Source organism: Mesorhizobium sp. M0904 (assembly GCF_040319475.1).
Classification (GTDB): domain Bacteria; phylum Pseudomonadota; class Alphaproteobacteria; order Rhizobiales; family Rhizobiaceae; genus Mesorhizobium.
The window spans coordinates 1-55,602 of the sequence record NZ_JAMYOC010000015.1 but is presented as its reverse complement, the minus strand read 5'-3'; the positions used below and the strand labels follow the sequence as shown (position 1 = coordinate 55,602).

At 62.0% G+C, this 55,602-nt stretch carries 53 protein-coding genes and 2 tRNA genes; 27 read left to right on the top strand and 28 right to left on the bottom strand.

Annotated elements, in window-relative coordinates; genetic code table 11:
- Positions 1–32: 32 nt before the first annotated feature.
- Positions 33–2,282 (top strand): GumC family protein, encoded by a 2,250-nt coding sequence (locus NKH80_RS17195; protein WP_352703117.1) that lies wholly within the window; start codon positions 33–35, stop codon positions 2,280–2,282.
- Positions 2,283–2,303: 21 nt separating this feature from the next.
- Here NKH80_RS17195 and NKH80_RS17190 read toward each other — a convergent pair whose 3' ends face one another.
- On the bottom strand, positions 2,304–3,533 hold the full coding sequence (locus NKH80_RS17190; protein ID WP_352992640.1) for a GNAT family N-acetyltransferase: 1,230 nt from the start codon (positions 3,531–3,533) through the stop codon (positions 2,304–2,306).
- Between the two features lie 89 nt (positions 3,534–3,622).
- Between NKH80_RS17190 and NKH80_RS17185 the strand changes: the two genes are divergently transcribed.
- Positions 3,623–4,681 (top strand): polysaccharide deacetylase family protein, encoded by a 1,059-nt coding sequence (locus NKH80_RS17185; protein WP_352703112.1) that lies wholly within the window; start codon positions 3,623–3,625, stop codon positions 4,679–4,681.
- On the opposite strand, the gene NKH80_RS17180 is transcribed toward NKH80_RS17185, so the two are convergent.
- A complete protein-coding gene (locus NKH80_RS17180; RefSeq protein WP_352992638.1) occupies positions 4,678–4,905 on the bottom strand; it encodes a DUF2842 domain-containing protein in 228 nt (75 codons plus the stop codon). The two genes, NKH80_RS17185 and NKH80_RS17180, sit on opposite strands and share 4 nt — an antisense overlap.
- A gap of 151 nt (positions 4,906–5,056) precedes the next feature.
- Between NKH80_RS17180 and NKH80_RS17175 the strand changes: the two genes are divergently transcribed.
- Positions 5,057–6,151 carry a COX15/CtaA family protein gene (locus tag NKH80_RS17175; RefSeq protein WP_352703110.1) on the top strand — a complete coding sequence of 365 codons (1,095 nt, stop codon included), beginning with the start codon at positions 5,057–5,059 and terminating at the stop codon, positions 6,149–6,151.
- Here the strand turns inward: NKH80_RS17175 and NKH80_RS17170 are convergent.
- The 3 genes from NKH80_RS17170 to speB are packed head-to-tail and all read right to left on the bottom strand — an operon-like array spanning position 6,141 to position 8,944.
- On the bottom strand, positions 6,141–6,980 hold the full coding sequence (locus NKH80_RS17170) for an aminoglycoside phosphotransferase family protein (RefSeq protein WP_352703108.1): 840 nt from the start codon (positions 6,978–6,980) through the stop codon (positions 6,141–6,143). The two genes, NKH80_RS17175 and NKH80_RS17170, sit on opposite strands and share 11 nt — an antisense overlap.
- Positions 6,981–7,907 carry an N-acetyl-gamma-glutamyl-phosphate reductase gene (gene argC, locus NKH80_RS17165; RefSeq protein WP_352703106.1) on the bottom strand — a complete coding sequence of 309 codons (927 nt, stop codon included), beginning with the start codon at positions 7,905–7,907 and terminating at the stop codon, positions 6,981–6,983. It abuts the gene before it with no gap.
- A 29-nt stretch (positions 7,908–7,936) separates the two neighbouring features.
- Complete coding sequence (speB, locus tag NKH80_RS17160) at positions 7,937–8,944, bottom strand: agmatinase (RefSeq protein ID WP_352703104.1); 1,008 nt, start codon at positions 8,942–8,944, stop codon at positions 7,937–7,939.
- A gap of 305 nt (positions 8,945–9,249) precedes the next feature.
- Between speB and NKH80_RS17155 the strand changes: the two genes are divergently transcribed.
- A complete protein-coding gene (locus NKH80_RS17155; protein ID WP_352703102.1) occupies positions 9,250–10,308 on the top strand; it encodes a glycerophosphodiester phosphodiesterase family protein in 1,059 nt (352 codons plus the stop codon).
- A gap of 30 nt (positions 10,309–10,338) precedes the next feature.
- Here the strand turns inward: NKH80_RS17155 and NKH80_RS17150 are convergent, their stop codons facing one another.
- Positions 10,339–11,223, bottom strand: coding sequence for an aldo/keto reductase family oxidoreductase (locus NKH80_RS17150; protein ID WP_352703099.1), 885 nt, complete (start codon positions 11,221–11,223; stop codon positions 10,339–10,341).
- A gap of 94 nt (positions 11,224–11,317) precedes the next feature.
- Here NKH80_RS17150 and NKH80_RS17145 point away from each other — a divergent pair, with 94 nt between their 5' ends.
- Complete coding sequence (locus NKH80_RS17145) at positions 11,318–12,226, top strand: LysR family transcriptional regulator (protein ID WP_352703097.1); 909 nt, start codon at positions 11,318–11,320, stop codon at positions 12,224–12,226.
- 88 nt (positions 12,227–12,314) lie between these two features.
- Here the strand turns inward: NKH80_RS17145 and NKH80_RS17140 are convergent, their stop codons facing one another.
- The 6 genes from NKH80_RS17140 to NKH80_RS17115 all read right to left on the bottom strand — a co-directional run bounded on the left by NKH80_RS17140 (position 12,315) and on the right by NKH80_RS17115 (position 15,392).
- A complete protein-coding gene (locus NKH80_RS17140) occupies positions 12,315–12,845 on the bottom strand; it encodes a hypothetical protein (protein ID WP_352703095.1) in 531 nt (176 codons plus the stop codon).
- A 224-nt stretch (positions 12,846–13,069) separates the two neighbouring features.
- A complete protein-coding gene (gene rpsI, locus NKH80_RS17135; RefSeq protein ID WP_023717316.1) occupies positions 13,070–13,552 on the bottom strand; it encodes a 30S ribosomal protein S9 in 483 nt (160 codons plus the stop codon).
- A gap of 1 nt (position 13,553) precedes the next feature.
- Positions 13,554–14,018, bottom strand: a complete 465-nt coding sequence (gene rplM, locus NKH80_RS17130; protein WP_023674645.1) for a 50S ribosomal protein L13 — start codon at positions 14,016–14,018, stop codon at positions 13,554–13,556.
- Between the two features lie 255 nt (positions 14,019–14,273).
- Entirely contained in the window at positions 14,274–14,672 is a 399-nt protein-coding gene (locus NKH80_RS17125) for a type II toxin-antitoxin system HicB family antitoxin (RefSeq protein WP_352506478.1), read from the bottom strand.
- A 26-nt stretch (positions 14,673–14,698) separates the two neighbouring features.
- Entirely contained in the window at positions 14,699–14,902 is a 204-nt protein-coding gene (locus tag NKH80_RS17120; protein ID WP_352506477.1) for a type II toxin-antitoxin system HicA family toxin, read from the bottom strand.
- 34 nt (positions 14,903–14,936) lie between these two features.
- Entirely contained in the window at positions 14,937–15,392 is a 456-nt protein-coding gene (locus NKH80_RS17115; RefSeq protein ID WP_352506476.1) for a PaaI family thioesterase, read from the bottom strand.
- Positions 15,393–15,547: 155 nt separating this feature from the next.
- Here NKH80_RS17115 and NKH80_RS17110 point away from each other — a divergent pair, with 155 nt between their 5' ends.
- The 5 genes from NKH80_RS17110 (at position 15,548) to NKH80_RS17090 (ending at position 19,175) form a co-directional block, all read left to right on the top strand.
- Positions 15,548–16,369 (top strand): enoyl-CoA hydratase, encoded by an 822-nt coding sequence (locus tag NKH80_RS17110; protein WP_352506475.1) that lies wholly within the window; start codon positions 15,548–15,550, stop codon positions 16,367–16,369.
- A gap of 9 nt (positions 16,370–16,378) precedes the next feature.
- Positions 16,379–16,801: a VOC family protein gene (locus NKH80_RS17105; RefSeq protein ID WP_352506474.1), complete on the top strand. Its 423-nt coding sequence runs from the start codon at positions 16,379–16,381 to the stop codon at positions 16,799–16,801.
- Positions 16,802–16,878: 77 nt separating this feature from the next.
- A complete protein-coding gene (locus NKH80_RS17100; protein WP_352506473.1) occupies positions 16,879–17,400 on the top strand; it encodes a CoA-binding protein in 522 nt (173 codons plus the stop codon).
- A 138-nt stretch (positions 17,401–17,538) separates the two neighbouring features.
- The gene (locus tag NKH80_RS17095) at positions 17,539–18,819 is read left to right on the top strand and encodes an O-acetylhomoserine aminocarboxypropyltransferase (protein WP_352506472.1); all 1,281 of its coding nucleotides are present in this window, start codon (positions 17,539–17,541) and stop codon (positions 18,817–18,819) included.
- A gap of 5 nt (positions 18,820–18,824) precedes the next feature.
- Positions 18,825–19,175, top strand: coding sequence for a cupin domain-containing protein (locus NKH80_RS17090; protein ID WP_352506471.1), 351 nt, complete (start codon positions 18,825–18,827; stop codon positions 19,173–19,175).
- Between the two features lie 33 nt (positions 19,176–19,208).
- Here NKH80_RS17090 and NKH80_RS17085 read toward each other — a convergent pair whose 3' ends face one another.
- Entirely contained in the window at positions 19,209–20,456 is a 1,248-nt protein-coding gene (locus tag NKH80_RS17085) for a cytochrome P450 (RefSeq protein ID WP_352506470.1), read from the bottom strand.
- A gap of 97 nt (positions 20,457–20,553) precedes the next feature.
- Here NKH80_RS17085 and NKH80_RS17080 point away from each other — a divergent pair, with 97 nt between their 5' ends.
- On the top strand, positions 20,554–21,657 hold the full coding sequence (locus NKH80_RS17080) for an NAD(P)/FAD-dependent oxidoreductase (protein WP_352506469.1): 1,104 nt from the start codon (positions 20,554–20,556) through the stop codon (positions 21,655–21,657).
- 4 nt (positions 21,658–21,661) lie between these two features.
- Here NKH80_RS17080 and NKH80_RS17075 read toward each other — a convergent pair whose 3' ends face one another.
- Entirely contained in the window at positions 21,662–22,252 is a 591-nt protein-coding gene (locus tag NKH80_RS17075; protein ID WP_352506468.1) for a hypothetical protein, read from the bottom strand.
- Positions 22,253–22,597: 345 nt separating this feature from the next.
- Here NKH80_RS17075 and NKH80_RS17070 point away from each other — a divergent pair, with 345 nt between their 5' ends.
- The 4 genes from NKH80_RS17070 to NKH80_RS17055 all read left to right on the top strand — a co-directional run bounded on the left by NKH80_RS17070 (position 22,598) and on the right by NKH80_RS17055 (position 27,967).
- Positions 22,598–23,227, top strand: a complete 630-nt coding sequence (locus NKH80_RS17070) for an ATP-dependent Clp protease proteolytic subunit (protein WP_254817601.1) — start codon at positions 22,598–22,600, stop codon at positions 23,225–23,227.
- Positions 23,228–23,531: 304 nt separating this feature from the next.
- Positions 23,532–24,806 (top strand): ATP-dependent Clp protease ATP-binding subunit ClpX, encoded by a 1,275-nt coding sequence (clpX, locus tag NKH80_RS17065; protein ID WP_006332719.1) that lies wholly within the window; start codon positions 23,532–23,534, stop codon positions 24,804–24,806.
- A gap of 280 nt (positions 24,807–25,086) precedes the next feature.
- A complete protein-coding gene (gene lon / locus NKH80_RS17060) occupies positions 25,087–27,498 on the top strand; it encodes an endopeptidase La (protein WP_254817728.1) in 2,412 nt (803 codons plus the stop codon).
- Positions 27,499–27,694: 196 nt separating this feature from the next.
- Positions 27,695–27,967, top strand: coding sequence for an HU family DNA-binding protein (locus NKH80_RS17055; protein ID WP_006201846.1), 273 nt, complete (start codon positions 27,695–27,697; stop codon positions 27,965–27,967).
- 74 nt (positions 27,968–28,041) lie between these two features.
- Here NKH80_RS17055 and NKH80_RS17050 read toward each other — a convergent pair whose 3' ends face one another.
- Positions 28,042–29,064, bottom strand: coding sequence for an aldo/keto reductase (locus NKH80_RS17050; protein ID WP_352703080.1), 1,023 nt, complete (start codon positions 29,062–29,064; stop codon positions 28,042–28,044).
- Between the two features lie 184 nt (positions 29,065–29,248).
- Here NKH80_RS17050 and hxlB point away from each other — a divergent pair, with 184 nt between their 5' ends.
- The gene (gene hxlB / locus NKH80_RS17045) at positions 29,249–29,815 is read left to right on the top strand and encodes a 6-phospho-3-hexuloisomerase (RefSeq protein ID WP_352703078.1); all 567 of its coding nucleotides are present in this window, start codon (positions 29,249–29,251) and stop codon (positions 29,813–29,815) included.
- A 5-nt stretch (positions 29,816–29,820) separates the two neighbouring features.
- Entirely contained in the window at positions 29,821–30,564 is a 744-nt protein-coding gene (locus NKH80_RS17040) for a creatininase family protein (RefSeq protein ID WP_352703076.1), read from the top strand.
- A 58-nt stretch (positions 30,565–30,622) separates the two neighbouring features.
- Here the strand turns inward: NKH80_RS17040 and NKH80_RS17035 are convergent, their stop codons facing one another.
- From NKH80_RS17035 to NKH80_RS17025, 3 genes are all read right to left on the bottom strand, one after another.
- Positions 30,623–31,540 (bottom strand): carbohydrate ABC transporter permease, encoded by a 918-nt coding sequence (locus NKH80_RS17035; RefSeq protein ID WP_352703074.1) that lies wholly within the window; start codon positions 31,538–31,540, stop codon positions 30,623–30,625.
- 13 nt (positions 31,541–31,553) lie between these two features.
- On the bottom strand, positions 31,554–32,675 hold the full coding sequence (locus NKH80_RS17030; RefSeq protein WP_352703379.1) for a carbohydrate ABC transporter permease: 1,122 nt from the start codon (positions 32,673–32,675) through the stop codon (positions 31,554–31,556).
- A gap of 128 nt (positions 32,676–32,803) precedes the next feature.
- Positions 32,804–34,468, bottom strand: a complete 1,665-nt coding sequence (locus NKH80_RS17025) for an ABC transporter substrate-binding protein (RefSeq protein ID WP_352703072.1) — start codon at positions 34,466–34,468, stop codon at positions 32,804–32,806.
- A 294-nt stretch (positions 34,469–34,762) separates the two neighbouring features.
- Between NKH80_RS17025 and NKH80_RS17020 the strand changes: the two genes are divergently transcribed.
- Genes NKH80_RS17020 through rbsK form a run of 3 tightly spaced genes read left to right on the top strand, consistent with a single transcriptional unit; the run spans position 34,763 to position 37,251 of the window.
- On the top strand, positions 34,763–35,821 hold the full coding sequence (locus tag NKH80_RS17020; RefSeq protein ID WP_352703070.1) for an ABC transporter ATP-binding protein: 1,059 nt from the start codon (positions 34,763–34,765) through the stop codon (positions 35,819–35,821).
- A 31-nt stretch (positions 35,822–35,852) separates the two neighbouring features.
- Positions 35,853–36,305 (top strand): RbsD/FucU family protein, encoded by a 453-nt coding sequence (locus tag NKH80_RS17015; protein WP_352477323.1) that lies wholly within the window; start codon positions 35,853–35,855, stop codon positions 36,303–36,305.
- 4 nt (positions 36,306–36,309) lie between these two features.
- Positions 36,310–37,251, top strand: coding sequence for a ribokinase (gene rbsK, locus NKH80_RS17010; RefSeq protein WP_352703067.1), 942 nt, complete (start codon positions 36,310–36,312; stop codon positions 37,249–37,251).
- 212 nt (positions 37,252–37,463) lie between these two features.
- On the opposite strand, the gene NKH80_RS17005 is transcribed toward rbsK, so the two are convergent.
- Positions 37,464–37,540 (bottom strand) — tRNA-Asp (locus NKH80_RS17005).
- Positions 37,541–37,757: 217 nt separating this feature from the next.
- On the opposite strand from NKH80_RS17005, the gene NKH80_RS17000 reads away from it, so the two are divergent.
- Together NKH80_RS17000 and NKH80_RS16995 are read left to right on the top strand one after the other, a co-directional pair.
- A tRNA-Val gene (locus tag NKH80_RS17000) sits at positions 37,758–37,833 on the top strand.
- Positions 37,834–38,498: 665 nt separating this feature from the next.
- Entirely contained in the window at positions 38,499–38,897 is a 399-nt protein-coding gene (locus NKH80_RS16995) for a hypothetical protein (protein ID WP_352649095.1), read from the top strand.
- Between the two features lie 197 nt (positions 38,898–39,094).
- Here NKH80_RS16995 and NKH80_RS16990 read toward each other — a convergent pair whose 3' ends face one another.
- From NKH80_RS16990 to NKH80_RS16955, 8 genes are all read right to left on the bottom strand, one after another.
- Positions 39,095–39,751 (bottom strand): GNAT family N-acetyltransferase, encoded by a 657-nt coding sequence (locus tag NKH80_RS16990; protein WP_352703065.1) that lies wholly within the window; start codon positions 39,749–39,751, stop codon positions 39,095–39,097.
- Positions 39,748–40,518, bottom strand: a complete 771-nt coding sequence (locus NKH80_RS16985) for an SDR family NAD(P)-dependent oxidoreductase (RefSeq protein WP_352992631.1) — start codon at positions 40,516–40,518, stop codon at positions 39,748–39,750. Before NKH80_RS16985 ends, NKH80_RS16990 begins: the two co-directional genes overlap by 4 nt.
- On the bottom strand, positions 40,515–41,510 hold the full coding sequence (locus tag NKH80_RS16980; protein ID WP_254817612.1) for an ABC transporter permease: 996 nt from the start codon (positions 41,508–41,510) through the stop codon (positions 40,515–40,517). Before NKH80_RS16980 ends, NKH80_RS16985 begins: the two co-directional genes overlap by 4 nt.
- Positions 41,511–41,672: 162 nt before the next feature.
- Positions 41,673–42,713, bottom strand: coding sequence for a sugar ABC transporter substrate-binding protein (locus NKH80_RS16975; protein ID WP_352703056.1), 1,041 nt, complete (start codon positions 42,711–42,713; stop codon positions 41,673–41,675).
- Between the two features lie 39 nt (positions 42,714–42,752).
- A complete protein-coding gene (locus tag NKH80_RS16970) occupies positions 42,753–43,517 on the bottom strand; it encodes an ATP-binding cassette domain-containing protein (protein ID WP_254817614.1) in 765 nt (254 codons plus the stop codon).
- Complete coding sequence (locus NKH80_RS16965) at positions 43,514–44,680, bottom strand: ROK family transcriptional regulator (RefSeq protein ID WP_352506457.1); 1,167 nt, start codon at positions 44,678–44,680, stop codon at positions 43,514–43,516. The genes NKH80_RS16970 and NKH80_RS16965 overlap by 4 nt, the downstream gene beginning before the upstream one ends.
- 133 nt (positions 44,681–44,813) lie before the next feature.
- Positions 44,814–46,106: a M23 family metallopeptidase gene (locus NKH80_RS16960; protein ID WP_352992628.1), complete on the bottom strand. Its 1,293-nt coding sequence runs from the start codon at positions 46,104–46,106 to the stop codon at positions 44,814–44,816.
- Between the two features lie 138 nt (positions 46,107–46,244).
- A complete protein-coding gene (locus tag NKH80_RS16955) occupies positions 46,245–46,712 on the bottom strand; it encodes a peroxiredoxin (protein WP_352506455.1) in 468 nt (155 codons plus the stop codon).
- Positions 46,713–46,808: 96 nt separating this feature from the next.
- Between NKH80_RS16955 and NKH80_RS16950 the strand changes: the two genes are divergently transcribed.
- The 4 genes from NKH80_RS16950 to NKH80_RS16935 all read left to right on the top strand — a co-directional run bounded on the left by NKH80_RS16950 (position 46,809) and on the right by NKH80_RS16935 (position 54,036).
- Positions 46,809–50,183: a hypothetical protein gene (locus NKH80_RS16950; RefSeq protein WP_352992626.1), complete on the top strand. Its 3,375-nt coding sequence runs from the start codon at positions 46,809–46,811 to the stop codon at positions 50,181–50,183.
- 710 nt (positions 50,184–50,893) lie between these two features.
- Positions 50,894–51,826, top strand: coding sequence for a hypothetical protein (locus NKH80_RS16945; RefSeq protein WP_352992624.1), 933 nt, complete (start codon positions 50,894–50,896; stop codon positions 51,824–51,826).
- A complete protein-coding gene (locus tag NKH80_RS16940) occupies positions 51,823–52,395 on the top strand; it encodes a hypothetical protein (protein ID WP_352992622.1) in 573 nt (190 codons plus the stop codon). Before NKH80_RS16945 ends, NKH80_RS16940 begins: the two co-directional genes overlap by 4 nt.
- Before the next feature lie 138 nt (positions 52,396–52,533).
- Positions 52,534–54,036 (top strand): AlbA family DNA-binding domain-containing protein, encoded by a 1,503-nt coding sequence (locus NKH80_RS16935; RefSeq protein ID WP_352992620.1) that lies wholly within the window; start codon positions 52,534–52,536, stop codon positions 54,034–54,036.
- A 253-nt stretch (positions 54,037–54,289) separates the two neighbouring features.
- On the opposite strand, the gene NKH80_RS16930 is transcribed toward NKH80_RS16935, so the two are convergent.
- Positions 54,290–55,081, bottom strand: a complete 792-nt coding sequence (locus NKH80_RS16930; RefSeq protein WP_352992618.1) for a hypothetical protein — start codon at positions 55,079–55,081, stop codon at positions 54,290–54,292.
- Between the two features lie 312 nt (positions 55,082–55,393).
- Between NKH80_RS16930 and NKH80_RS16925 the strand changes: the two genes are divergently transcribed.
- Positions 55,394–55,522 carry a hypothetical protein gene (locus NKH80_RS16925; RefSeq protein ID WP_352992616.1) on the top strand — a complete coding sequence of 43 codons (129 nt, stop codon included), beginning with the start codon at positions 55,394–55,396 and terminating at the stop codon, positions 55,520–55,522.
- Positions 55,523–55,602: the final 80 nt, after the last annotated feature.

The window sequence follows — 55,602 nt, the reverse complement described above, 5'->3', positions numbered from 1 at the left end:
TGCATGCTGACTCAGTACCGGAGCAGGGATGCATGTCCGTTCAATCCGCGGCCGCAGATGTCGACATCGATCTCAGGCAGCTTTTCGCCAGCCTGGCGCGAAACTGGTTGCGCATCCTTGTCGTCGCGCTGGTTGTAACCGGCCTGGCCTTTGCGCTCGCCTGGCTTGCAACGCCCGAATACAAGGCGGCAGCCAAGCTGGAGATCGGGCCTCGAGAATCGGAGTTCACGCGGCCAGCCGGGGCCAACGGCAACGAACGGTCGATTCCCGACGAAGAGGCTGTGGCCACCGAGGTCCAGATCATCTCGTCCCCCGACATCCTCAAACAGGTGGCGGCGAAGCTCAACCTGGCGAAGTTGCCCGAATTCGACGAGGCGCTGAAGATGTCGGCGCTGAGCCGCACCCTCGTCCTCGTTGGCTTGAAAAGCGATCCCTTCGAGATCCCGCTGGAAGAGCGCGTGCTGGACGCAATGCATGAGAAGCTCAACGTCTATGGCGTCGAAAAAACCCGTGCGATAGCAATCGAGTTCTCGTCGGAGGATCCACAGCTTGCCGCCGCGATCCCAAACGCCATTGCAAACGCCTATATCGCATCCAAGGGCAACGCCAAGCTCGAATCGAATTCCGCTGCCACCGACTTTCTGGCGCCGGAAATCGCGGATCTGCAGAATCGGGTGAAGGAGGCGGAAGCCAAGGTTGCCGCATTCCGTGCCCAGTCGGATCTTTTGATGGGCGGCAACAATTCGGTGCTTGCCACCCAGCAGCTGTCCGAATTGTCGAGCGAATTGTCACGGGTGCGCGCCAACCGCGCTTCAGCGGAAGCGACCGCCGACAGCGTGCGCAGGGCGTTGCGCAATGGCGGCTCACTGGATGCCGTTCCGGAGGTGTTGTCGTCCGAACTGATCCAGCGCTTGCGCGAGCGGCAAGTCGAACTCAAGAACAACATCGCCGACCTTTCCACCACCTTGCTCGACAACCATCCGCGCATCCGGGCGCTGAGGTCGCAACTCGCCGATCTCGACCGCCAGATCCGCAACGAAGCGGAAAAGATCATGAAGGGTCTGATGGCGCAGGCCGAGACGGCGAAGGCGCGGGAGGCTCAACTCGTGGCCGACGTCAACACGCTGAAGGCGGCGTCCGCCCGCGCCGGCGAAGAGCAGGTGGAACTCGATGCGCTGCAGCGCGATGCCGCGACCAAGCGCCAGCAACTCGATCTCTACTCGTCCAGCTATCTCCAGGCGGCCGCACGCAAGGATCGCAACTACCTGCCTGTCGACGCTCGCCTATTTTCGGAGGCCCGGGCGCCGACCGAACCCTATTTCCCCAAAATTGGTCCGATTGTCGGCGCGGCCTTTGTCGGCTCGTTGCTCATCATGGCGATCGTCACGTTGCTGCAGGAACTGTTTTCCGGCCGCGCCATGCGTCCGGCCGCCGGTGCCCATTTCGAACACATCGAGCAGGTTGCGATGCCGGCTGTCCAGGCCGAACGCGCATTGGCCGAGCCCGACCCGCCGGTTGCGCGGTCCGAACCGGCAGTCGCCGAGATCGATGAGACCGACGACGACAGTATCATTGAAACCAAAGTGGAGCCGGAACCCGTCGCGGTGGCGGAAGCGGCTGCCGAGAAAATCGAACCGGAGTACTCTGAAATGGCCGCTGGAGACATTGAACCGGCACGTTCTATCCTCGGCGAGATCGACATCGACAAGGCCGCGGAAAAACTGATCGCCACCGGTGCAGCCCGGGCCATATTCGTGTCACCGGAAGGCGACGAGGCGGCTGCCTCGGCGGTGCTGGTGGCGCGCGCAGTCTCCGACGCTGGGCTACGCGTGCTGCTGCTTGATCTCACCGCTTCGGGTGCTGCCTCGCGGCCGATGCTGGACAGCGGGCTGTTTCCGGGCATCACCGATCTGCTCGCCTCGCAAGCGCAGTTCAGCGATGTGATCCACCCCGATCTCTATTCGGATTGCCACGTGATTCCCGTCGGCACAGCCGATCCGGTCCGTGCCATGCGCGCCGCCGACCGGCTGCCGATCATCATGCAGTCGCTAACCACGGCCTATGATCTGGTTGTGGTCGAATGCGGGCCGGCCGACGCGCAAGGCATCAGCCGCCTGGTGGGCGAGGGCACCGAGGTGCTGCTCTCCATGCTGGAGCCGGACGACCAGGTGACGCAAGCCGCAGTCGCGCTCATCGAGAGCGGTTATCCCGACCTAACGCTGGTCACGCCAATCGGCCATGTGGCGCCGGGGCCAATGCCGGGACGGCGCTCGGCGGCCTGAGGCATTTTTCTCAAATCGAAATCAGCTGTCGTCTTCGCCTGCGGCCGGTGCTGTCTGGCCCACGGCCTTGCGGCGCAGCAGCTTGGTCAGCTTCCAGACCATTGGGCTGTGCTTGATGAATGCTTTCAGGCTTGCGCCGTGCCTGAGCGCAAGCGCCAGCGCGCGACCTTTCAGCGTCAGCGGAACCAGCGCCTCGAAATGTTGCGTTTCGACATCGCACCACAATCGCTTGTAGGGTTCGTCACCGACCGAGAAATCATAGATTTCAAAACCCGCCTCGCAGGCTTCCTGGATGTTCTCGAAGAACAGGAAGTCGCCGGGGCTGGTGTGTGCGAGTTCGTCCTCGGCGATCGCCCCGAATTCGCAGATCAGCCGCTTGCCCGAGCGGCTCGATCCGGTGACCGCACGAAGCTTGCCGGCGACTTCCAGCCCATGCAGCACGAAGGACGGATCTTCCTCTTGGAGCGCGTCGGTAAACAGCGAGCGAAAAAAAGCACGCACCTCCGCTTCACCGAAAACATTGGCGATGCCCATCTTGCGGAAGCGAAATTCCTTCATCTCGAAAAAGGCGTCGAGCAGCCTGTTCACCTCGTCCGCAGTCCTCGCCTCGATGCGGCAATGGCTGCCGACGGCCCCGAATTTGCGCGCCTGCGAGCGATGCTTCTTGCGCCTGCGCTTGCCGCTCACGCGGGTGAGCAATGCATCAAACCCTCCTACAAGACCGGCGGCCAGAGACAGATTGGGGCTCGAAAAATGCGGCAAGGCGGAGAGCGGGTTGGCAACGCCGTCGAGACCGGGCAGCAGCCGCTCTAGCGCAACAAGATCGATATCACGCCGCACCTTGGCAATCGCAGCCAGCATAGCGCGGATCGCCGCGTTATCGGCATTCGCCAGCCATTGCGGGTCGGCGGCGGCAAAATTGCCGTTGGCATGGCGGCCGCCCATGAACCGGGCGACGCGGAACGCTCCACTGCGAGTGACCTCCAGCGCCAACGAGAAAACCGGCCTGTTGTCGGCGCGCAGCGTCGCAACGACAACGTCGGCGCCGGTATGTGCGGCCCAGTTCAGGATCCAGCCTGCGCTCTGCGCCGGGGCAAAAAGCGCCGAACGGCAGAATTCGGCGTACGCCGCCAGCGCCGCCCTATCGGCAACCGAGATCGACAAGCCGGCTTTGCCGGCCGGCGAGGTATACGGCGACGCCTCGCTGCTTGCCAGCCGATTGCCGTCAAATGACGCGGTGGCGTCAACCATACCTCAATCCTTAGGGCGTATTCGTCGCGATTGGGGGTCCGCGCAGGCGCATTCCATGCTTGATGAGCTTAGGCGCAAAAGGTGAATGAATGATCGACGGGGGCGAGGCAATTCGCAAACTGGCGCTCAATCTCGCCCGCTATTCCGGTCTCGCGCCGCTGGCCAAGCCGTTTATCGGCGGCCTTGGCGTCATCCTGATGCTGCATCGGGTCACCGCGACGCCGGAAAAGCCGAACGGCGTCAACCGCCACTTGAACATCGCGCCTGGGTTCCTCGATATCGTGATCGCCGACATGAAGGCGAACGGCTACAGGTTCGTCACGCTGGACGAGGCGATCGAGCGCATCAGGGCCGGCGACAAGGACGGCCAGTTCGCGACGATCACCGCCGACGACGCCTATCGAGACAACATGACCGAGGCGCTGCCGGTGCTGGAGAAGCACGGCGCGCCGATCACCATCTACGTCGCGCCGGGACTGATCGACGGCGCTGCCGATCTGTGGTGGGACGTGGTTGAGGATATCGTCAATGCGCGCGATCGCCTGACGCTGACGACGCCGGACGGCCCGGTGACGATCGACTGCTCGAACCTGGGAAAAAAGGTCCAGGCCAATGCGCGCCTGCACGGGTATCTGACGCTGAAGGTGCGCGAGCGTGACCAGCGTGCGGTGTTGCGCGATCTGGCGCGCTCGAACGGCATCGAGTTGGGCGGTCCGCGTCCGAGCACGCTGATGAGCTGGGACGAGATCCGCACCATGGCCGGGCACCCGCTGGTGACGATCGGCGCGCATAGCGTCAATCATTGCAATCTGAAGCGGCTTTCCGAGAGCGACGCGCGGCATGAGATCGGCGACGTCAAGCGCATATTGCAGGCCAAACTCGGCGAGGAGCCCCGCCATTTCGCCTATCCCTACGGTCATGCCAGCGCAGTCGGCCGCCGCGAAGTGGGCCTTGTCCGCGATGCCGGCTATGCGTCGGCGGTGACGACCCGCCACGGCGTACTGCGCGCCGAGCATGCCGGGTTCCTGCATGCCCTGCCGCGCATTTCAGTCAACGGCCGCTATCAGAGCATCGCCCACATCCGAACCATGTTGTCGGGCGTGACGACGCCGCTGGCCAATGCTGGCAAGACGGTGGTGACGATTTAACTGTTGCCTCGGCCCTTCGGCCGCGGCTCGAGGATCAGCCACTTGATGATGCCCATCGCCGGCAGCACCCACAAAAGCCCGCTCAGCAGGAAGAAGATGAAGTGCGCCAGCGGCCCGGACTGCGACAGTTGGGCGACCGCGACGATCGAGGCGACCAGCGCATAGACGACGACCAGCACTACCAGCAGGACGCTTCCGATCAGCTTTTTCAGGCGAATGGGCATGGCGCGATCTCGTTGATCGCTATCGCTTAGGCCGAACGGCGAATGCGCGCAACCCGCCAGAAACGGCGCGACGGCGTGCCGCGTCGCCCGGCCTTGCAAGCCGGGTTGCGATGGTTCACCAATCCGCGACTTCAACTGCCGGGACAAACCCATGGCTGCTGCCATATCCGACGACGCGCCCTTCGCCGCCCGCGATCGAGACCTTCGCAATCGTGCACTGGTGCGCGGTTGGCTCTATGTCGTGCTGCTCGTGCTGTTTGCGCTGGTGGTGGTCGGCGGCGCTACGAGGCTCACCGATTCCGGCCTGTCGATCACCGAATGGCAGCCGATTCACGGCGTCATCCCGCCGCTCAACGATTCCGAGTGGCAGGAGGAGTTCCTGCGCTACCAGCAGATCCCGCAATATGCCGAACTCAACAAGGGCATGAGCATCGAGGCGTTCAAGTCGATCTTCTGGTGGGAATGGGTGCATCGTATCCTGGCACGTAGTGTCGGCGTGGTCTTCGCCCTGCCGCTGCTGTTCTTCTGGGTGACGCGCTGCATTGAGCGGGGCCTCGGCACGAGATTGTCGGGCATCCTCCTGCTCGGCGGGCTGCAGGGCGCGATAGGCTGGTGGATGGTGGCATCCGGCCTGGTTGACCGGGTTTCGGTCAGCCAATACCGGCTGGCGACGCATCTGACGCTGGCGGCGCTGATCTTCACGGCGACCATGGTTGTCGCGCGTGGGCTGGCGCCGCACTCGGAACCTGCCGCCGACCGCTCGACGCAACGTCTGGCCGGCTTTCTGGTGCTGCTGGCGCTCGTCCAGATCTATCTCGGCGGGCTGGTCGCGGGGCTTGACGCCGGCTTGAGCTACAACACCTGGCCGCTGATGGACGGCAAGCTGGTCCCTGGCGACCTGCTGCTGCTCGAGCCGGCGTGGCGCAATTTCTTCGAAAATCCGAAGACAGTGCAGTTCGTGCACCGGATCGGCGCCTACACGATCTTCGCGGTCGCGCTCTGGCACATGATTGCGACACGCCGGCGTCTGCCGGGCACGACGCATGCCCGACGCGCGACGCTGCTGTTCCTGATTGTCGTGGTGCAGGCATCGATCGGCATCGGCACCCTATTGATGCAGGTGCCGCTGCACATGGCCCTGACGCATCAGGCATTCGCGCTGGTTCTGCTGGGCTTCGCCGCCGCGCATTGGCGCGGTACCAAGGGCGCTTACCCGCTGCCCCACGAGATCGCTCTCAGAGGCTGAGCCGCACCCGCCGGATTGCCGCGGCAATCGCCAGCTCGCGGTTTTCGTCGACCGCATTGCGATCTTCATGGTGCCATGCAGCCGACAGGCAGCCATAGGCAACGGCGTGGTCCAGTACGGCAGGCCCCGTCTGGCCGAGCGTAGCGCCAAAGACTTGCGCCATATGGGCGATCCGCCTCGGATCGAGGCAAAGATCATCTCGGTCGAGTGGGTTGTAGAACATGTTGGCGGCGTCGAAACCCGGGTCGCCGAGGACGCCCTTCGGATCGATCGCCAGCCAGCCGCGTGGACCGTGCATGATGTTGTCGTGATGCACGTCGCCATGCAGCGGCCGTACGTCGTGCGGATTGGACAACAGCCGTTCCGCGATTTCGGCAGCTTCGACATACAGGCTCTTTTCGCCGCCGGCGCGATCGGCCTTCGCCTTTTTGAACAGGCTGGAAAACCGTCTCCGCAACGGCTGAAGGTCCGGCGGGGCGGCGTGCTTCGACGGCGAGACCAGTCTTGCCATCACCTCGGCCGCGATGGCGGTGGCGGCATTGTCGTCCTGATCCGCAATGATCTGTGACAGCGAGATTTCGCCGGCGTATTCGAGCAGCATGCAGTGGCCGTCGCGGCCGAGCAGCCGCACCGCGCCTTCGCCGCGTCGCCAGGCGAGGAAATGCTCGCCACGCAACTCGTCCTCCACATCGTCGAAAGGCTTTAGATCCTTGACGATTGCCGGTGAGCCGTCCTCGCGAACAACTTTCCAGATGCGGCTACTGAACGTTTCGGTAATGAGCTCCGGCGCGCCGACCTTCCAGCGCTTTGGAAATCTCGGCGCATCCATTCAAAGGCCGAGCATCAGATCCATGTTCTGCACAGCGGCGCCCGAGGCGCCCTTGCCGAGATTGTCGTAGACGGCAATCAGCAGCGCCTGCGCCCTGTTATCGTTGGCAAAGACATAGAGCTTCATCCGGTTGGTGCCGTTGTAGATCTCCGGATCGATGTCGGGCATGCGTTCCTGATGCAGATACGGCGCCACCTCGACCACGCCGCCACCGATGGAAGCGAAATGATCGGCGATTGCCGCATGAAGCTCCGCGCCGGTCGGCACATGGTCGAGGCCGCCGAGTTGCAGCGGCACCACGGTGATCATGCCTTGCGCGAAATTGCCGACTGCCGGCTGCATGATCGGATCGTGCGAAAGCTTGGCATAGGTCCTGAGCTCAGGCACGTGCTTGTGCTGCAGCGTCAGCCCGTAGGGCAGGAATTCCGGCGCATCCTCGCCCTTGGCGACATAATCCTCGATCATCGGCCGGCCGCCGCCGGAATAGCCGGAAATGCCGTTGACAGTGACCGGAAAATCGACTGGCAACAGCCCCGCCGCAACCAGCGGCCGCAGCGTCGCGATCGGTCCTTGCGGCCAGCAGCCCGGATTGGCGACGCGCTTCGCCGAAGCGATCTTCTTCGCCTGGTCCTTATCCATTTCGGCGAAACCATATTCCCAGCCCTCGGCGACGCGATGCGCCGTCGAGGCGTCGATCACCTTGGTGGTGTCATTGGCGATCAGCGAAACGCTTTCCTTAGCGGCCGCGTCCGGGAGGCAGAGGATCGCAACATCGGCGGCATTGAGGAACTCGGCGCGCGCTGCCGTTTCCTTGCGGCGTTCGGCCGGGATGGAGATGATTTCCAGGTCGCCGCGCTCGGCAAGCAGCGCCCTTATCTGCAAACCGGTGGTGCCGTGCTCGCCGTCGATGAAGATTTTCGGTTTCATTGCCTGCCAAAATTCCTGTTATCTCAAAGCTATATGCCGCTTGCCTGATTCAATCCGGCAACGCTGTGATTGCCCTGGTTCATGTCCTCGAGCCGGGCCTTTCGTTCCGCCAGCAGCCCGAGATAGTGCATGGCCACCATCGAGCCGGCAATTGCCGTTATATCGGCGTGATCATAGGCTGGCGCAACCTCGACGACGTCGGCGCCGACGATATCGACCTGGTTGATCTGGCGCAGCACCGACAGGATCTTTGCCGAAGACGGGCCTCCCGCGACCGGCGTTCCCGTGCCGGGCGCAAAAGCCGGATCCAGACAATCGATGTCGAAAGTGACGTAGGTCTTCTTGCCGCCCGTACGGTCGACGATGGCATAGGCGATGTCGGACGCCCGCATTTCCTCCACTTCATGGCCATATAGGATCTTGATGCCGAACGTGTCGGGCGCATGGGTGCGGATGCCGATCTGGATGGAGCGGTCGGGATCGATGATGCCCTCCTTGACCGCACGGCCGACGAAGGAGCCGTGATCGATGCGCTTGCCATCGTCGGGCCAGGTGTCCTGATGTGCGTCGAACTGCACCAGAGCCAACGGGCCGTGGATGGCGGCATGCGCCTTGAGCAGCGGCCAGGTGACGAAATGGTCGCCGCCGAGTGAAAGCAGAAAGGCGCCGGATTTCAAGATCTTTGCCGCTTCGCGCTCGATCGTGGCAGGCGTCTTCTGGTGATTGCCGCTGTCGAGCAGGCAATCGCCAAAATCGATCACAGCAAGCTGTTCGAACAGGTCGCGCGAAAACGGATATTGCGGATCGTTGTCGAGGATGGCCGAGGCGCGGCGAATCGCCTGCGGTCCGAAACGAGCGCCCGGCCGATTGGTGACCGCCGCATCGAAGGGAATGCCCCACACCACTACATCGGCGCCCTTCACGTCCTTCGAATACTTGCGCCGCATGAACGACAGCGCGCCGGCATAGGTCGGCTCGAACGACGCGCCTGTCCTGGAGCGGGTGGTGAAGGCGTGATCGATGGTCCTTGGCGGCATGAAGCGATCTCCTGTGCGTCGACGCGCAACCTTATTGGACATAATTCTCAGAATTGCGACCCCTGCGGAGGATCACGGCCATTCGATCCGGTCACAAATCCTTGCTCGCCAGGCGAACCCCGCATGGCCGGCCCGGAGATTGCCTGGTAAATAACCGAAAGTAGCCGCCAACGGCTGCTTCGGCCGGCATTGATCTGATTTTTCTGCGTTTGCGAAGCCGGCTTCGTTCACCTGCCTGTCACGGGCATCGCTTAACCGGGGTGCGATCCCGGTACGGAGCGATTCTCGTGCGAACGACTTGTCTCATGCGAACAATTTGGCTGAGCCTTCTGCTTTCCGCGGCGCTGGCGGTCTCCCTTGGCCAGGCATTGGCGGGTGAAACGCGCGCCAGGCAGATTCTCGACCGTTTCGAGCACGCCAACCAATGGCGCGACCATGTGATGGTGGCCGCGCACCGCGCCGGCGGCATGCAGGCCGGCAAGACGCTCTATCCCGAAAACTCGATCGCCGCCGTCGAGGCGTCGATCGCAATGGGCGCCGAAATCGTCGAGGTCGACATCAGGCGCTCGAAGGACGGAGAATTCGTCGTCATGCATGACAGCTGGCTTGACCGCACCACGACCTGCAAGGGCGAGGTGGTCAACCGCACATTGGCCGAACTCAAGACCTGCCGATTGGTGATCGAAGGCACCGGCGCCGTTACGGGCGAGACGGTCTCGACGTTGCGCGAGATGCTGGTGGCGACCAGGGACAGGATTCTCGTCAACCTCGACAACAAGCTCGACACCGGAAGCCTCGCCGGCATGGTCGCCGTCGCTCGCGATCTCGGCATGGCCGAACAGGTGATCGTCAAGGAGAACCTGTGGAATGCGGAGAGGATCGCCAGGGTCAAGGCTGCCATGGCCGAGATCGGTAGCGGCTTCCAGTTCATGCCGATCATCGCCGATGACGCGGTTCGCGACGCCATGTTTGCCGAGGAAGTCAGCCGGGCCTTCCCGATGCGCGCAGTCGAGATGATCAACTGGCGCATGGGATCAGAGACGCTGACGGAGACCGGCGGCCCGCTGTTCAGCTCGCGCATGCGCGCGCTGGCGGTGAGGGGCGACTGGCACATCTGGGCCGACACCTATGCCATCGTCAACAAGCCAGGCGGCTTCCTCGCCGGCGGTCGCGGCGACGAGCTGGCGGTTGCGGGCAGCCTGCCGCGCGAGACTTATGGCTTCTGGGTCGAGCGCGGCGCCACCATCATCCAGACTGACGAACCGAAGGCGGCCATCGGTTGGCTGGCGGCGAACGGTTTTCGCGTGCCCTACGCCGGTGAGAAGCGCCCGGCCGAGCCGGCGAATACGGCTAGCATTAACTAACGCCCGGCACGACCCGGAGCGATTGCGGCGCTACGCGTGAGCGGGGACATTGCCGGCGATACTGTCCAATTCCTCGATCGCATCTTCGGACAACGCGAGATCGCCCGCGGCGAGGTTCTCCCTGAGATGCGCGACGGAAGACGTGCCTGGGATCAGAAGAATGTTGGGCGCGCGGCGAAGCAGCCAGGCGAGCGCGACCTGCATGGGCGTGGCGCCGAGGCGTGCGGCGACCTTGGACAAGGTCGACGACTGCAACGGATTGAAGCCGCCAAGCGGGAAGAACGGCACATAGGCGATGCCGTCGCGGGCGAGATCGTCAATCAAGGCATCGTCGCCCCGATGCGCCAGATTGTACTGATTCTGCACGCAGACGATCTTGCAAATCCTGCGGCCTTCGGCGATCTGCGCAGCGGTGACGTTGCTCAGCCCGATGTGGCGCACGAGGCCCTGTCGCTGAAGCTCGGCGAGCGTCGCAAGCGGCGCCTCGATCGACCCTTCGGCGGGGCCATGCGCGTCGAACATGATCCGAAGGTTGACCGCCTCCAGCACGTCGAGCCCGAGATTGTGCAAATTGTCGTGCACCGCCTGGGTGAGTTCTTGGGCCGAGAAGGCCGGCAGCCACGATCCGCCCTGGCCGCGCCTGGCGCCGATCTTGGTGACTATAAGGAGGTCGTCAGGATAGGGTGCGAGCGCTTCGCGGATCAACAGGTTGGTCACGTGCGGGCCATAGAAGTCGCTGGTGTCGATGTGGTTGACGCCTTGTGCAACGGCTTCGCGCAGCACGGCCAATGCCGCGTCGTGGTCCTTTGGTGGGCCGAAGACGCCGGGCCCTGCGAGCTGCATGGCGCCGTAGCCGAGCCGTCTGACTTTGCGGTCGCCGAAGATGAATGTGCCGGACTGGTCGATACTGGACATTGTCTTTCTCCTTCAGGAACGGTGCACAGATAGACGCTGTCCGATCTCATGATAATTGGGTACAATTCGCACGGGCTGTGCGGAATGACGAACAATGCAGATTGATCTCGGGGACCTGAACGCCTTCGTGGCCGTAGCGCGCGCCAAAGGTTTTCGGGATGCGGCACGCGCCAGCGGCGGCAGTGCGTCCGGCTTGAGCGAGGCGGTGCGGCGCCTGGAGACGCAGCTCGGTGTCAGGCTGCTCAACCGGACGACCCGCAGCGTTGTCCTAACGGAAGCCGGCGAAGGCCTGCTGGCGCGGCTCGGTCCTGCCTTGACCGAGGTGGAGTCGGCCGTCGACGTAGTGAACGGCTTTCGCGACAGGCCGGCAGGTACGTTGCGCCTCAATGTGCCGGTCAGCGCGGCGCGGCTGGTACTGCCCAGCATCGTTCCGCCTTTTCTCGCCGCCTATCCAGGCATCCGGTTGGAGGTGATCTCGGAGGAGAGCTTCGTCGATGTGCTGGCGGCGGGGTGCGACGCCGGCATTCGCTATGAGGAGCGGCTGGAGCAGGACATGATCGCTGTGCCGATCGGACCGCGCGTGCAGCGCTTCGCCACCGCCGCCAGCCCGGCCTACCTGGATCGTCATGGCCGGCCGCAACACCCGCGCGACCTGCTCAGCCACGCCTGCCTGCGCGGCCGCTTTGCCAGCCGTGCGATGCCGCCGTGGGAATTCGAGCGCGACGGCGAGGTGGTGCGGGTCGACCCGACGGGGCCGCTTCTCGTGACCCTGGGCGGGGCGACTGACCTCAAAGTCGATGCAGCCATCGCCGGCACGGGCATCATCAGCCTGTTCGAGGATTGGCTACGTCCTCACTTCGAGAGCGGAGCGCTCGAACCGCTGCTTGAACCCTGGTGGCAGAGCTTCTCCGGGCCGTTCCTTTACTATCCCGGCCGGCGCCTCGTGCCGGCGCCGTTGCGGGCGTTCATTGACTTCATCAAGGCGTCCGCCGGCCAGCCCTGACACCCGGAAGAGTCGCGCCCGAAAATAAGCGCGGCTCCCTTCCCTCAGGGTGACCCGCCACTACGCTTCGCGGCAGGTCTTGCTTGATCTATTTGACTGGGATCATCAGGTGCGCGTAGGGCGTGTCGGGGAACATGACGTATGGCTGTGTGGGGTTCGGCTCGTGGGGATACAAGGCCATCATGTCTGGTGCGTTCATGACCATCACGTGCGGACCATCATGCAGCCATTCGGCCCCCTCCGGCGGCTTGGTTGCAAAGGGGTCGGTATTGCTGGCCGCATCGCCTCCTTTTAGCATGTAGGCGAAACCAACTTTTCCTGCCGGCGGCTCCTTCTTGGACATGATCGCGTGCATCCACGCCATCCCGTTCTCATCCGTGCACATTGGGTCGTCGGCGGGAGTGCCCGGGTCGTCCGGGATGCAAGTGAAACCGTTGGTGCCCTTCCTCAACGTTTTCATCTCCCAATTCACGACGGCGGCGTTTTTGCCGACAGCCGCCGGTGCCGCTCTAATCGCATTCTCGATCAGCTGCTTGTCGCTTTTGTCGGCCGCAGGCGCGGCGAATGCCCAAGTGGCGGCGACAGCTGCTAGAAACACACTGCTGGAATGGATGCGCATTGCCTCCTCCTTCGCGAGCGTCGGGTTACCGGCGCGTCGCAACGTGCACAGCTCCCGCTCTGTGGAGTTGGCTGCTGCCCTGGGATATAGAACGCGCCGGTAATTAAGATACTACTAATATTACGATAGGTCACCTGAAGATGCGGGACTGCTATGTCGACAAAGAAAAGGGGCTGCGAAATACGCAGCCCCTTTGAAAAAATCGATAGAAAACAGGTATCTGTTTAACGCTTCGAGAACTGGAAGGAGCGGCGGGCCTTCGCCTTGCCGTACTTCTTGCGCTCGACGACGCGGCTGTCGCGGGTCAGGAAGCCGCCCTTCTTGAGTACGGCGCGCAGCGCCGGCTCGTAATAGGTCAGCGCCTTGGAGATGCCGTGGCGCACGGCACCGGCCTGGCCGGAAAGGCCGCCGCCGATGACGGTGGCAACGATGTCGTACTGGCCGGCGCGGTTGGCCGCGATGATCGGCTGGTTGAGGATCATCTGCAGGACCGGACGCGCGAAATATTCGGCGAACACCTTGTCGTTGACGACGATCTTGCCGGAGCCGGGCTTCACCCAGACGCGCGCGATGGCGTTCTTGCGCTTGCCGGTGGCATAGGCGCGGCCCGATTTGTCGAGCTTCTGGACATGGACGGGTGCCGCCGGCTGGGTGTTGGTGTTACCGGTGGCAGTTCCGAGTTCTGCGAGCGAGGAAAGCTCAGCCATCTTACGAAACCTTCTTGTTCTTGGCGTTCAGCTTGGCCACGTCGAGGACAACGGGCTGCTGGGCGACATGCGGATGTTCCGTGCCTGCATAGACGCGGAGATTCTTCATCTGGCGTCGGCCGAGCGGGCCGCGCGGGATCATGCGTTCGACGGCCTTTTCGACGACACGCTCGGGAAAGCGGCCCTCGAGCAGCTGGCGCGCGGTGCGCTCCTTGACGCCGCCGGGGTGGCCGGTGTGCCAGTAATAGACCTTGTCGGTGAACTTCTTGCCGGTGAACACCACCTTGTCGGCATTGATGACGATAACGTTGTCGCCGTCGTCGACGTGCGGGGTGAAGGTGGGCTTGTGCTTGCCGCGAAGATGATTGGCGATGACAGTGGCGAGACGGCCGACGACGAGACCCTCGGCGTCGATCAGCACCCACTTCTTCACCACATCCGCAGGCTTCTGCGAAAAGGTTGCCATGGATTGTTGCTTTCGGTTCGGACCTTCAAAAGAAGGCGTTTCTTGTTGCTTGGATTGGCAAAAGGCACTTGCCGTCGCCAATAACAAAACGGCGGCCTTTGCGGGCCGCTGCTTCGTCACGGTTTATAGGGGAGGGTGGTTATCGCGTCAAGGCGCATGAAATGATTGCTGGAAGATAAACTTAAATGAAAACAAGGATTTGAGTTAAAGGTATGATTTTACCACATCGCGATTTTGGCCCTGTGTCAGGTGAGTTCAGTGCTTTGCCTCGATTTCCTTGCGAGCTGCGCTGGAGAGGAATGCCGATCGCGTTATGCCTCGGTCGCGCGCTGCGGCGTCGATCGCCCGCAAGACGCCGCGCTCGAAAGTTACATTCGCCCTTACGACGGCGCTGTCATTGTCGATGAGTGGTACCGAGACCAGATAGCCTCCTTCAGCAAGTGCTTTGCGTATATCCGCAAGCGCAACGATCGCCTCATGGCTGGACGGTTCGGGAACAGGCATGTCCTCCGCCCACAGTTGCAACGCTTCGACTGCATTCGGAACGATGTCTTCCGCCTCGTCCGCGGCTGAAAAGCAGCCGGGAATGTCGGGAAAGCGAATGCCGAACGCGCTGTTGGGATCTTTATCGACCAACGCGAAATAGTTCTTCATCTCAGCCTCCAAGACGCTTCAGGTACCTATATCCAGCCCGCTTGTTTGGAGATGGCGCGAGCTGTACCGGTTGGTAGATCCTTCTCCGGATGCGGAACGATCAACACGATCTCGCCCTTTCGAAACTTGTGATGCGAGCCGCGTACGGAAACCAGCTCGAAACCATCATCCTCGAGACGCTTCACGATTTTGCGGCTGTCACGCTCAAACAAAAATCCCTGTGCGCACATATATACACATCAACAAAAAATTCAATAGAAAGCATCAGGCCGGTACCCGCCTTGGTGGGATCGAATAGGTGCCCGTTGCGTGCGCTACCGTGTGTCTCTCAGGCCCGGCGACGATGTCGATGTCGAACACCATCAGGCTCTTGCCCAGCTTCAGGATGCGGCAATGGCCGTCGATCGGCCCGGCCTCGGCCTTGCGGACGAAATTGATGTTGAGGCTGGTGGTGACCGAAAGCGCATCCGGTCCGGCATGCGATAGCACGCAGACATAGCCGCCTATGTCGGCCAGCGTGAACAGCGCCGAACCCGACACGGTGCCGCCGGGGCGCAAATGGCGCTCGTCGGCATTGAGTCGCACGATACAGCCGCCTGGAAACACCTCCAACGCCTCATAGAAGGTGAACTGGTCGTTGAGCTGCGGGAAAACGGTTGCCATCAGCGTGTTGATTTCGGCAGCCGCCAGCATCGGCTGGAGATTGCTTTGGGCAGGCATTTCAGTCTCCCGGTTTGCGCCCTGCTTGTATGAACGCGACGTGGCGTTTCTGGCAACGGCCATTCAGTAGCGCAGAAGCGGACGATGGAGTTGGACGTAGCGAGACGTCTTTCTAGATTAGTTCATCACCGATCCGGAATCGCAGAGGAACGATCATGGCCGAAATCGTCGCCATCAAGCCTGCCGTTGCCGAAGGGCCGGTCGTCTCCAGGCTGGACAACGGCGTGCTGCGCCTGACGCTCGCCAATCCGCCGGCCAACGCTCTTTCGCTTGCAATGATGGCGGCGCTGACGGCGGAACTCGACCGCGCCAAGGCCGACAAATCCGTCCGCGTCATCGTGCTTGGGGCGACCGGCAAAGTGTTCTGCGCCGGGCACGACCTCAAGGAGTTGAGCGCGCACCGCGCCGATGCCGATCGCGGCAGGGCCTTCTTCGAAAAGACGTTTTCCGCCTGCGCTTCCCTGATGCAGGCGATCGTTCGCCATCCTAAGGCGGTGATCGCCGAAGTCGATGGCCTGGCGACAGCGGCCGGATTGCAGCTGGTCGCCAGCTGCGACCTCGCCATCGCCTCGCACGAGGCGACCTTCTGCACGCCTGGCGTCAATATCGGCCTGTTCTGCTCGACGCCGATGGTCGCGCTGTCGCGCAACGTCTCGCGCAAGTACGCCATGGAGATGCTTTTGACCGGCGAGACGATCGATGCGGTAACCGCCAAGGAATTCGGCTTGGTCAACCGCGTCGTGCCGCGCGAATATCTGAATCAAATCGTCACCAAATACGCGCAAACCATTGCCTCCAAATCGTCCTTGGTCGTCAAGATCGGCAAGGAAGCGTTTTATGAGCAGGCCGAGATGGGGCTGGCCGAGGCCTATGACTACACCGGGCGCGTCATGGTCGAGAACATGCTGGCGCGCGATGCGGAAGAGGGCATCGGCGCCTTCATCGGCAAGCGCAAGCCGGAATGGCCGGAGGAATAGGAGGCGGGTATGGAACCGCGCGTCTCCATCATCACCATCGCCACGGACGATCTCGACCGCGCCGTGCACTTCTACGAGGCGATGGGCCTGAAGCGCCACGCCGGGATCACCGAGGGCGTTGCCTTCTTCCAGATGGGCGGCGCCATTCTCGGCCTGTTCCCGCGGCAAAGCGCCGAAGAGGATTCGGGCGTTACCTTCTCCAAGGCGCCGTCGGCCGTCTATCTCGCCTACAACACCCGCTCCGACGCCGAGGTCGATGCAGTGCTGGCGATGGCCGAGAAAGCCGGCGGCCGTATCGTCAAGCCGGCTGGCCGCGCCTTCTGGGGCGGCTGGTATGGATATTTCGCCGATGCCGACGGGCATGTCTGGGAAGTCGCGCACAATCCGGCCTTTCCGATTGCGGAAGACGGAACGATCTCGCTGCCCGGCTGACGAGGTTCCCCTCTGGCCCATTGCAAGCCACTTGCTCGGCTGTTGGCACCTCACTCCGAAGCGCTGTATGACAAGGCATGAACCACGACGCCTACGACAACGCCTATATCGCCGGCATCCTCAATTCGGTGAAGACCATCGCCATGGTCGGCGCGTCGGCCAATGACGTGCGGCCGAGCTACTTTGTGCTGAAATATCTGCTCGGCAAGGGGTTTTCGGTGTTCCCGATCAATCCCGGCCAGGCCGGCAAGGAAATCCTCGGGCGGATGACCTATGCCAGGCTGGCCGATGTTCCAGAGCCAATCGACATGGTCGACGTCTTTCGCGGCTCCGTGGCAGTGCCGGGCATCGTCGAGGAGGTCTTGCGGCTCGATCCGCTGCCGAACGTCATCTGGATGCAGCTTGGTGTGCGCAATGACGAGGCCGCCGCGCGTGCCGAGGCCGCCGGCGTCAAGGTGGTGATGAACCGTTGCCCGAAGATCGAATACGGCAAGCTGTCCGGCGAGATCGGCTGGACCGGCGTCAATTCCGGCGTCTTGTCGTCGAAAAAGCCGCTGATGCGCCCGGGATTCCAGAGTTTCGGCGTTCGCCAGAAATAATCTTCCAGTTCTGCTGTATTTTTCCGCCAGCCCCGCCCGCCGTTGTCACGGGGAAGGGCATTTTCTTCTTTGCATTCGGAGCCGGGCTCCGCCAAGAATGCGGCGCGCTTTTCAGAAGGTTCAAAGGGAGGTTTTTCGATGGCCCGCACGCCCGGTTTCAACACGCTCGCCGTCCATGCCGGCGCCAAGCCGGATCCGGCGACCGGCGCGCGAGCGACGCCGATTTACCAGACGACCTCCTTCGTCTTCGACGATGCCGACCATGCCGCCTCGCTGTTCGGGCTGAAGGCGTTCGGCAACATCTATACCCGCATCATGAACCCGACCCAGGCGGTGCTGGAAGAGCGCATCGCGGCACTCGAAGGCGGCACGGCAGGCCTTGCGGTCGCCTCCGGCCATGCCGCGCAGGTGCTGGTCTTCCACAATCTGATGCAGCCCGGCGACAATTTCGTTTCAGCGACAAAGCTTTACGGCGGCTCGATCAACCAGTTCGGTCATGCCTTCAAGAATTTCGGCTGGCAGGTGCGCTGGGCCGACACCAATGACATCTCGAGCTTCGAGAGCCAGATCGACGACAGGACCAAGGCAATCTTCATCGAAAGCCTGGCCAATCCGGGCGGCGTCTTCGTCGACATCGAGAAGATCGGCGACGTTGCACGCAAGCACGGCCTGCCGCTGATCGTCGACAACACGCTGGCCTCGCCCTATCTGCTGCGGCCGATCGAACATGGCGCCGACATCGTCGTGCATTCGCTGACCAAGTTCATCGGCGGTCACGGCAATTCCATCGGCGGCGCCATCGTCGACGGCGGCACCTTCGACTGGTCGAAGTCGGGCAAATATCCGATGCTGTCGGAGCCGCGCCCCGAATATGGCGGCCTCGTCCTGCACGAGACCTTCGGCAATTTCGCCTTCGCCATCGCTGCCCGCGTGCTTGGCCTGCGCGATATCGGCGCGGCGCTTTCGCCGTTCAATGCATTCCTTATCCTGACTGGCCTGGAGACGTTGCCGCTCAGGATGCAGCGCCACTGCGACAATGCGGCGGCGGTCGCCGGATGGCTCTCCAAGCACCCCAAGGTCGCCTGGGTGTCCTATCCCGGCCTGCCCGGCGACAAGAACAATGCGCTGCAGAAGAAGTACTCGCCGCTTGGCGCCGGCGCGGTGTTCACCTTCGGGTTGAAGGGCGGCTATGCGGCGGGCATCAAATTCGTCGAAGCGCTCGAATTGTTCTCGCACCTGGCCAATGTCGGCGACACCAAGTCGCTGGTCATCCACCCGGCATCGACCACGCATCGCCAGCTTTCCGACGAGCAGAAGATCAACGCGGGGGCAGGGCCGGACACAGTCAGGCTTTCGGTCGGTATCGAGGACGTCAACGACATCGTCGCCGATCTGGAACAGGCTCTCGCCAAGGTTTGATCGCCATGACTCCGCCGAAATTTCTTTCCGTCGGCGTCGACACCGTCGAACCGGAACTTGGCGCGCCGGCGCCGGATCGCCTGATTTCGGGCGATCCGAAATTCCGCACCTGGAATGTCGAGGAACAGGACGGCGGCCTTTATGCCGGCGTCTGGGAAGCGACGCCAGGCAAATGGCGCATCGAATATGATGAGTGGGAGTTCTCCCACATCCTGTCAGGGGTTTCGGTGATCGCCGAAGACGGCGGCGATGCGCGCACTGTCAGGGCAGGCGACAGCTTCGTGCTGAGGCCGGGCTTTAAGGGCAGCTGGGAAGTGTTTGAAACGACTCGCAAGGAGTATGTGATCAAGCTTTGATCACCCCTGCGGCTGAGCCTGCCGGACGAATGCTCAAAAGCGCACGGCGAGCGTTTCCAGCCCATGGAAATGATAGGTGTCGCGCAAGCGCGGCTGTTCGGCAAGATGCAGCTGCGGTAGCCGGTCGAACAGGGTTTTCAGCGACACCTGCAATTCGAGCCGGGCGAGCGGCGCGCCGATGCAGAAATGAATGCCGGCGCCGAACGATACGTTCTTCTGGTCGGCGCGGCCCGGCCTGAAGGCGAAGGGCTCGGCAAAGGCCGCCGGGTCGTGATTGGCCATGCCGAGCAGCAGACCGATCGTCTCGCCCGGCTGGACGACGATACCAGGCCCGGCCTCGACCTTCTGATAGGCGTAGCGCGTGAACATGTGCAGCGGCGCGTCGAAGCGCAGGCACTCTTCGACCGTCGCGGCTGTTGCTTCCGACGAGGTGAAGAAGCGGCGTGGATCGCCGCCTTGTGCGAGGATCGACCGCACCGCATTGCCGGTCTGGTGGACAGTTGCCTCATGGCCGGCATTGAGCAAAAGGATGGCCGAGGATACCAGCTCGTCCTCCGACAGTTTCTGGCCGTCCTCCTGCGCCGCAATCAGCAGCGACAGAAGATCGTCGCCCGGCCTCTTTCGCCGCTCGGCGACGTAGCCGCGCAAAAAATGCGAAAAGTCCCGCGCCGCGCGATTGGCCGTCTCTTCGGTCTCGCGGGTGCGGCCGTGCATGTACATGGCGACCATCCGATGCGACCAGTCGAGCAGCTGCGGCCCCATGTCGACCGGCACGCCGAGCATCTCGGCAATGATGGTGATCGGCAAGGGAGCGGCGAGCGCCGGCAGCAGGTCGACTTCTCCTGGTTCGAAGCGGTCGATCAGTTCGTTGGCCAGCGCCTCGACGCGCGGCCTGAGCCGCTCGATCTGGCGCGAGACGAAGGCGCGGTTGACCAGCGTTCTGAGCCGTGTGTGGACAGGCGGCTCCAGCTCCAGCATCGAATTGGCCTCGACGCCGTCGAATGCGCTGAGATGCGTACGGTCCTGGCCGATGCCTCGGCTGTCCGGAATGCCGGCCGGGTTCTGGCGGCCGAAGCGGCGATCGCGCAGCAGACGGTTGACATCGTCGAAGCCGCCAAAGCACCAGAAGCCAAATTCTTCCCAGAAGAAGGCGTTCGATGCGCCATGCAGGAAGGTGTAGGCCTCGTATGGATTGTGGAAGAAAGCCGGCTCGTGCGGATCGAGCCGCAGGCTGCGCGTGGCTGGATCAAAGGCAAGGTAGGGCGGCTTCAATTCGGTCATGCCAGATCATTAGCGCGGCTTGCCAGTCTGGTGCCAGACCGTATGTTGGCCCTGCCGTGAGGTGAGCCGCCGAAGCGGTTGCGGAAGGACAGTTTTCATGAATGTGATCGTGGTCGGTGCAGGCATTGCCGGACTTTCGACGGCGTGGTCGCTGGTCAAGGCTGGTCACCTCGTCTCGATCGTCGAGCAGGGATCGATTCCCAATCCGCTCGCCGCCTCCGGCGACCACCATCGCATTATTCGCCGCGCCTACCGGGCCGGAACGGGCTACGGCCGGCTGATCACCGAAGCCTATGAGGCCTGGGACGAGATGTGGGCCGATCTCGGTGAAAGCCATCTCGATCCGCGCGGCTTCATCTGTATTTCGCGCGAGCCGGGAGATGAGGCGGAGGAATACCGCGAGGGCATGGAAGCGGGAAATTATCCGTTCGAATTGGTCGAGCCGGACGCCGCGGTCGAACGCTGGCCGTTCCTAGAACCTGGTTCATTCCGCTATGCATATTTTTCGCCGGACGGCGGCGCGCTGCACTGCCGCAAGATCGCTTCGGGCCTCGCCAGGTGGCTGCGCGCGAACGGCGCCAATGTCTACGAAAACAGCAAGGTCGCCGAGATCGACGCCGACGCCGGACAGGTCGTGCTTGCGAGCGGCGAAACGATGCAGGCCGACCGGATCGTCGTCGCTGCCGGCGCCTGGGTCCTGAAACTGTTCCCGGAACTGGACGGCGAACTGAAAACCTGGCGCACCGCGCTCGCCTATGTCGAACCGCCGGTTGATCTGAAGGCAGCCTGGCAGGCAGCGCCGGTCGTCCTCAACGTCGGCGGCACCATCGACGGCTACGCAATTCCGCCGACAGGTGGCGCCGGCATGAAATTCGGCTCGGGCCTGCACAGGGTGCCGACCAGCGATGCCGACTGGAACCGCCAGCCGGTGCCGGGCGAGGGTGAGGCGATCCGCAACCTGTTTTCGCCGCCGATTGCCCGGATCGAGGAGTACAGGGTCACCGAAGTGGTCACCTGCGCCTACACCTTCACCGTCGACGAGAGATTCCTGGCCCACCGGAAAGGCAAATGCCTGGTCGTCTCGGCCTGCTCCGGCCACGGCTACAAGTTCGGCGCGGCTGTTGGCAGAAGGGTTGCGGCCTGCGTCGGCAATGACGATGTCGACGGCCTGAAGAAATGGCTCAGGGCCGAGGCGCCCTGAGCGCCTAGTATCGGCAATGCCTCGGAATATGCACTCGCCGCCAGCTCGACGAACCCTCCCTGACCACCAAGCGGCGAGCCACTGTCTGATACGACGCCGGAATGTCGATGATGCGCCGCTGCTCCGGCCGCACCAGAACCTCTTCGGCGACGCTCTCGTATTCGGCGGGGAGGACAACGCGCCGCCGGCGTTCCGGCTCAACCACGACGATTTCGGCCACGCGTTCATAGCGCGCCTTGTGCCTGACCTTGCACAGCACCTTGCGGCCATTGATGATGCGCCATTCCCAGGAATAGCCGCCGTCAGCAACCTTCACGGAGCGGTAGATGATGCGGGTGATGGCGGGCACGATCTCGTAGCTGACGTGCGCCGGCGCGATCTGCACCAAGCGCTCGCGCGTCCCGTAGATTGGCGCTTCGTATTCCACCTGCTGGCCGGCTGGGCTGACGAGCACGTCCTCATAGACTGTGTCGTAGACGGCCGGCCTGTTGACCTGCTCGTAGCATTCGATCACGCGTCCGCCGGCAGCCGTTTCGGACGCCATGCCGAGAACGGTGATGCCGGTAAGGGCCAAGGAAGCAGCTTTCCTGATCATCGCACTCCCCTGTTTGAACTGCATGAAGCGAGTTCAACGTTGAATTGTAGGGTAAGCCGTGGCTGGAAAAAGCGGTTTCACCACTTTTCGTTAAGCGATGCGGTTAAGAAAACGCTAAACGCCGGCCAGGCATGAGCGACCTTCCGACGGCAGGAGAGGGCTGCCGGCACGGCGACGGGCAAAACTTGCTTTGGAAACCTTGATTCGACTTAACCGGATGGCTAGGAGAGGCGGCCTTGCGCTAGGGTGAGCCGGCATCCTATTTACACAATAACGATCCAGAACCGATTCTGCCCGATTGCAAATCTCCGGCGCCGGAATCCCATCCTCAAAAAGGGATAGTCCATGAAGAACCCCGTCGAAACCTACATGAACCTCGTTCCGATGGTGGTCGAACAGACCAATCGCGGCGAGCGGGCCTACGACATTTTCTCGCGGCTCCTCAAGGAGCGCATCATTTTCATCACCGGCCCGGTCGAGGACGGCATGGCGACGCTGGTCTGCGCGCAACTGCTGTTCCTCGAAGCGGAGAATCCGAAGAAAGAAATCAACCTCTATATCAACTCGCCCGGCGGCGTCGTCACCTCCGGCATGGCGATCTACGATACCATGCAGTTCATCAAGCCCGCCGTGTCGACGCTCTGCATCGGCCAGGCCGCATCGATGGGTTCGCTGCTCCTGACTGCCGGCCACAAGGACATGCGCTTTGCTACACCGAATGCCCGCATCATGGTCCACCAGCCTTCCGGCGGCTTCCAGGGCCAGGCCTCCGACATCGAGCGCCATGCCCAGGATATCATCAAGCTGAAGCGCCGCCTCAACGAGGTTTACGTCAAGCACACCGGCAAGAGCTACGATGAGATTGAAAGAACGCTCGACCGTGACCATTTCATGACTGCCGACGAGGCCAGGGATTTCGGCCTCATCGACAAGGTCATTTCGTCACGTGAGCCGGTCGAAGGTATTGCCTTATAGTCCCGCGGTGGCCACGCGGTGGCAATGAGTGGCGGGATTACGCGCTTTTGGCGCAGCTTGCGGCATTTCGGCCACAATTGGCTGTTCCCTCGACGGGTGCAATTGCCTACGTTAAGGCTATGTTGATTTTCGACGGCTTAGCTTTGCGTGGGGTTGTTCGAATCATTGCCCCGTTTTCCGATTTGTGTTTCGTACGGAATGCGTTGCGGGAGCCGGGGCACTGGCGGCAGCGGATTCCCGCGATAGATTGAATATGCGCCCTTTCAACCAGACCATCGGCGGGCGGCCATGAAAGGACAGGAAAATGAGCAAGGTCGGCAACAACAGCGGTGATTCCAAGAACACGCTTTATTGCTCGTTTTGCGGCAAAAGCCAGCACGAAGTGCGCAAGCTGATCGCCGGGCCGACGGTGTTCATCTGCGACGAATGCGTCGAACTGTGCATGGACATCATCCGCGAAGAGAACAAGACCTCGATGGTGAAGTCGCGCGAGGGCGTGCCGACACCGCAGGAAATCCTCAAGGTTCTCGACGACTACGTCATCGGCCAGCCCTACGCCAAGCGCGTGCTGTCGGTGGCCGTCCACAACCACTACAAGCGCCTCGCCCATGCCGGCAAGAACAACGATGTCGAACTGGCGAAGTCGAACATCCTGCTGATCGGCCCGACCGGCTGCGGCAAGACGCTGCTGGCGCAGACGCTGGCCCGCATCATCGACGTCCCCTTCACCATGGCCGACGCGACGACGCTGACCGAAGCCGGTTATGTCGGCGAGGACGTCGAGAACATCATCCTGAAGCTGTTGCAGTCGGCCGACTACAATGTCGAGCGCGCCCAGCGCGGCATCGTCTATATCGACGAGATCGACAAAATCTCGCGCAAGTCGGACAACCCGTCGATCACCCGTGACGTATCGGGCGAGGGCGTGCAGCAGGCACTTTTGAAGATCATGGAGGGCACTGTCGCGTCCGTGCCGCCGCAGGGCGGTAGGAAGCATCCGCAGCAGGAATTTCTGCAGGTCGACACCGCCAACATCCTATTTATCTGCGGCGGCGCTTTCGCCGGGCTGGACAAGATCATCTCGGATCGCGGCAGGAAGACCTCGATCGGTTTCGGCGCTATCGTCGCTTCGCCCGAGGATCGCCGCACCGGCGATGTTTTCCGCCTGGTCGAGCCTGAGGACCTCTTGAAGTTTGGCCTCATTCCCGAGTTCGTCGGCCGTCTGCCTGTCTTGGCGACGCTGGAGGATCTCGACGAGCCGGCACTGATCCAAATCCTGACCGAGCCGAAGAACGCGCTGGTCAAGCAGTATCAGCGGCTGTTCGAGATGGAAAATGTCGACCTGACCTTCCACGAGAACGCGCTCTCGGCGATCGCCAAGCGCGCCATCGAGCGCAAGACCGGCGCACGCGGCCTGCGTTCGATCATGGAAGCGATCTTGCTCGACACCATGTTCGAGCTGCCGGCACTGGAAGGCGTGCGCGAAGTGGTTATTTCGGAAGAGGTGGTGTCAGGCAACGCCAGGCCGCTCTACATCTATTCCGAGCAGAAGGAGAAGAAGGGCAACGTCAGCGCCTGACGTGAGCCGGCAATGGATTTTTCTGAAACGGCGCCGCGGGGCGCCGTTTTGCTGTCGCATACCGCGCATGGCGCCGCGTGCTGGGTGCGGATTGGAGGTACGGACCGTGTTGACCCTTGATCTTTACCCTCAGTGCCTCCAACTAATGGCAGAAGGCCGTGGTGCCGAATTCTGTGCTGTAAAACTCCCGTCACAAACGGTGGTAGGCGGAACGATCCTCGGTCGTTAATATGAGATTCGCGGTTGGCCGATTGGCGGCCGCGACATGAAAGGTTGGACAATGGCCAAATTATCCAAGGCTCCCAGCGACGGCGTCTTCGCAGTCCTCCCACTGCGCGACATCGTGGTGTTCCCGCACATGATCGTTCCGCTCTTTGTCGGGCGTGAAAAGTCGATCAAGGCGCTGGAAGAAGTGATGGGTCAGGAAAGGCAGATCCTGCTCGCGACCCAGATGAATGCCGCCGACGACGATCCGGAGCCCGATGCCATCTTTGACATCGGCACGCTCGCCAATGTGCTGCAATTGCTGAAACTGCCGGACGGCACCGTGAAGGTGCTGGTCGAAGGTGCCTCGCGTGCGAAAATCGTCGCGTTCACCGACCGTCCCGACTTCCATGAAGCCCGTGCTGCGGCGCTGGTCGAACCGGATGAGGAAGAGGTCGAGGTCGAGGCGCTGGCGCGTTCCGTGGTCACCGACTTCGAGAACTACGTCAAGCTGAACAAGAAGATCTCGCCCGAAGTGGTGGGTGCCGCCAGCCAGATCGACGACTATTCCAAGCTCGCCGACACGGTCGCTTCGCATCTTGCCATCAAGATCCCCGAGAAGCAGGAGATGCTTGCCACGCTGTCCGTCAAGGAACGGCTGGAAAAGGCGATGGGCTTCATGGAAGCCGAAATCTCGGTGCTGCAGGTCGAGAAGCGCATCCGCTCGCGCGTCAAGCGCCAGATGGAGAAGACACAGCGCGAATACTACCTCAACGAGCAGATGAAGGCGATCCAGAAGGAGCTCGGCGAGGGCGAGGACGGCCGCGACGAGGCCGCCGAGATCGAGGCGCGTATCAAGAAGACCAAGCTTTCCAAGGAGGCCCGCGAAAAGGCGGAAGCCGAACTGAAGAAGCTGCGGACGATGTCGCCGATGTCGGCTGAATCGACCGTGGTGCGCAACTATCTCGACTGGCTGCTGTCGATCCCATGGGGCAGGAACTCCAAGGTCAAGCAGGATCTGGCCTTTGCCCAGAACGTGCTCGATACGGATCATTTCGGCCTCGACAAGGTCAAGGACCGCATCGTCGAATACCTCGCCGTGCAGAGCCGCCAGAAGAAGCTGAAGGGGCCGATCCTGTGCCTCGTCGGACCTCCCGGTGTCGGCAAGACCTCGCTCGGCAAGTCGATCGCCAAGGCGACCGGTCGCGAGTTCATCCGCATGGCGCTGGGCGGCGTGCGCGACGAGGCCGAGATCCGCGGTCACCGGCGCACCTACATCGGCTCGATGCCCGGCAAGGTCATCCAGTCGATGAAGAAGGCGAAGAAATCCAATCCGCTCTTCCTGCTCGACGAGATCGACAAGATGGGCCAGGATTTCCGCGGCGATCCGTCATCGGCTTTGCTCGAGGTGCTCGATCCCGAGCAGAACTCGACGTTCATGGACCATTACCTCGAGGTCGAATACGACCTGTCGAGCGTGATGTTCGTGACGACGGCGAACACGCTGAACATCCCTGCGCCCTTGATGGACCGCATGGAGATCATCCGTATCGCCGGTTACACCGAGGACGAGAAGATCGAAATCGCCAAGCGTCACCTGATGCCCAAGGTGATCCGCGACCACGCATTGCAGCCGAAGGAGTTCTCCGTCGGCGAGGACGCGATCCGCGGCATCATCCAGACCTACACCCGTGAAGCGGGCGTCAGGAGCCTGGAGCGCGAGCTGATGAAGCTCGGGCGCAAGGCGGTGACCGAGATCCTGAAGACGAAGAAGAAGACGATCAACATCACGGCGGACAATCTTGCCGATTACCTTGGTGTTCCGCGCTTCCGCTTCGGCCAGGTCGAGAGCGACGATCAGGTCGGCGTGGTCACCGGGCTCGCCTGGACGGAAGTCGGCGGCGAGCTGTTGACGGTGGAAGGCGTCATGATGCCCGGCAAGGGGCGCATGACCGTGACCGGCAATCTGCGCGATGTGATGAAGGAATCGATCTCGGCGGCGGCCTCTTACGTCCGCTCGCGGGCCATCGATTTCGGCGTCGAGCCGCCGCTGTTCGATAAGCGCGATATCCACGTCCACGTGCCGGAGGGCGCAACCCCGAAGGACGGACCGTCGGCTGGCGTGGCGATGGCGACGGCAATCGTTTCGGTGCTGACCGGTATCCCGGTCAGGGCCGATGTGGCGATGACCGGCGAGATCACGCTGCGCGGAAGGGTGCTGCCGATCGGCGGCCTTAAGGAAAAGCTGCTTGCCGCACTGCGCGGCGGCATCAAGAAGGTGCTGATCCCGGAAGAGAACGCCAAGGATCTGGCGGAGATTCCGGAAAACGTGAAGAGCGGCATGGAAATCATTCCGGTCTCACGCGTCGGTGAAGTGTTGCGCCATGCGCTGGTGCGCATGCCGGAACCGATCCAGTGGGTCGAACCCGTTAATGCGCCGGCCGTGGTCGATGTCGCAGACGAAGCTGGTAAATCGCTGGCGCATTAGCGCTTGCTAAAGTTGCAATGCACAAAGAGAGAGCCGGGCCTTGAGCCCGGCTTTTTCATGTGAAGAACCGCAGATTTCCGGGCTTTTTTCAACTTTCTTGGCGCTTTTCGACTTGGTTGCCGGGGCGCTTCTTTCTAAAGTCCGTTTCCTGCCGGATGAGTCGAGTGTTCCGGTTTTCTCATGGAAGGGAATTTTTATGAACAAGAACGAACTGGTATCCGCTGTCGCCGATGCCGCGAGTATTTCGAAGGGTGACGCGCAGTCGGCGGTTGATGCGGTGTTTTCCGTCATCACCGGCGAACTGAAAAAGGGCGGCGATGTCCGGCTTGTCGGCTTCGGAAATTTCACCGTGTCAAAACGCGCCGCGTCGACCGGCCGCAATCCGCAGACCGGTGCGGAAGTGAAGATCCCGGCGCGCACCGTGCCGAAGTTCTCGGCCGGCAAGGGCCTCAAGGACGCGGTCAACTAAGCGCCTCCTTAAGTCTTTCAGAGAAAAGAAGAACCGGCATATCCGGTTTTTCTTTTCTGTTGGAAAGGGCGGCGCTACGCCGTCGGCGCGTCCGTGCGCATCAAGCCTTCTTTCTTGAGATCGGCCCAAAGCGCCGATGGCAGCTTCGCGTCGAGCAGCGAGCGATTGCTTTCGACTTCGCCAGGCCGCTGGCCGCCGGGGATTACCGAGACGACGGAAGGATGCAGCAGCGGGAACTGCAGCGCGGCCTCGATCAGGCGCGCGCCGTGGCGCTTGCAGACGGCCTCGATACGGGTGACGCGGTCGATGATGTCCTGCGGCGCCTTCGAATAGTTGTAGTAGGCGCCGGGCTTCGGCCCGGTTGCCAGGATGCCGGAATTGTAAGGCCCGCCGAGAACGATGCCGATGCCGCGTTGCTGGCATAGCGGCAGGAAAGACTGCAGCGCCTCCTGCTCCAGCAGCGTGTAGCGCCCGGCAAGCAGGAACAGATCGAAATCGCCGCGCTCGGCCAGCGTCTGGGCAACCTGCCACTCGTTGATGCCGCCGCCGAACGCCTTGATCACGCCCTGGTCGCGCAATGCCAGCAATCCATAGTAGCCGGAACTCATGAATTCCTGGATGCGCTGGTCCGAGGCTTCCTTGCTGCCATGCGTGAAGATGTCGACATCGTGCACGAAGAGGATGTCGATGCGGTCGACACCGAGCCGTTCCAGCGAGGCCTCGAAGGAGCGCATGATACCGTCATAGCTATAGTCGTAGACCTCGCGGCGCGAAGGGGTGTCGAAGAATTTGCCGATGCCGGTGCGCTGATCCGGCGGACAGGCGCGCATGATGCGTCCGACTTTGCTGGACAGCACGTAGTCGTCGCGCTTCTTCGAACGCAGGAACGGATTGAGCCGCGTTTCGGCTAGGCCTAGCCCATAAAGCGGCGCGGTGTCGAAGTAGCGGCAGCCGACCCGCCATGCCGCCTCCAGCGTGGCATTGGCATCCTCGTCTGAGACGGCGCGGTAGAGATTGCCGAGCGGCGCGGTGCCGAAGCCGAGCTCGGTGAAGGTGATGCCGCCATTGCCGATGCGGTCGAAATGCCGTGTCTTCATATACTGTCGTTTCCTCATTTGCGATTTGCCGTGACACTATCACGGCTGTGGCACATCAAAAGCACTGCGTGTCGTTGGACACCGATTTTCGCGGTGATAGCATGAATGAAAACAAGCTGTTCGGGGCAGATGTGACTGACATATTCAAGTGGTTCTCTGGCAACTGCAAGCTGGTGCAAATGTCATGAGGGACGCCGGCGAAAACCTGTTTGGGATTGCGCTGAACGAGCTTGGTACCGTTCTGGAACGTATCGACGAAAGCCGCATCGACGCCGCTTGCGCCATCTTGGCGGGCGCGAGAAAGATCGTCACCTATGGCTGCGGCCGCGAGGCGCTGCAGGTCAAGGGTTTTGCCATGCGGCTCTATCACCTCGGTCTGCCGGTTTCGGTTGTCGGCGATATGACGACGCCGCCGCTGGACGCGGGCGATGTCTTCCTCGCCAGTTCCGGCCCGGGCGAGACCTCGACGGTGCTGACCTTGATGCGGGTCGCGCACGAGGCCGGTGCCGCCGTCCTGCTGCTCACCGCGCAAGCCGACAGCACTGCCGCGAAGCTGGCCGACTTCACACTGCTTATCCCGGCTCAGACCATGGCCGACGACCAAGGCCCGGAAAAGACGTCCGTGCTGCCGATGGGCTCGGTCTTCGAAGGCGCGCTGTTCGTTCTCTTCGAAGTGATGGTGTTGAAGCTCCGGGACCTGACCGGCGTCTCGCCTGAAGCGATGCGCGCCCGCCACACCAATATGGAGTAGTTGTCATGCGGTACGAATTGATGCTGCCGCACCAGATCCGCAAGGCGATCGTCGAGAACCGGCCGGTCGTGTTGCCGCTCGGTGTGCTTGAATATCATGGCGAGCACATGGCCGTCGGCATGGACACGCTGGCGGTGATCAAGAGCCTGGAGCTGTTCGAAAAAGAAGCCGAGATCGTCATTCTGCCGCCCTTCTATTACGGCGCGGCGAGCTATGCGGTTGCAGCACCGGAGGGCAGTGGTTCGGTGCAGGTCGGCGGCAATGTGCTGGCGCCATTTGCGGAAGAATTGTTCTACAGCCTGCTGCGTATCGGCTTCCGCAACATCCACGCCATCATTCACCACCAGACCGAAAATTTTGCTGCCGGCATGCCAACCGATCTCGCCTTCAAGGCCGCCGGCCGGCAGGCGATCTTCCGCTTCCTGGAGAAAGAACGTGGCGAAGGCTGGTGGGGCTCTGCGGCGATGGCCGACTATTACGCCGAGCACGCCGAGGGCAGCAATTTCTTCAACTGGGTGCAGGTGCATCCGCTGATGCCGGCTTCAATGCACACCCAATACCCGTTTGACCATGCCGGCATCGGCGAGACGTCGCTGATGCTGGCCTTGTGCCCGGAAGCGGTCGATGCCGACCGCTCCGCCGACAACACCGGCTGGTACACGGCAAGTGCTTCCGAAGCCTCGGCCGAGTTGGGGCAAAAAGGGATCGCCATGATCCTCGATCATTTGCGGGCAACCCTTTCGGGTTAGCGCGGTTTCCCTCTCCCCTTGTTGTTCCCTTGTTGTGGAAGAAGGAAGGCTGGCGCAGTTATTTCACCGCGCCCGCCGTCATGCCCATGATCAGGTAACGCTCGAGCGCGATGCCGATAACGGCGAGCGGTGTGATGGCCGCGGTGGCGAGCGCTGCCATCGACCACCAGTTGATGCCTTGTGAGCCGGTCTGGCTCGCCACCATGACAGGGATGGTTTTGGCGTCGGTCGAGGTCAGAAGCGCGGCGAAGAAATACTCGTTCCAGCACAGCACCATTGCAAGGATGAAGGCGGCTACCATGCCCGGCAGGGCGATCGGCATGACGATGCGCAAGAAAGCGCCCCAGATCGACAGGCCGTCGACGAGTGCTGCTTCCTCCAGTTCTACGGGAATGGAATTGAACTGGTCGCGCATGATCCAGATGACGATCGGCAGCACCATCAGCGTGTAGAGCAGGATCAGCCCGACGCGTGTGTCGAGCAGCCCGACTTCCCGGTAGAGCACGAGAAAGGGCAAGGCCAGTACCACCGGCGGCAGGATCAGCTGCGACAGGAAGAAGAAGGAAATGTCCTCGTTCCTGAACCAGGCGAACTTGTAACGATAGCGGGTCAGCCCGTAAGCGGCGAGGCTGCCAATGACGATCGCCAGGCTCGAGGCGCCGACCGAAGTGATGACCGAATTCATGAAGCGCTTGATAAATTCGTCGCGAACCGTCGACGTCCGAAATATCGAGTCTGGAGAGAGACCGAGTGACCGCCAGCCTTTCCAGTCGGGCTGGAAGTCGATGAACGGAATCAGATGGCCCTGGGTGACGTCGACCGCGGTCTTGAACGAAGTGGTTATCGTCCAATAGATCGGGAACAGACAGATGAAGGCCCAGAAGATGAGCGCGCCGTAGATGAAGACGCGGTTGGCGACGAAGCTCGCCGGCGAACGAATTTCAGAAGCGGCATAGTCCGTGGTCTGAACGCTCATCTTGCCGGCCCGATCAGTTGACGTTGCGCACGAAGCGGCTGGCGAATTTCAGCAGCCAGGTCACGAACACGACGATGATGATCAAATAGGCCATCGCCAGCATCGTGCCGTAGCCGACATTCGATCGATCGCGATATTCGCGGTAGATGAAGCTCGACACTGAATCGGTCGCGCCGCCCGGGCCGCCGGAGGTGACGGTGATGATGATATCGGCGAGCTTCAGCTTGAAGATGATGCGCAGGATGACTGCCGTCACCGAGACCGGCAGCATCAGCGGGAAGGTGACCTGCCAGAAGGTCTGCCATGGGGTGGCGCCATCGACACGCGCCGCCTCGAGCACTTCGCGCGACATCGCCTGCAGGCCGGCGAGCAGCATGATCATCATGAACGGGATGAAGGTCCAGGCGTCGAGCACCATGATCGAGATGCGGGCGGTGATCGGGTTGGAGAAGAAGGCCGGGTTTTCCCAGCCGAGATGGCGCGCCAGCGTTGCGGCAGGCCCGAAGCGGTATTCCATCAACGACTTTCCGATCATCCACGACACCGCCACCGGCGACAGCATCAACGGCAGCAGGAAGACGACGCGGAAGAATTTTCGCGCCCGGATCTGCGCGTTGAGCAGCAGCGCCAGGCCGAAGGCGATCACATATTCGACCAACACCGCCAGTACGTAGAGCACCATGTTGAACAGCGCGTTGCGATAATAGGCATCGTTCAGCATCTGCCAGAAATTGTCGAGCCCGTTGAACTTCCGGCCGCTGAAAGAACTGAGGTTCCAATCGGTCAGCGCGATGTAGAAGCCGAACAGCGTCGGGAAGATCACCATGGCAATGGTAAACAGCAGCGCCGGCAGCAGGAACAGCGCGCGCTGGCCGTCCTCGCCGCGCGTTAGCACCTGGCCGATGCCGAGTGCGACACCCCACAGCACATAGGCGTAGACCACCGGCCGCCAGCTCTCGAAGCCGATAGCGTCGACATCGCTCTTGTAAAGGATCTGCAGCGCGATCACCGCCAGAAGGCCGAGCGTTGCAGCAGCCATCAGCGCCCAGCCAAGCCGTTTGCGGCTCCGTGGGATCAGGTCGGATGGCACGGCGCCTGCCGGCCATTCACTTGTCGACAAAGTCTGGTCAGCCAGGGTCCGGTCAGCCACGCGTCTTGCCCGTTCACAGGAGGCTCGATGACCGGCCGAGCCGGTCGAGGCCAAGTCGGTCAAGCGGAGGTCCGGCGGCTTTGCGCTGCCGGACCAAGTTTCACGATCTCAGCCTACATGCCGAGCGAGGCCTTGTAGAGCTTGATCTGGTTGTCGCGGCCAATCTGGTCGGTGATCTTCTCCCAAGCGGCTGCGATGGCGTCGGCGCCTTCCTGCGCCTTCATCTTGCCGGCAAAGGTGTTGGCCAAAATGTCCTCGGCGGCGCTGTAGTACTGGAAGATGCCGGGGATACGCGGCTCGATCGCCGCGTTCGGATGGTTGTAGCTGTCGGCTTCCGACTTGAGATATGAGCTTATGAACGCTTCGTCGTAGCCCGCCGCCACCCATTCCGGAATGTTGAAATGCGAGTTGCGGTAGGGCTGGAAACCCGACGGATAGGCCGCGCACCAGAGCGACAGGTCCTTGCCGCCGAGATGAGCGGCGGCGGACCAGGCGGCCTTCTTCTTCTTTTCGTCGCTGTCGACGCGCGCCATGACGTAGACGCCCCAGCCGAGATAGGCGCAGTTCGGCGCATGGTTCGGGCCGCTGGCGAGCTTGTCCCACTGGCCGGTCTTGGAGTTGTAGACATCGTCCGAGCCCGGCAGGATCGAGAAGCCGGTGACGTCCCCTACGACCGACGAGTCGTTGGTTTTGACGTTCGAGCCAGCGTCTCCCCACCAAACCAGCATCGACCCGGTGCCGCCGAGGAATTGAGAGAAACAGGTCTGGTTCGGGTCGGCATTGATCTGATCTTGCGGTTCGGAAGGCAATGCATCGATCACGTCCTGGATCGCGCGGACCCAGGCCGGGTTGTTGACGCGCGGTTTCATGGTGTCCGGATCGAATAGCCAAGCTTTGTCGTCGGGATGTTTGGCGTAAGCGCTGGCGCGGCTGCCGAGGAAGTAGAAGCCGAAACCGCCCCAGGGCTTGGGCGCATCGAGATAGCCATAGACGTCCTGGCCGTTCACCTGCTTGCCCTTGAGGAACTTGGTCACCGCCTGCACTTGCTGCCAGGTCTTCGGCACGCCCCATTCGCCTTCACCGCCCCCATCCTTCCACGCCTTGGCGAGATCGGCATCGGCGAACACATCGGTGCGGTAGTTGAAGTTATGCGCGTCGCCGTCGACGGTCACACGATACTGCTTGCCGTTCCATGTGCCGACGGGAGGTTTCAGATAGGCCACCAGGTCGTCCATGTCGATCTGCGTCCTGACCCAGTCGGGCATCTCCGAAGTCAGGCCCTTGCCGCAGACGTCGCCTTCGAACGGTGCGCCCATTTCGACAATGTCGAAGTCGATAGTGTTGGTAGCGATCGCCTGCTGCAGACGCGGATTGTAGTCAGCCTGCGCCAGGTCGATCCAGTTGATCTTGGCGCCGGTATAGGTCTCCCACGGCTTCAGGAAGCCGCGAAACAGCACATTGTGCAGGTTCTGGTTGTTAAGGCCCATGAAGGTGAGTTCAACGCCGGCGAATTCGCCTTCCTTGACATTGGACTTGGTGGCTCCCAGGCAAAGCTCGCCGACCTGCTGGAAATCGGCATCGGTCGGCTGACCCTTGCCGACGCCCGGAATCTGCAGGATCTGCGCACGCAGGTCATCGGCGGCCGCGGCCGGGCGCGTCAGGGCGCCAAGCCCGGCGCCAGACGCCGCGGCGAGGGCGGCCATGCTGGCCGCTCCCTTCAGCACGTCGCGGCGGGTGGCCCCGGCGCGGACAAGTTGGTTATAAAGGCTGACTTTCATCTCGTTCCTCCCAGAAGGTCAATCGTGAATTTGGTTCAGATGATGGAGCGCCGATTATGTTCCCCAACGATAGCGACTCCCGTAAATAGCGGCCCGAATTCTCCCTCCCGCGACGCTTGGCATTCAGTACCGGACAAGCGTACCGGTGCGCCCGGAACAGGGTCATAAGCCGGACACTGTCACTATTCGCACAACGAAGTGCGGTGTCAACGTGAATGGGTTTTTTATCTATAAGAGACCGACTTGCCCTCGCCGTTTGCGTTGTTTAGCTTCACGGCAACCAAAGGGGGAATGATGGCTCAAGTCGCGATCCGCAATGTGGCCAAGGCGTTCGGAACCGTCAAGGTTCTGCACGATGTCAGCGTCGACATCGCCGACGGGCAGTTCGTGGTGCTGGTCGGGCCTTCCGGCTGCGGCAAATCCACGTTGCTGAGGATGGTAGCGGGGCTGGAAACAGTCTCCGGCGGCACCATCGCCATCGGCGAGCGCGTCGTCAACCATTTGCCACCGGCCAAGCGCGACATTGCCATGGTGTTCCAGAACTACGCGCTCTATCCGCACAAGACGGTCGAGCAGAATATGGCCTTTGCTCTCAAGCTGCGCAAAACCGACCCGGCGGTGGTCACTGAGCGGGTCAAGCGGGCCGCCGACATCCTCGACCTCAATCCCTACCTCAAGCGCTATCCGCGCCAGCTCTCGGGCGGCCAGCGCCAGCGCGTCGCCATGGGCCGCGCCATCGTGCGCAACCCGCAGGTGTTCCTGTTCGACGAGCCGCTCTCCAATCTCGATGCCAAGCTGCGTGTCCAGATGCGCACCGAGATCAAGGAGCTGCACCAACGACTGAAGACCACCACCATCTACGTCACCCACGACCAGATCGAGGCCATGACCATGGCCGACAAGATCGTGGTGATGCGCGACGGTCGCATCGAGCAGGTCGGCGCGCCGCTGGAATTGTTCGACCGGCCCGCCAACCTGTTTGTCGCCGGCTTCATCGGCTCGCCCTCGATGAACCTGCTCAAGGGCGTCGTGCGCAAGGGCGACAGGCCCGTCGTCGAGATCGCCGGGACGCCGTTCCCGATTGCTGCCAAGAGCGCCGTGGAAGATGGCCGCAATGTCGTCTACGGCGTGCGGCCCGAGCATCTCGAAATCCATCCAGATGGTGTTCCGGCGAAGATTTCGGTGGTCGAGCCGACCGGTTCCGAGACTTTGGTGTTCCTGCGCTTCGGCGAAGGCGAGATGGTGGCGCTGTTCCGTGAGCGCCACGACTTCAAGCCGGGCGACACACTGCACCTGAAACCGCGGCTCGACCAGGTGCATCTCTTCGACGCAGAGACCGGAAGGCGTCTCTGATTTCGCCCCAGCAAACTTCGCGAGGAATACCATGCTCAAAGGAATCAATCCCCTGCTCAATGCCGATGTGCTGCAGGCGCTGCGGGCGATGGGCCACGGCGACGATCTGATTATCGCCGACACCAATTTCCCGTCCGATTCGGTGGCGCGCCAGACCGTGCTTGGCCGGTTGCTGCGCATCGATGCGCCGGCGGCCGACGTGGTCAAGGCGGTGCTTTCGCTCTATCCGCTGGACACCTTCGTCGACGACGCGGCCGCGCGCATGGAGATCGTCGGCAAGCCGGACGACATTCCCGCCGTGCAGCAGGAAGTGCAAAAAGAGATCGATGCCGCCGAGGGCAAGGCCTGGCCGATGATCTCGGTCGAGCGCTACGCCTTCTACGAACGCGCCAAGAAGGCCTATTGCGTCATCCAGACCGGCGAGCGCCGCTTCTATGGCTGTTTTGCCTTCCGAAAGGGCGTCGTGCCACCGGATGCGGAGTAGGGGCATGCCGGCGAAACCGATCGTCATGAAGCCGGTTGTCATATTGGGCGTCTTCGTCGCCGATACGGCCTACCGCGCCGCCCGCCAGCCGCGGATGGGCGAGACGATCCTGGGCACGTCCTTCACGCTCGGCCCCGGCGGCAAGGGCTCGAACCAGGCGGTGGCAGCCGGCCGGCTCGGCGCCGATGTCACCTTCCTTACCCGCCTGGGCGTCGATCCCTTTGCCGATATGGCGAGACAGACCTGGTCGCAGGCCGGCGTGAAGAGCGCCGTCATCGACACGCCGGAAAGCTACACCGGTGCCGCCTATATCTTCATCGAGGAGACGAGCGGCAACAACGCGATCATCGTCAGCCCCGGTGCGGCGATGCAGATCTCGCCCGCCGATATCGAGGCAAATGCCGGCCTGATCCGCGCGGCCGGCGTCTTCGTCACCCAGCTTGAGCAGCCGATCGAGGCGGCGATGCGGGCGCTTGAGATCGCGCGCGGGGCAGGGGTGACTACCATTCTCAACCCGGCGCCGGCGGCCAAGCTCCCGGACCGTATCTACACGCTTTGCGACTATGTCACGCCGAACGAGACTGAGGCCGAGGAACTGACCGGCATCAAGGTATCCTCCATCGACGATGCCCGCCGTGCCGCCGACAGCCTGCTCGAGAAGGGCGTGGGCGCTGTCATCGTGACGCTCGGCGAAAAGGGCGCGCTGCTGCACACGGCCGACCGTTCCGAGCATGTCGCAGCGGTCGCCGCCGGCCCGGTCATCGAGACCACCGGCGCGGGCGACGCCTTCAATGGCGGCCTGGCCGCAGCGCTGTCGAGCGGGATCGAACCCCTGCAAGCGGTGCGCTTCGCCTGCGCCGTCGCCGGCATCTCGGTCACGCGCCCGGGCACCGCGCCGTCCATGCCGACGCTGCAGGAAGTCGAGGCGCTGCTCGCCAAGGGGTGAAGCCCGGCGCTGCGGGATGAGACTGTGAGCAGGAGCGAATGGGTTAGACCCGGCTCTTGTGACCACAAACAGGCGGGCAGGTCGATGGATGAGGATCAATGCCAGAATTCGAAAGGAATGGACCTGGACTGGGTCACGAAAGAACATGATTTTTTGACAAATCAACGTCGACATTTCTCCGACATCAAGGGCACGTGACCCCAAGGGAGAAATGGCGCGAGTGACGGGGCTCGAACCCGCGACCTCCGGCGTGACAGGCCGGCACTCTAACCAACTGAGCTACACCCGCGCATGGACGAGCACGTGTCAGCCGTGTTCGTCGTTGGGGCGGTGGATAAGGGGTAAGCCACCGGGTGTCAAGCGGACCCGGACAGCATAACAGCAAACAGGAGAAGGTTTTTTGACAAGCCGAACTTTGTTGCCGAAACCGGCTCCCGGCCAAGCCACTGGCCGTTCATTTGGCCTTGCGAAGCCGGTCCTAACTGCTTAAAGGTCCGGCCCGGAGCGGGCGATTAGCTCAGTTGGTAGAGCGCTTCGTTTACACCGAAGATGTCGGCGGTTCGAGCCCGTCATCGCCCACCACTTTCCATCGACGTGTTCATTCAGGCATTGTCTTTTTGCAATGTCCGGTTCACACGCCTGCACCGTCGGAGAATCGTCCAACTGGCGGTTGGTAGACGCAACTATCTGGCATCTTATCATTTCTCCTTGATCGCCCCGCCGCATCGGAAAGAGGCGGCGGGCTTGTTCGTTGCCAGGCACTGGTCTTCGCGATAATGTCGGCATGGTTTGGAGGTCGGAGCGTGAAAGAATTCCCTCGGAAGCCCGACCGTAACCAAGTGGCACGTGCTCGTCAGGCCACTGAACACGGAACCGCGCTGATTGAAGAGCTTCGCTACACGATCGCCCTATCGCGTCGGCTGATCGAGGCGTCACATTCACTGGTGAAGAGGTCGCAGAGCCAGGGCGGGCCTCTCGAGAGTGATGGTATCGAGATTGGCTAACAGGCACGTGGTCTGTCGACGCTAAGGTCCCCCGTAGTGCACATGGACCCTTCGATACCGAGTTGTCCCGGCAAACAAACCAGCGATCGACGCAACTAGTGGTTTCGTGGTTGCGGCGGTATCTCCGCTCCCAACCGCTTCACAGTCCGGGGTGGGCGCATAAACAGTAGGACTTTGGTCTGATCGAACTGCCTTTCCCGTGGGACCTAAGTCTGATCTGCTGGCTACCTGGGTGGCAAACGATTGCCGAAAGATAAAACCTACAGTAATTTAAGGGAGCACAAAAGAAAGCTAAAATCTTACTTGCATATGAGCATGGGCGGGCGCGAAAATATTCCTGGATGGCTTGCGAGTCATCTTGCGGATGATGCGGTGATCGCAGGAGATCTCGCCGATAAGATATCTAAGGAGGCTGAAGGAAACCGGCTTCCGGGCGAACGGGTTGTGGAGACAACCCGTAGCGCAGAAGACACCTTCAAGAAGGAAAAAGGCGAACCGTATCGCCGCGCCACGATTGCGGGAATCTTGGCCAGCGGCTCATTCCTCGCGCTGTTGGTGTTAGCGATCTATCTGCTTTATGTGTTCTCGATCGTGGCCGGGGAAACGGTCGCGAATGTTCCCCTGCCGCCCACAGTGAACTAGCCGCTCCGCCACACTCGAATTAGCCCCGCACTGTGTTGATGCTGGTGACTTTCGTGTCTGCGGTGGACCACGCGAGGAAGGTTTCGTTCCCGCGGCAAAGGTGTTCACACGGGGCAACTGGCTGCTGCAGAACGGCAGCATTGTACTTCCATCGGCCTCCCGGTTCTTTGCAACTTAGGCGATTGGCTTGTCGCAGATCAGCCTGCAATCGCCGGAGCGTGAGCGATCAGTTTCGCCACATAAACACAACGCTTCGATGAATCAGCGTCCTGCACCACCTCAAATCCAATCGCCTTATAGAACTTCAGCGCACCATCGTTCTCCGGCATGACTTCGAGGTGAATGCCGGTCGAGCCGCTCGCGGCAAGGCGCTGCTCGAGGAAGGCCATCGCGCGCCTGCCGATGCCTTTCCCGCGCGCTTGCGGCAACAGGTCGATATGGCCGTGCGACGGATAGGCGGTCAGCGCAGGCGGGACAGCGAAATCGGGATGATGGACCCGGTGCCGGGCCCAGTCGCTGCCACGCCAGCGTGAGCTGTCGGGTCCCGGGTCTGCCACGCGCCGCTGTAGGTCCGGGTACCAGTCTGATGCCAGGCTGGCATTGAAAGCGGCTGTTTCGGCTGCGCCAAGCAGATAGCCGGCCGCGCCTGTCGGGCTATCGATAATAAAGGCCAGATCGGGTTCGAGGGCCTGGTAGGGAATGGTGTAGAGCAGGCCGAGCAGGTCCGGGTCGTCCTGTCGGCCGCTGGCGTCCTTGCCGGCATCGCCGGTCTTGAGACAGATCATCGCAAGTGCCGGATGATCGGCGGCGGTCGCCCGGCGCAGGAAGAAACCGCCGCCGAAATCGAGGATCATGGCGGTAGCAGCCGGAAATCCTTGCCCTCGGGCAAAAGCTGCCCGCCGTCGACGATGATGGTCGTGCCGGTGATGTAGCCGGCGTCATCCGAGGCCAGGAACAGGAAGGCATTGGCCACATCGCGTGGGCTGCCGAGACGGCCGAGCGGGATGGCGTCTTCCATGTTCTTGATGAAGGCCGCACCGCGATGCTGCTCTATGCCTTCGGTGAGGATGTTGCCGGGCTCGACGCCGTTCACGGTGATGCCGTACCCCGAGAATTCGAGAGCCGCCGAACGGATGAGGCCGTTGATACCGGCCTTGGTCGCCGAATAGTGGCCATGACCGGGGCTGGTGACGTGCGGGCCGGTGATGGAGGAGGTGAACAGCATGCGGCCAAAATGCTGTGCCTTCATCGGCACCAGCACCGCGCGTGCGGCGATGAAGCTGCCACGCAAGTTCACCGCCATGACCCGGTCCCAATCGTCGGGACTCGTGTTTTCCAGCAATTGCCAAGGATAGATTCCGGCATTCTGCACCATGATGTCGAGCCGGCCGTGACGGTCGAGCGCCAGTGTAACAGCAGCCTCGGCATCGGCCATCTGCGAGATGTCGGTGCGAATGAAGGCGGCGCCAAGCTCGTCCGCAGTCGCTTGCCCGGCCTCAACCTCGGTATCGGCCAGGACCAGCTTCGCGCCCTCCTCGGCAAAGCGCTGTGCGATCGCCTTGCCGATCCCGCGTGCGCTTCCGACGACCAGCGCGACCTTGTCTTCCAGACGGCCGGTCATGCCAGCCTCTGGCGAATGGTCTGCTTGAATGCGTCGAGCAGCACGGCGGCGAGCACCAGCAGGCCGTGGATCACCTGGGTGAAGTTGGCGGGCAGGCCCATCAAATTTATCGCCGTGTTGATGGCCGAGAGCAGCAGCACGCCGGCATAGACGCCGGGCAAGGTGCCGACGCCGCCCTTCAGGCTAACGCCGCCGATGACGACCGCGGCGAAGGCATTGAACAACAGGCCGACGCCGAGATTGGCGGTTGCGCCGGAGGTGCGGATTGCCAGCAGCCAGCCAGCAAGACCGGCAATGGCGCCGGCGAGAACGAAGGCTATGACCAGGTTGCGGTTGACGCGGATGCCGGCGCGAAAGGTCGCAGTCTCGTTGCCGCCGATCATGACCAGGTGCCGGCCGAAGGGCGTCTTGGCCATGATCAGCGAGAAGACGATGAAACAGGCGATGGCGATCCAGGCGGTCAGCGGCAGGCCGCCCAGGCGCTGGATGGCGAACCAGCGGATTGCCGGCGCAAGGTCCTGTGCCGACCGGCCGCCGGAAATGACCAGCACCAGGCCGCGCACCCAGATGTAGGAGGCCAGCGTGATGATGAAGGCACTCATCTTCACCTTCACCACCAGGTAGCCGTTGATGACGCCGATGAGGCCGCCGACGGCAAGGGCGATGAGCAGCGAAACCGGAACCATCAGCCATTGCGGCTGCAACTGGATGCCAAGGCCGATGCCCGACGAGCAGAACAGAATGCCGACCGCCATCGCGCTGAGCGCCGCCACCGACTCGACAGACAGGTCCATATGGCCGGCGATGATGACCAGCGCCAAGCCGATCGACATGACGCCGAGCACGCTCGACGCCTCGATGATGTTCGCGAAAATGCCGAGCTGAAAATAGTTCGGGATAAGGATGGAAAAGACCACCAGCACGAAGACCAGCATGAACCAGACGAGATTGTCGAGGATGAACTCGAGGGTTTGGCGCGTGCGGGGGTTCATCTCAGGATCCGGTTGGCGCCGACCCCGAAAAACCACCCGGTTTTCGGACTATCAGGCGCGGTTGAAAATTGCTGCAGCATTCCCTTGCGCGTCCGTTCGAACGCACCGGAGCTGCAGGGCAGGGCTCCGGGCCGGCATGGCCCGGAGCTTCTGGCGAGTTTGCTATTCGACCGGCTTTATGGTTTCGGTCGGCGGCTTCATGTTGCCCCAGAAGGCCGGGTTATCGACATTTTCCTTGGTGATCGCAGCGCCGGGGATTTTGATGTTCGGCCCCCACGCTTCCTTGGTCAGGGTCGATTTCAGGCCAAGCACGTCATATTCGCCTGGCTTGATCTCCTGCTTGTTGACCACCTTGTCCATGAACATCGCGACCGCCGCAGCCTGGGCGTAGAGCGGCTGCTCGACTTCGACGTTGAGCCAGCCCTTGCGGATCAGGTCGAGGCCGACCGGAGCGCCGTTCGAGCTCATCAGCATGACGTCGCCCGGTTTCTTGCCGGCGGCCTCGAGCGAGGCGACGGCGGCGACCGAAAGATGCGCGGCGTGGCTGAAGATCAGGTCGATGTCGGGGTTGGCGAGTATCTGGTCGGCAACGATGGTGCCCGCGTTACTGGCCTCCCATTGCATGGCCGGCAGCGAGATGATCTTGACGTCCGGGAACGCCTTCATCTTCTCCTCGAAACCCTTCTGGATGTCGAGCGTGTAAGGGTCGCCCGGATCGCCGAGCACCTGCAGGATCTTGCCCTTCACCGAGCCGTTCTTCGCGGTCAGCAGCTTTTGCGCCTGATCGGCGGCGACGTAGCCGATCTCGACGGTTCCGGCCACCGAGGTGAAGTCGGACGGAGTCGAGGTTATCTGGCGGTCGAACTCGACGACCGGGATGCCGGCGGCACGGGCCGCCTCGACCGACGGCTTCAGCGCATTGAAATCGACGGCGGCAAGGATGATCGCCGCCGGCTTCAGCGCGATGACGTCGTTCATCTGCGATTGCTGCGCGTCGGTCTTGTTGTCGGCGTTCAGCGTCTTCATCTCGTAACCGACCTGCTTCAGGAACAGTTCCAGCGCGCTCACCGAGCCGGTCTGGAACTCATCGAGCAATGTCGGCACCATGTAGTAGACGGTGCCCTTCGACTGAGCGAATGCCGGCGTGAGCGTGGCAAAGGCCAGTGCCAGGATACCGAAGACGGAAAGAAGTATTTTCTTCATGTCGTTCGCTCCTCTTGCGCCGGACCCCTCATTTGTCCCTCAGTTCGCCGGTCCGGCACCGGCGAGCGTCTCTCCGGTGATCATGTTGATCACCGCGTCGGGACTTGTTTTGTTGCGTGCGACGTCGCCAGCCACGACACCTTGCCGGATCACCACGATCCGGTCGGCGACCTGGAAGGCCTGTTGCATGATATGGGTGATGATGACGACGCCGATGCCCTGGCTCGCCACCTGGCGGATCATGTCGAGGCCGCGCCGCGTCTGCTCGACGCCGAGCGCCGCGAACGGCTCGTCGAGAAGCACCAGCTTGCCGCCAAAATGCACGAACCGATTGAGCTCGATGGCCTGCCGCTGGCCGCCGGAAAGATGCTCGACATTGGTGCGAAGCGAGGGAATGCGGGTGCCGGCGCTGGCCAGTGCCCTTTGTACCACCTGCTCCATCGCGCGCTCGTCGAGTACCGGAATGCCGAGAACCTTCCTGGTGATCTCGCGGCCCATGAAGAAATTGGCGACCACGTCGACGTTGGTGCAAAGCGACAGGTCCTGGTAGACCGTCTCGATCCCAGCGGCCTTGGCCTCGGCGGGAGATTTGGCCAGGAATTCCTTGCCTTCGAACAGCATGCGGCCGGAGGTCGGCTCGAGGCCGCCGGCAATGATCTTGACCAGCGTCGATTTGCCGGCGCCGTTGTCGCCCAGAAGCGCCACCACTTCGCCCTTGCCGATCGAAAAGCTGATGCCTTTCAGCGCTTCGATGGCGCCGTAATTCTTGGCGACGTTGTCGAGCACCAGCAGCGGTTCACTCATGCCGCGATCCCCTTGTTATGCAAGAGATCCCGACCGCGTTCGCGTTCGGCGGTGAAGATCTGGCCGAAGCGCGGCGAAAGCACCCCCGAAACGGCAAGTGCGGCGGCGCCGCGCAACACCGCATGCTGGCCGCCGCGTGCGACGCTGACGCGGGGCGTCGTGCGATCGCTTCGCGCCGAGACCGAATTGGGCAGGTGCGCGGCCGCGCCGGCAAGCCTTTCGAGCAGGTCGGTGGACGCCAGCCCGCCGAGGATGATGGTTTCGGGGTCGAACAGGTTTTCGATGATGGTGACGGCGTTGCGGAATATCGGCGCAATCTCGCTCACCCACTCGGCGTCGGCGATTTTGCGGCGCCGCAGCGCCTCGAGCGAGAGATACCGTTCGAGGCAGCCGCGATTGCCGCACGGGCACGGCTCGCCGCCCGGCACAGCAGGAATGTGGCCGATCTCGCCGGCATTTCCCCAGGCGCCGCGCAATGCGGCCCCATCATGCACCATGACGCCGCCGAGGCCGACACCGAAATAGAGATAGTAATATTCGGAATATGCCGTCCCGAGGCCGTAGAGGCGCTCGCCGATAGCCGCCGCCGCCATGTCGGTTTCGAAAAAGGCCGGCAGCCCGGTTGAGGCGGCCAGCCGCTCGCGCAGCGCCACATCCTTCCAGCCGGTCATGGTGGTCGGCCCCACAAAGCTCATGGACTCCACGCCGAACGGTCCGGGCAGCGCCATGCCGATGCCGAGAACGCGGCCACCGGGCCGCAATGCCGTCAATTCGAGCACCATGGCGCCGATCAGGTCGAAAGCGTGGTCGGGCGTTGCATTTGGGGCTTCGCGGTAGGTGCTCTCGATAACATCGCCGCTTAGGTTGATCAGGGCGGCATTGATGCCCAGCGGGGTGACGTGGATGCCGACGGCATAGCCGCCTTCCGGATTGATGCGCAGCGTCGCCGGTGGCAGGCCGCGCCCCTTGGGCTCTTCGCGCAGCGACAACACGTAACCGTGCTCTTCCAGCTCGCGAACGATGGTCGACACCGTCTGCACGGTGAGCCCGACGCGTCTTGCAATGTCGCCGCGGGCAATCGGTCCGTGAAGGCGGATGGATTCGAGCACGATGCGCCGATTATACGGCCGCCCGAACTCCTGATTGGTTCCCCGCAGTGCCATGCCTTGCGCCCTCGAGAGAGGTCAGACTGGCACCGAAGATTTATTCAGTCAAATGGAATTCAAAAATAAAATTGACACCCCGTGCGGAGCGAACCTGGCGTCATGCCGAGCCCGAAGGGAGCAGCCCGGCTCCCTAGAGGTACCGCTCGACCTTCTTGCCGATGGCCAGAAAGCGTAGCGGATCGATTGCCTCGCCGTTGTGGCGGACCTCGTAATGCAGATGCGGGCCGGTTGAGCGGCCGCTGTTGCCGGTCTTGCCGATGATGTCTCCGGCATCGAGCTTCTGTCCGACGGCGACGTCGATTTCGCTGAGATGCCCGTAACGCGTCACAAAACCGTTGCCGTGGTCGACCTCAATCATGCGGCCGTAGCCGCCGTTCCAGCCGGCCTTGACGACCACGCCGGCTGCCGTGACCTTGGCCGGCATACCGACCGGCGCCCTGAAATCCATGCCGGAATGCAAGGCGGCCGTGCCGAGGATGGGATCGGTGCGCACGCCGAACGGGCTGGTGACGCTATGGCCGGGCGCGGGGTTGGCGAGCGGCAGCCGCCGCGCTTCCTTTTTAAGATGGTCCAGCGCGTCAAGAGCCTCGTCCAACTCCTTGACCTTGCTGTCGAAGACCAACGAGCTGTCGAGTGGTATCAGCGGGCCACCGACGTCGCTCTTTTCGAATTCGCTATCGACGAGCAGGCCGGCGGCCTCAAGCGCCTGCGAGATCGCGTCGGCGCTTTTGTAGGCATTGTCGGCAAGTGTGGCGATGCGGGTGAGCTGCTGGCTCTCGATGGCCTTCAGCGAGTTGTTGATCCAAACGAAGAGCTTGTCCGCCCGGTCGGCCGCGCTTTCGCTCGGCAGCGGATCGGCGCGGGTCGACCACAGTGAGAACGGCCTGGTGTCGTCAACGCCCACAGGAGCGGCAAGGGGGGCGGCAAGGCTGGCGACGGAATAGCCCATCGGCTGGATGCTGCCGGTCGCGTCGGCATGTTCGTCCGGCTTTGCCGTCGGCACGGGCGGCGTTGCGACCTCGTTTTCGGCTCGTTCGAGGATCGGCCCGAGGCGGCCGTGACGCAGGCTGAGCTGGCTCTGCCGTTCCAGCAGCTCGCTGACCTTGGTTTCCATCAGCTGCTGATCGAGTAGCTGGCGGCTGGTGATGCGATCGACCTGGCTGCGCAGTGCCGAGATGCGGTCTTCGTAGGCCTGCTGCATGCGCGCCTGCCGCGCCGTCGTGGCGCCGATCAGATCGTCGCGCAGCACCAGATAAGAGGTCGCCAGCAGGTAGCCAATGACGATCGCCGCTAGCGCCGAGCCGCAAAATGCCGCAAGCCACGGGTGTATGGTGAAATGCCTTATCTGGTCGCCCCGGGCGATGATGACCGTGTGGGGCTCTTTGCGTCTGCCGAAGACCGCTGACTGACTGGCTACGTTCACGGGACCAAGCTTTCGTTACGACACCAACGACGAGCCTGATTACACATTATTAGGGTTAACAAAGTTTTGCCGGATCGAACGACAGGCAAAGGTCTTCGCGCAAAACGGGTATCGCATTGCGGCGGCCTGGCGCAGCTCTCAAAGAGCGCGAATCGCGTTCAGCACCTCTTCGGCGTGCCCCTTGACGCGGACGTTGCGCCAGATCCTGGCGATGCGTCCGTCGCGGCCGATCAGGAACGTCGCCCGCTCGACGCCCATATAGGTGCGGCCGTAGAGCTTCTTTTCCACCCACAAATGGTAAGCCTCGATCACTTTGCGCTCTTCGTCGGCGACAAGATCGACGCTCAGATCGTACTTCGCCTTGAATTTGTCGTGTTTCTTGGCGCTGTCCGGCGAGAGCCCGATGACGACAGCGCCGGCCTTTTCGAACTCTGGCTTCAACTGCGAAAAGCCGATCGCCTCGTTGGTGCAGCTTGTGGTGTCGTCCTGTGGGTAGAAATAGAGTACGATGGGTTTTCCCAGCAATGCGGCGAGGCTGAGTGAACCGCCGCCGTCGCGCGGAAGATCGAATTGCGGCGCAACATCGCCCACGTCGAGGTCAGCCATACCGATGCCCTTGTTTGAAGTTACGCGCCAGGCTGCACCGATATAATGTCGAGCGAGGATTCGTCCACGATCGAATTCGTCTCAACGGAAGATTGCGTGGATCAGGAGCTACCGCAGCACGAGAAGATCAGGTTCAGGCGTGACGAGATCACCGACCTGGGAACCTTTCCGTCCGCGTGCCGCGTCCCGCCGCTCGGCCAGGCGTCGATCGGTCGCGGCGTCCGTTTGATGGCGCGGCTGTTTGCCGGCCTTGTCGCCCTTGTGCTGCTGGCTGGCGCCGGCGTCTACGCGATCGGCGTGTCCGGCTTCGGCTCGGAGCGGCTTCGCGCGGAAGCCGAAACGGCAATCGAGAGATTGGCCGGCTTCGATGTCGACGTTGCCGTCGGGCCGGCCCGGCTGACGCTTGACGGGTCGAGCTTCATTGCGCTGCAGGTCAGCGACGTCAGCCTCAAGACCGCCGACGGAAAACCAATGGCCGATGCCGGCCGGGTCCGCTTCGGCATCCGGCTGATCCCGTTGCTTTCGGGCGAGGTACGGCTGACCAGCGCCCGGATTTCCGACGCGCACATCGTCATGGCGGCAATGCCGTCCGGCGGCGACTGGACGGCCGAGCTGCGCAACCAGGACGGCCTCATCGATCCGGAAAAACTTTCCGCCGCCGTCTTCGCCAACCTCAACCGCGCGCTCGACGCGGTGCGCGAGGATTCGATGCGCCAGATCGATCTGCGCAACGTCGAGCTGGCACTGCCCGAGACCGGATCGGTCAAGTCGGTCACCATCGCCGACGCCTCCGTCTCGCAGTCGGGACCGGGAAGCATGGAGTTTTCATCCGACGCGGATGTCGACGGCAGGGCGCTTACCATCGCCGCTTCCGCCACCCGCGATCCGGCGACGCGACGCATCACCACGCTGGACGCCAGCATCCAGGCAGCGGACGCCGACACTGCGACAGGTGGCAAATTGGGTGCGATCGCCTTGAAGCTGGCGGGGTCGGAAGGGACCGGCGACAACGGTTCGCGGCTGACCGCTGCCCTGTCACTGACCGGATCGGTGCTCGATCTCGGTTCGCGCGGCCTGCTTCCGGCCGACATCGATCTCGATGCAACACTCGTCGCCGGGTCGAACAAAATCCAGGTCGACAGTTTGCTGGTGAAAACCGGCCGCTCGACCTTCGATTTCGCCGGTTCGATCGGGCCGAAGCCGGCTACCGGCGCAGCGGGCGAGGAGCCATCCTATCGTTACGACCTGACCAGCGACGGTTCGACCCTGGCGCCTTCCGATTCGCCGGAGCCGGCACTCAGCTTCATTGCCCGTATCGCCGGCGTCTACCAGCCGACGAGCCAAAAGCTGGTCGCTGAGCAGATCGGCGTCCGGTCCGGACCGGGCAGCGAAGTGCTGGGCACGGCTTCGGTTTCATTCGTCGCCAACCAGGCGCCGGGCATATCGGTGGCGCTCAATCTCCACGACATGCCGGTCTCGCACGTCAAGCAATTATGGCCATGGTTTTCGGCGCGCAATGCCAGGCTGTGGGTGCTCAAGAACCTGTTCGGCGGCCGCGTGGTCGATGGCAGCCTGCAGTTCCAGGTCGTGCCCGGACGGCTCGGCAACGGCGTGCCGCTTTCGGCCGATGAAGTGTTCGGCCGATTCCAGGTCGAAGGATCGCGCTTCGACACGGCCGGCCGCATTCCGCCGATCCGCGATGCCGTCGGCGTCGTCGGCTTCCACGGCAATGACGTCGACGTCGCGCTGTCGTCGGGCAGCGTCTATATGCCGAGCGGCCGCACGGTGGCGGCGAGCAACGGCACGCTCACCGTCAAGGCGGCGAACCATCCGCCGGTGATCGGCGCGCTCGACATCGATGTCGCCGGCGAGGCGCCGGCAATCGCCGAGCTGGCATCCTTTGACCCGATCAATGCCATGCGCCATGTCGGCCTGCTGCCGGACGACCTGTCCGGCACGGTGACCGGCCACGTCAAGGCCGATATTCCGCTGCAGTCCGGTGTCGACTCTTCCAAACTCGATTGGCTGGTGGCGCTCGACTACAAGGACCTGTCGCTGGGCAAGCCGTTCGAGGGCCAGACGGTCAGCCATGCCGACGGCTCGATCACGGTTGCGCCCGACCGGGCGGTGATCTCGGCGAAGGCGCTGCTCAACGGCATTCCGGCCGAGCTCGACCTGATCGAGCCGCTCAGGGATGGCGGCCCGCCGCGCAGTCGTAAAGTGGCGCTGGTGCTCGACGACAAGACGCGCGCCACCGCCATGCCTGGCCTGTCGACGCTGCTTTCCGGAACCATCAAGGTGGCGATCGACAAGAGTGGCACCGGCAACCAGAACGTGTCGGCCGACCTGACCAATGCCAGGCTGGACATCCCCTGGGCCGGCTGGAGCAAGGGGCCTGGCATTCCCGCCAAGGTGGTCTTCGCCATGGCGAAGACCGGCGACACCACGACGCTCTCCAATTTCGAACTCGATGGCAAGACCTTTTCCATCGACGGCAGCGCGGTGCTGGTCAAGGGCGCCTTGTCCTCGGCCCGGTTCAGCAAGGTCACCTTGAACAGGGGCGACGACGTCGCCGTCTCGGTGAAGCGGTCGGGCAAGGCCTATGCGGTCGAGGTCAGCGGCAGCGCGCTGGACGCACGCTCGCTGATCAAGCAATTCACGTCCGATGTCGATACCGCCACCAAGACCACCGGCGTCGATGCGATCTCGGTCAGCGCCGACGTCAGCTCCCTGACCGGCTTCCACGACGAGGTGCTGTCGAATTTGAAGCTCGACTACAGCGCCGCAGGGTCCCGGGTGAACGGGCTCAAGGTGAGCGCCACGGCAAGTTCGGGAGCCGCCATCACCATCAGCAACACGACCGTCGGCGGCCTGCGCACGCTCAACATGAAGTCGGCCGACGCCGGCGCCATACTGCGCTTCCTCAACATCTACGAGCATATGGAAGGCGGCTCGATCACGCTGGCGCTGACCGGGGCCGGCGACGGGCCGATGAAAGGCCAGGTCGACGCCAAGGACTTCTTTGTCGTCAACGAGCCGAAGCTCGCCTCGATCGTGTCGACGACGCCGGCCGGCGACAACCGCAGCCTCAACGAGGCGGTCAAAGGCAATCTCGACACGTCGAGGGTGAAGTTCGAGCGCGGTTTCAGCGAGATCGATAAGGGCAGTGGCTATCTGAAGCTGCGCAACGGCGTGCTGCGCGGCCCGCGCATCGGCACCACCTTCCAGGGCACGCTCTACGACCAGAACAACAACATGGACATGACCGGCACGTTCATGCCGGCCTACGGCGTAAACCGCATCTTCGGCGAACTGCCTCTGATCGGCGCGCTGCTCGGCAACGGCCGCGACCGCGGCCTGATCGGCGTCACCTACAGGCTCAAGGGCAACGCCAACAAGCCCAACCTGGAGGTCAATCCGCTATCGGTGATAGCGCCCGGGATTTTCAGGTCGATCTTCGAGTATCGGTGAGGTCAAAACCCAATTACCTCGAGCGACCGAGTTTTGATCTTAAGCGGCTGCTCGTCCGCCCCGCGAATTCACGCCCATGATCCAAAGGCGACTGACGTCCGCCCGGGCCTAAATGGCCGCTTTGCGCCTAAAAATCGGTCGTTCGGAGTGCCTTTGCCGCTGCCCGAATGCAGACATCGCCCAAAGCGAATCTGTAGGCCGACGTTGCACCCGGATGTGATCAGCGCTGTGTTGCCGGTGACTCCTTAAACTCTCCCCTCGGAAAACCCTTGAGCGCGATAACGTTCGCATGACCCCAGATCAACGGTATTGGTGGCGCGTCGCCCTTGAGCTGAAACTTCGCAAATGTAGCGGGGACGCTTTTCAAGATTTCTACTCGACGGTTATGGCCAAGGCGCATAGCAGCGATTTCGTGCGCCTGCGGCTTTCGGCAAACTCGGCGACAAGGGCTGCGATAGTTATCTGCAATCGTCGGGGCGAGTCTTTCAGTGGACCAAGTGGTACTCCCCACCCAGCCTCTCCGATGAAGCTGAGACGGGTGGCATTTTTTTGGATTCCGTTTCGACCGACGGATGCAGTTTACCTGGACTTTGCGAAATGTCAGAATCCCTTCTTTCGTATCGATAGAATTCTATGATCGCGGGGCGGCGGCGACGGCGACGAGCATTGCGTTGGTCGCAGATGCCGTTACTTTCGCTCGGAAACATGGCTTGGGTATTACCGTGAAAACATCAAAGATCACCGCCGTCGACTTCTTCGACGACCTTGGCTCGCCATACGCCCGGAAGTGGTTCTTCTGGGGGTTCATCTGCCTCTGCGTCGGATGCCTAGCCGTGATCGGTCTAGAGCGAAATCTGATGCCCAAGGGAATCCTTCAGGACGTCGTAGACGGCGTGTTCATGCAGGTGTTGACCGGCTCGCTGATCATCCTCGCCTTCTACGGCATATACGTGCATTTCATCGGCCCAAATCCTGGACTCCGCGAGGTCACGGCCGTCCGCCCGCGCGACATAAGCGGCCGCATGAAGGAGCTACCTGTCGCGGCGCGAAGCTACATGTTCTGGGGCAGGTCCGGCTCGTACTTCCGCTCGGAGCCTCTCCTCAAGCTCGATGAGCAGGCCAAGGTTCAAAAGCGCAACATCGACGTCGAGGTGGTTCTTCCTGACCCGATGGACGAGCGGCTGATCCGGTCGTATCGGGACATCCTGTCGTCGCTGGGTGAGGATTCTGACGGCAATCCGCTGCTCGCCAACGTGTTGGCGACAAGCATGGCTTGCGCGATTGTAAGCGCGAACAACAAGTACATTAACATCAGGGTATACTACTCGAAATTCCTTCCGGCCTTTCGCGTCGATCTTTCCGACAACGGCGCGATCATGACGCAGGACGACAAGGCCAAGTCGGCTCTATTTTTCGACTTCGGTTCCGAATTCTACGAGATGTTGGTGAATACGGTCAGGAACGAGACCGCCGTGTCCCGGGAGGTGAAGTGGGATGAGGCCGTCTTTAAGGGCAGGAAGTTGGAGGCGAAGAGCTGCGACAAGGAAACTCTGAACGCCTTCGGCATAGAGCTCGATGATGTCGACGCTCTGCAGCAAGAAGTCGCCAAGATGATCACCGAGCGGAAGCACAGATACAAATGATGGACGTGGCCGCTGCCGTTGCGCGAAGCGCGGACTTCCGCGCCCATCCGCTCGGGTTCTACTACCTACAGGAGTCGCAGTGCGATGGCGCCAGCCACCGCGTGCACGTATGGCTTCCGGGGAGATCAGACAGTCCTGAGAACGACCGGCACCAGCATTCCTTCGATATCCACTCCATCGTCCGCCTTGGTCGGATAAGGAGCGAGATGTTCCGTTTCGTCGAGATGCCTGACGGCGAGGAGAGGGAATTCGTGGTGGTCTACGGAAAGGCCGAGTCGACCCTGTCGCCTACGGGGCGCTTAGGAAAGCTTGAAGCAATGACGATGTTCGACAGCAGCACCGGAGACAGCTATTTTCTTCAGGCCGGGATCATCCATCGGGTTGGCGTCGTCGAACGGCCGTGCGTCACGTTCCTAAAAACGGTCGAACGAGGCGCCCCGATCCTTTCATACGGTAGAGAGACGCGAGAACCCCCTTTCGACCGGAGGCCGGTTACACCCGCGGAGCAAGAGCAGATAGCGACCGCGCTCCAGGCGGCAGATAAGTCGGCGAAGCCGAGCTACCGTTGAGGTGATCGCTTTCCCAAACTCCACAACAGGATCTCATTGATCGTCACCTTGACACAAGGGAGCGCACGTAGACACGCGCCGAGATCGGCGCCGCACCGCTGCTATGAGGCAGGTCGATTTTGTTCCAAAGACTGCGATATGCTAACTTTGAACATGCCTTCGAAGAAGATCACTAAGACAGTAACCGCGGATACCGCCTCGCTCCTGCAGGCCGGAGAAGGTGATCGCGCGGACTTCAAGCGCGGCCCAGACGGCGTTTCTGCTGAGGACTTAGTCGCGTTCGCCAACGCGGGTGGCGGAGCCATTCTTGCTGGCGTCGATGAACGCGCCGGGGATGGAGGCGCACAGGTCGGCGTCGTGGTGGGATGTGATGTTGGCGATGGAACGATACTTCAGATCGTCAACAAAGCTCTGGGATGCATTCCACCGGTCGCTATCAATGTCAGCATCGAAAATGACGACGGCAAGTCGTTTCTGCGGATCGATGTCCCGACCAGCGCTACGAAGCCACACTGCACCCCCAGGGGCATCTACTGCACGCGTGATGGGCGACGTAATCGCGCGCTGCATCCAACCGAGCTTCTGAAAATCTTCCTCGAAAGCGAAGCGCGCGCATTTGCCGAGCGGTTTGAGGCGGCAGCAGGCCGCATGACGAAAGAACTCGGCCAGCTCGAAGCTTCTTTGGATGCCAGTATCCAGAGCATGGCCGATCAACTCGGCTGGGCCGACAGCAAGCTTGGCGATACGGAAAGCGCCCTCGACACCATCCAAGCTTACGTCACCCGCATCAATTCAGAAACCAACGATGTTGCCTCGAGACTTCGAACGATTTTCCGTCAGGACAAGCGCGACGATCCCGTCACGGAGCGTGAGCGAATCAAGCTTCGTGACGAACTGGTCGACCAGCTTCTAGACGATAGAAAGCTTCTGGACTCCATCGCGAAAGGCACCGCCAACTTCACGATCAGCGCGAAGGGTAAGGCCGCAGAAGAGCTAACGAAGGAAGATCTCCACCCGATTTTCAAGGACGCGCTCAAGATCGTGGTCGACAAGGTCGAGACGGAAAAATACTCGGTAAAGATCAAGAAGCCCGGCGACTGTACCGAGAACGAACTCAACGATTTCACGGTCCTCATCAAGAAGGGGGGCGAAGTCGCAGATGGCATCGAGGCTCGCCTCAAGACGGCGGATGTCCTGGGCTTCATCCGATACGAGAAGGCAATCGTCGGAGTCGGGGCTCTTAAGAAGCCGGCTGCCGCCTACCGGAACGGTGTTTTTCAGAAGGCGCAGGCTACAGCCAATCCAGGTGGCTTCACGCGCGAACTAGGATGGCTCTTCGTCGAGCAAAAGCATCGTGGAAAGCAGACCCGGGACCTGATCGCGGGCTTGCTGGATGCGGCGCGAGCCAAGCTCGTTTATGCAACGACCCGCAAGGCCAACGAAAAATTACAACGCATCCTCAAGCATCATCGCTTCTTCCAGAACGGCGCCGCGTACCCCTCGGCCGAAAACCCCGGCGAGGAAATTATCCTCCTGACACAGAGCTCCGGGCCGTCTATCTCAAAGGAAAAAGAAGGCACAAGCCGAGCTCAACAGCATCCCGAGCCGGATCGCGGTGCGCGTCAACAATCAAAAGGCTGAAGCACATGCCTGGGCCGCCCTGGTCCCGAAACCCTGCCATTCCGGCGGAGCTTTCCGCTGTCCGGGAAAGGAAGTCCAAGCGTTCGTGCTCAATCGCCGCAACGGCGTCCTAATGGCACGTAGTGTAGGTGCTTTGTGGTGATCACATAGGCTGACGACTGGACCGCCAGATCATAAATAGCCGCATGATTTCAGATCGATAGCCGATCCCGTCGGGCAAATATTAGCAAAACGAGAGCAAAAATTTGCTCGCCTAGCCTCTCCGCCTGTCGGCGATGATCGTGAGCAGGTAATCAACATCAATGACGTGGACATGCTTTCTTCCGGCGCGGACTACGATCCCATCTAGGACGACTGCATGGCTCCCGGCTTCGCCGATCATGGAGAACACTGCGCCACCGCTATAGCCGTCTGCAACAGGTCGCTCCCGTGCGTTCACGTATCTGCGGTAATATGAGGCGTTCGACATGAATGAGTAATCAAAGTCACAATCCGATATCGCGCGTTTGATGTTGATATCGCCCGGCCGCAATGGTTCGAAGTTCTCATGATAGGCGTCGATGACACCTTCAAGGGATGGGTTACCCACCAAGAACGATTTGATCCTCTCTCCCCTCCACAACGGCTCCAGCGGAAAGAAATACGGCTGGTCTTGGTGTTTGGTTTTCCAGTCAGCCGCCGTCTCGAACAGGAGAAGGTCGTGATACTCCTCGTCGGGGTTACCAGTCTCGAATATGCAGTGCTGTAGCAGGATGTTGGACAGGACTCCTTTGCCGCTTGCGACACGAGCCGTTTCAAGAACTTCCTTCGACACCTCGCTTCCACGCGGCAAGTCGAATTGGTGCCGCGTCATCACAACGTAATTTGTCCCGCCGTGCTTGATCAACGTCGCCGTCCCTCTGCGAGCCAGAGGCAGCGACCGGTCGCTCATCTCGATCAGGACCATGCGACAGGACTGCGTGATCGTTTCGAAGACGTCGCCGGGTCTGAGATACCGCCCGCCGACCTTGACGGAATTAAAGCTGGGTAGATCGCGGAGAAGCATTTCTCATCACAGCTCGGGTTTCTTCTGCCCAGCACGTTACGCCTGCGAAATGGCCGGAGCCAGTGATGACCGGAACGTGCTTTGACGGCCGCACCTTGCCGTTCCGCAGGCTGCAATATCATCGAATGGTTCGGACACTTCGATTAAGGAATTCTTTTAAACGATAGCTGGCGAAGGACTGGACCGCCATTTCCCCTGATTTTGCTAGTGGATTTGGCGCGACTAGCCAATGTGGTGACCACAACCGCTGCCCTCGGTGAATGATCGAAGAGTGCTCGCTCCTAAGGGCAGCTTGGACATAGAAACCTTCAGATGGCGGACGTTCCGCTCCCGGCGCAGAACAAGACGTTCATCGAAGCGCCGCAGAACGTCGGCAATTTGCGCTACCTGCTCGTTCCGATCGATGAGACGAATGGCATCTCGGCCATTCTCGGGAGCTAGGGTCAGGACTCATTGATCCAGAAGATGAAGGCTGCAGCGAAGGCGATCGCCGACAGGAAGGTGTGAGCACATCGGTCGTA

Excerpts from the sequence above, each read along its gene's own strand:
- NKH80_RS17195 (WP_352703117.1), top strand. The coding sequence starts at position 33 with ATGTCCGTTCAATCCGCGGCCGCAGATGTCGACATCGATCTCAGGCAG.
- NKH80_RS17190 (WP_352992640.1), bottom strand. The coding sequence starts at position 3,533 with ATGGTTGACGCCACCGCGTCATTTGACGGCAATCGGCTGGCAAGCAGC.
- NKH80_RS17185 (WP_352703112.1), top strand. The coding sequence starts at position 3,623 with ATGATCGACGGGGGCGAGGCAATTCGCAAACTGGCGCTCAATCTCGCC.
- NKH80_RS17180 (WP_352992638.1), bottom strand. The coding sequence starts at position 4,905 with ATGCCCATTCGCCTGAAAAAGCTGATCGGAAGCGTCCTGCTGGTAGTG.
- NKH80_RS17175 (WP_352703110.1), top strand. The coding sequence starts at position 5,057 with ATGGCTGCTGCCATATCCGACGACGCGCCCTTCGCCGCCCGCGATCGA.
- NKH80_RS17170 (WP_352703108.1), bottom strand. The coding sequence starts at position 6,980 with ATGGATGCGCCGAGATTTCCAAAGCGCTGGAAGGTCGGCGCGCCGGAG.
- argC (WP_352703106.1), bottom strand. The coding sequence starts at position 7,907 with ATGAAACCGAAAATCTTCATCGACGGCGAGCACGGCACCACCGGTTTG.
- speB (WP_352703104.1), bottom strand. The coding sequence starts at position 8,944 with ATGCCGCCAAGGACCATCGATCACGCCTTCACCACCCGCTCCAGGACA.
- NKH80_RS17155 (WP_352703102.1), top strand. The coding sequence starts at position 9,250 with ATGCGAACAATTTGGCTGAGCCTTCTGCTTTCCGCGGCGCTGGCGGTC.
- NKH80_RS17150 (WP_352703099.1), bottom strand. The coding sequence starts at position 11,223 with ATGTCCAGTATCGACCAGTCCGGCACATTCATCTTCGGCGACCGCAAA.
- NKH80_RS17145 (WP_352703097.1), top strand. The coding sequence starts at position 11,318 with ATGCAGATTGATCTCGGGGACCTGAACGCCTTCGTGGCCGTAGCGCGC.
- NKH80_RS17140 (WP_352703095.1), bottom strand. The coding sequence starts at position 12,845 with ATGCGCATCCATTCCAGCAGTGTGTTTCTAGCAGCTGTCGCCGCCACT.
- rpsI (WP_023717316.1), bottom strand. The coding sequence starts at position 13,552 with ATGGCTGAGCTTTCCTCGCTCGCAGAACTCGGAACTGCCACCGGTAAC.
- rplM (WP_023674645.1), bottom strand. The coding sequence starts at position 14,018 with ATGGCAACCTTTTCGCAGAAGCCTGCGGATGTGGTGAAGAAGTGGGTG.
- NKH80_RS17125 (WP_352506478.1), bottom strand. The coding sequence starts at position 14,672 with ATGAAGAACTATTTCGCGTTGGTCGATAAAGATCCCAACAGCGCGTTC.
- NKH80_RS17120 (WP_352506477.1), bottom strand. The coding sequence starts at position 14,902 with ATGTGCGCACAGGGATTTTTGTTTGAGCGTGACAGCCGCAAAATCGTG.
- NKH80_RS17115 (WP_352506476.1), bottom strand. The coding sequence starts at position 15,392 with ATGCCTGCCCAAAGCAATCTCCAGCCGATGCTGGCGGCTGCCGAAATC.
- NKH80_RS17110 (WP_352506475.1), top strand. The coding sequence starts at position 15,548 with ATGGCCGAAATCGTCGCCATCAAGCCTGCCGTTGCCGAAGGGCCGGTC.
- NKH80_RS17105 (WP_352506474.1), top strand. The coding sequence starts at position 16,379 with ATGGAACCGCGCGTCTCCATCATCACCATCGCCACGGACGATCTCGAC.
- NKH80_RS17100 (WP_352506473.1), top strand. The coding sequence starts at position 16,879 with ATGAACCACGACGCCTACGACAACGCCTATATCGCCGGCATCCTCAAT.
- NKH80_RS17095 (WP_352506472.1), top strand. The coding sequence starts at position 17,539 with ATGGCCCGCACGCCCGGTTTCAACACGCTCGCCGTCCATGCCGGCGCC.
- NKH80_RS17090 (WP_352506471.1), top strand. The coding sequence starts at position 18,825 with ATGACTCCGCCGAAATTTCTTTCCGTCGGCGTCGACACCGTCGAACCG.
- NKH80_RS17085 (WP_352506470.1), bottom strand. The coding sequence starts at position 20,456 with ATGACCGAATTGAAGCCGCCCTACCTTGCCTTTGATCCAGCCACGCGC.
- NKH80_RS17080 (WP_352506469.1), top strand. The coding sequence starts at position 20,554 with ATGAATGTGATCGTGGTCGGTGCAGGCATTGCCGGACTTTCGACGGCG.
- NKH80_RS17075 (WP_352506468.1), bottom strand. The coding sequence starts at position 22,252 with ATGATCAGGAAAGCTGCTTCCTTGGCCCTTACCGGCATCACCGTTCTC.
- NKH80_RS17070 (WP_254817601.1), top strand. The coding sequence starts at position 22,598 with ATGAAGAACCCCGTCGAAACCTACATGAACCTCGTTCCGATGGTGGTC.
- clpX (WP_006332719.1), top strand. The coding sequence starts at position 23,532 with ATGAGCAAGGTCGGCAACAACAGCGGTGATTCCAAGAACACGCTTTAT.
- lon (WP_254817728.1), top strand. The coding sequence starts at position 25,087 with ATGGCCAAATTATCCAAGGCTCCCAGCGACGGCGTCTTCGCAGTCCTC.
- NKH80_RS17055 (WP_006201846.1), top strand. The coding sequence starts at position 27,695 with ATGAACAAGAACGAACTGGTATCCGCTGTCGCCGATGCCGCGAGTATT.
- NKH80_RS17050 (WP_352703080.1), bottom strand. The coding sequence starts at position 29,064 with ATGAAGACACGGCATTTCGACCGCATCGGCAATGGCGGCATCACCTTC.
- hxlB (WP_352703078.1), top strand. The coding sequence starts at position 29,249 with ATGAGGGACGCCGGCGAAAACCTGTTTGGGATTGCGCTGAACGAGCTT.
- NKH80_RS17040 (WP_352703076.1), top strand. The coding sequence starts at position 29,821 with ATGCGGTACGAATTGATGCTGCCGCACCAGATCCGCAAGGCGATCGTC.
- NKH80_RS17035 (WP_352703074.1), bottom strand. The coding sequence starts at position 31,540 with ATGAGCGTTCAGACCACGGACTATGCCGCTTCTGAAATTCGTTCGCCG.
- NKH80_RS17025 (WP_352703072.1), bottom strand. The coding sequence starts at position 34,468 with ATGAAAGTCAGCCTTTATAACCAACTTGTCCGCGCCGGGGCCACCCGC.
- NKH80_RS17020 (WP_352703070.1), top strand. The coding sequence starts at position 34,763 with ATGGCTCAAGTCGCGATCCGCAATGTGGCCAAGGCGTTCGGAACCGTC.
- NKH80_RS17015 (WP_352477323.1), top strand. The coding sequence starts at position 35,853 with ATGCTCAAAGGAATCAATCCCCTGCTCAATGCCGATGTGCTGCAGGCG.
- rbsK (WP_352703067.1), top strand. The coding sequence starts at position 36,310 with ATGCCGGCGAAACCGATCGTCATGAAGCCGGTTGTCATATTGGGCGTC.
- NKH80_RS16990 (WP_352703065.1), bottom strand. The coding sequence starts at position 39,751 with ATGATCCTCGATTTCGGCGGCGGTTTCTTCCTGCGCCGGGCGACCGCC.
- NKH80_RS16985 (WP_352992631.1), bottom strand. The coding sequence starts at position 40,518 with ATGACCGGCCGTCTGGAAGACAAGGTCGCGCTGGTCGTCGGAAGCGCA.
- NKH80_RS16980 (WP_254817612.1), bottom strand. The coding sequence starts at position 41,510 with ATGAACCCCCGCACGCGCCAAACCCTCGAGTTCATCCTCGACAATCTC.
- NKH80_RS16975 (WP_352703056.1), bottom strand. The coding sequence starts at position 42,713 with ATGAAGAAAATACTTCTTTCCGTCTTCGGTATCCTGGCACTGGCCTTT.
- NKH80_RS16970 (WP_254817614.1), bottom strand. The coding sequence starts at position 43,517 with ATGAGTGAACCGCTGCTGGTGCTCGACAACGTCGCCAAGAATTACGGC.
- NKH80_RS16965 (WP_352506457.1), bottom strand. The coding sequence starts at position 44,680 with ATGGCACTGCGGGGAACCAATCAGGAGTTCGGGCGGCCGTATAATCGG.
- NKH80_RS16955 (WP_352506455.1), bottom strand. The coding sequence starts at position 46,712 with ATGGCTGACCTCGACGTGGGCGATGTTGCGCCGCAATTCGATCTTCCG.
- NKH80_RS16940 (WP_352992622.1), top strand. The coding sequence starts at position 51,823 with ATGATGGACGTGGCCGCTGCCGTTGCGCGAAGCGCGGACTTCCGCGCC.
- NKH80_RS16935 (WP_352992620.1), top strand. The coding sequence starts at position 52,534 with ATGCTAACTTTGAACATGCCTTCGAAGAAGATCACTAAGACAGTAACC.
- NKH80_RS16930 (WP_352992618.1), bottom strand. The coding sequence starts at position 55,081 with ATGCTTCTCCGCGATCTACCCAGCTTTAATTCCGTCAAGGTCGGCGGG.
- NKH80_RS16925 (WP_352992616.1), top strand. The coding sequence starts at position 55,394 with ATGGCGGACGTTCCGCTCCCGGCGCAGAACAAGACGTTCATCGAAGCG.